Source organism: Azonexus sp. (genome assembly GCF_047638095.1).
GTDB lineage: Bacteria > Pseudomonadota > Gammaproteobacteria > Burkholderiales > Rhodocyclaceae > Azonexus.
Map to the genome: position 1 here is coordinate 1 of NZ_JBLJBW010000006.1, position 57,334 is coordinate 57,334.

At 60.9% G+C, this 57,334-nt stretch carries 50 protein-coding genes, 1 tRNA gene and 1 pseudogene (1 of these 52 cut by a window edge); 31 read left to right on the plus strand and 21 right to left on the minus strand.

What is annotated here, in order from left to right:
* Positions 1–147 precede the first annotated feature (147 nt).
* Both ACM62Q_RS02460 and ACM62Q_RS02465 read right to left on the minus strand, forming a co-directional pair.
* Positions 148–1,368 carry an aspartate kinase gene (locus ACM62Q_RS02460; RefSeq protein ID WP_415033393.1) on the minus strand — a complete coding sequence of 407 codons (1,221 nt, stop codon included), beginning with the start codon at positions 1,366–1,368 and terminating at the stop codon, positions 148–150.
* 91 nt (positions 1,369–1,459) lie between these two features.
* Positions 1,460–2,386 carry a histone deacetylase family protein gene (locus ACM62Q_RS02465; RefSeq protein ID WP_415033394.1) on the minus strand — a complete coding sequence of 309 codons (927 nt, stop codon included), beginning with the start codon at positions 2,384–2,386 and terminating at the stop codon, positions 1,460–1,462.
* Between the two features lie 148 nt (positions 2,387–2,534).
* Between ACM62Q_RS02465 and ACM62Q_RS02470 the strand changes: the two genes are divergently transcribed.
* The 4 genes from ACM62Q_RS02470 (at position 2,535) to mltB (ending at position 7,658) form a co-directional block, all read left to right on the plus strand.
* Positions 2,535–3,491, plus strand: a complete 957-nt coding sequence (locus ACM62Q_RS02470; RefSeq protein ID WP_415033395.1) for an AAA family ATPase — start codon at positions 2,535–2,537, stop codon at positions 3,489–3,491.
* A 129-nt stretch (positions 3,492–3,620) separates the two neighbouring features.
* Positions 3,621–4,544, plus strand: coding sequence for a DUF58 domain-containing protein (locus ACM62Q_RS02475; protein ID WP_415033396.1), 924 nt, complete (start codon positions 3,621–3,623; stop codon positions 4,542–4,544).
* A 139-nt stretch (positions 4,545–4,683) separates the two neighbouring features.
* Positions 4,684–6,654 (plus strand): transglutaminaseTgpA domain-containing protein, encoded by a 1,971-nt coding sequence (locus tag ACM62Q_RS02480; protein WP_415033397.1) that lies wholly within the window; start codon positions 4,684–4,686, stop codon positions 6,652–6,654.
* On the plus strand, positions 6,651–7,658 hold the full coding sequence (mltB, locus tag ACM62Q_RS02485) for a lytic murein transglycosylase B (RefSeq protein ID WP_415033398.1): 1,008 nt from the start codon (positions 6,651–6,653) through the stop codon (positions 7,656–7,658). The genes ACM62Q_RS02480 and mltB overlap by 4 nt, the downstream gene beginning before the upstream one ends.
* 66 nt (positions 7,659–7,724) lie before the next feature.
* Here mltB and rpoS read toward each other — a convergent pair whose 3' ends face one another.
* The 6 genes from rpoS to ACM62Q_RS02515 all read right to left on the minus strand — a co-directional run bounded on the left by rpoS (position 7,725) and on the right by ACM62Q_RS02515 (position 12,481).
* The gene (rpoS, locus tag ACM62Q_RS02490; RefSeq protein ID WP_415033399.1) at positions 7,725–8,651 is read right to left on the minus strand and encodes an RNA polymerase sigma factor RpoS; all 927 of its coding nucleotides are present in this window, start codon (positions 8,649–8,651) and stop codon (positions 7,725–7,727) included.
* Between the two features lie 2 nt (positions 8,652–8,653).
* A complete protein-coding gene (locus ACM62Q_RS02495) occupies positions 8,654–9,577 on the minus strand; it encodes a peptidoglycan DD-metalloendopeptidase family protein (protein ID WP_415033400.1) in 924 nt (307 codons plus the stop codon).
* Positions 9,574–10,260 (minus strand): protein-L-isoaspartate(D-aspartate) O-methyltransferase, encoded by a 687-nt coding sequence (locus ACM62Q_RS02500; RefSeq protein ID WP_415033401.1) that lies wholly within the window; start codon positions 10,258–10,260, stop codon positions 9,574–9,576. The genes ACM62Q_RS02495 and ACM62Q_RS02500 overlap by 4 nt, the downstream gene beginning before the upstream one ends.
* Entirely contained in the window at positions 10,257–10,997 is a 741-nt protein-coding gene (surE, locus tag ACM62Q_RS02505; protein WP_415033402.1) for a 5'/3'-nucleotidase SurE, read from the minus strand. The genes ACM62Q_RS02500 and surE overlap by 4 nt, the downstream gene beginning before the upstream one ends.
* Positions 10,998–11,102: 105 nt before the next feature.
* Positions 11,103–11,423, minus strand: a complete 321-nt coding sequence (locus tag ACM62Q_RS02510) for an H-NS family nucleoid-associated regulatory protein (RefSeq protein ID WP_415033403.1) — start codon at positions 11,421–11,423, stop codon at positions 11,103–11,105.
* Positions 11,424–11,512: 89 nt separating this feature from the next.
* A complete protein-coding gene (locus tag ACM62Q_RS02515; protein WP_415033404.1) occupies positions 11,513–12,481 on the minus strand; it encodes an arsenic resistance protein in 969 nt (322 codons plus the stop codon).
* Positions 12,482–12,679: 198 nt separating this feature from the next.
* On the opposite strand from ACM62Q_RS02515, the gene fabI reads away from it, so the two are divergent.
* Positions 12,680–13,477, plus strand: coding sequence for an enoyl-ACP reductase FabI (gene fabI, locus ACM62Q_RS02520; RefSeq protein WP_415033405.1), 798 nt, complete (start codon positions 12,680–12,682; stop codon positions 13,475–13,477).
* Positions 13,478–13,553: 76 nt separating this feature from the next.
* Positions 13,554–15,254, plus strand: coding sequence for a SulP family inorganic anion transporter (locus ACM62Q_RS02525; protein ID WP_415033406.1), 1,701 nt, complete (start codon positions 13,554–13,556; stop codon positions 15,252–15,254).
* An 87-nt stretch (positions 15,255–15,341) separates the two neighbouring features.
* Here ACM62Q_RS02525 and ACM62Q_RS02530 read toward each other — a convergent pair whose 3' ends face one another.
* The 4 genes from ACM62Q_RS02530 to ACM62Q_RS02545 form a co-directional block, all read right to left on the minus strand.
* Entirely contained in the window at positions 15,342–17,222 is a 1,881-nt protein-coding gene (locus ACM62Q_RS02530; RefSeq protein WP_415033407.1) for a SurA N-terminal domain-containing protein, read from the minus strand.
* A 223-nt stretch (positions 17,223–17,445) separates the two neighbouring features.
* The gene (locus ACM62Q_RS02535; RefSeq protein ID WP_415033408.1) at positions 17,446–18,783 is read right to left on the minus strand and encodes a type II toxin-antitoxin system HipA family toxin; all 1,338 of its coding nucleotides are present in this window, start codon (positions 18,781–18,783) and stop codon (positions 17,446–17,448) included.
* The gene (locus ACM62Q_RS02540; RefSeq protein WP_415033409.1) at positions 18,783–19,112 is read right to left on the minus strand and encodes a helix-turn-helix domain-containing protein; all 330 of its coding nucleotides are present in this window, start codon (positions 19,110–19,112) and stop codon (positions 18,783–18,785) included. Before ACM62Q_RS02540 ends, ACM62Q_RS02535 begins: the two co-directional genes overlap by 1 nt.
* A gap of 192 nt (positions 19,113–19,304) precedes the next feature.
* Positions 19,305–21,914 (minus strand): bifunctional aconitate hydratase 2/2-methylisocitrate dehydratase, encoded by a 2,610-nt coding sequence (locus tag ACM62Q_RS02545; RefSeq protein ID WP_415033410.1) that lies wholly within the window; start codon positions 21,912–21,914, stop codon positions 19,305–19,307.
* 315 nt (positions 21,915–22,229) lie between these two features.
* Between ACM62Q_RS02545 and ACM62Q_RS02550 the strand changes: the two genes are divergently transcribed.
* From ACM62Q_RS02550 to tal, 3 genes are all read left to right on the plus strand, one after another.
* Positions 22,230–23,291, plus strand: a complete 1,062-nt coding sequence (locus ACM62Q_RS02550) for a sugar ABC transporter substrate-binding protein (protein WP_415033411.1) — start codon at positions 22,230–22,232, stop codon at positions 23,289–23,291.
* Positions 23,288–25,975 carry an EAL domain-containing protein gene (locus ACM62Q_RS02555; RefSeq protein ID WP_415033412.1) on the plus strand — a complete coding sequence of 896 codons (2,688 nt, stop codon included), beginning with the start codon at positions 23,288–23,290 and terminating at the stop codon, positions 25,973–25,975. The genes ACM62Q_RS02550 and ACM62Q_RS02555 overlap by 4 nt, the downstream gene beginning before the upstream one ends.
* Before the next feature lie 109 nt (positions 25,976–26,084).
* On the plus strand, positions 26,085–27,122 hold the full coding sequence (gene tal / locus ACM62Q_RS02560; RefSeq protein WP_415033413.1) for a transaldolase: 1,038 nt from the start codon (positions 26,085–26,087) through the stop codon (positions 27,120–27,122).
* An 11-nt stretch (positions 27,123–27,133) separates the two neighbouring features.
* Here tal and ACM62Q_RS02565 read toward each other — a convergent pair whose 3' ends face one another.
* The 4 genes from ACM62Q_RS02565 to ACM62Q_RS02580 all read right to left on the minus strand — a co-directional run bounded on the left by ACM62Q_RS02565 (position 27,134) and on the right by ACM62Q_RS02580 (position 30,098).
* Complete coding sequence (locus tag ACM62Q_RS02565; protein ID WP_415033414.1) at positions 27,134–27,979, minus strand: HDOD domain-containing protein; 846 nt, start codon at positions 27,977–27,979, stop codon at positions 27,134–27,136.
* A gap of 92 nt (positions 27,980–28,071) precedes the next feature.
* A complete protein-coding gene (locus ACM62Q_RS02570; RefSeq protein ID WP_415033415.1) occupies positions 28,072–28,389 on the minus strand; it encodes a YkgJ family cysteine cluster protein in 318 nt (105 codons plus the stop codon).
* Positions 28,382–29,092 carry a tRNA (guanine(46)-N(7))-methyltransferase TrmB gene (gene trmB / locus ACM62Q_RS02575; RefSeq protein ID WP_415033416.1) on the minus strand — a complete coding sequence of 237 codons (711 nt, stop codon included), beginning with the start codon at positions 29,090–29,092 and terminating at the stop codon, positions 28,382–28,384. The genes ACM62Q_RS02570 and trmB overlap by 8 nt, the downstream gene beginning before the upstream one ends.
* A complete protein-coding gene (locus tag ACM62Q_RS02580; RefSeq protein WP_415033417.1) occupies positions 29,082–30,098 on the minus strand; it encodes a tRNA dihydrouridine synthase in 1,017 nt (338 codons plus the stop codon). The genes trmB and ACM62Q_RS02580 overlap by 11 nt, the downstream gene beginning before the upstream one ends.
* Positions 30,099–30,146: 48 nt before the next feature.
* Here ACM62Q_RS02580 and ACM62Q_RS02585 point away from each other — a divergent pair, with 48 nt between their 5' ends.
* The 9 genes from ACM62Q_RS02585 to ACM62Q_RS02625 all read left to right on the plus strand — a co-directional run bounded on the left by ACM62Q_RS02585 (position 30,147) and on the right by ACM62Q_RS02625 (position 38,728).
* Positions 30,147–30,662: a putative toxin-antitoxin system toxin component, PIN family gene (locus ACM62Q_RS02585; RefSeq protein WP_415033418.1), complete on the plus strand. Its 516-nt coding sequence runs from the start codon at positions 30,147–30,149 to the stop codon at positions 30,660–30,662.
* Positions 30,663–30,720: 58 nt separating this feature from the next.
* Complete coding sequence (locus ACM62Q_RS02590) at positions 30,721–31,215, plus strand: Dps family protein (protein ID WP_415033419.1); 495 nt, start codon at positions 30,721–30,723, stop codon at positions 31,213–31,215.
* Positions 31,216–31,400: 185 nt separating this feature from the next.
* Positions 31,401–32,753 carry a sigma-54-dependent transcriptional regulator gene (locus tag ACM62Q_RS02595; protein ID WP_415033420.1) on the plus strand — a complete coding sequence of 451 codons (1,353 nt, stop codon included), beginning with the start codon at positions 31,401–31,403 and terminating at the stop codon, positions 32,751–32,753.
* A 32-nt stretch (positions 32,754–32,785) separates the two neighbouring features.
* Positions 32,786–33,334 carry a 1,6-anhydro-N-acetylmuramyl-L-alanine amidase AmpD gene (gene ampD / locus ACM62Q_RS02600; protein WP_415033421.1) on the plus strand — a complete coding sequence of 183 codons (549 nt, stop codon included), beginning with the start codon at positions 32,786–32,788 and terminating at the stop codon, positions 33,332–33,334.
* Between the two features lie 7 nt (positions 33,335–33,341).
* On the plus strand, positions 33,342–34,016 hold the full coding sequence (locus tag ACM62Q_RS02605) for a response regulator transcription factor (protein ID WP_415033422.1): 675 nt from the start codon (positions 33,342–33,344) through the stop codon (positions 34,014–34,016).
* Complete coding sequence (locus ACM62Q_RS02610; RefSeq protein ID WP_415033423.1) at positions 34,006–35,271, plus strand: sensor histidine kinase; 1,266 nt, start codon at positions 34,006–34,008, stop codon at positions 35,269–35,271. The genes ACM62Q_RS02605 and ACM62Q_RS02610 overlap by 11 nt, the downstream gene beginning before the upstream one ends.
* 86 nt (positions 35,272–35,357) lie before the next feature.
* Positions 35,358–36,068 (plus strand): class I SAM-dependent methyltransferase, encoded by a 711-nt coding sequence (locus ACM62Q_RS02615; RefSeq protein ID WP_415033424.1) that lies wholly within the window; start codon positions 35,358–35,360, stop codon positions 36,066–36,068.
* Between the two features lie 18 nt (positions 36,069–36,086).
* On the plus strand, positions 36,087–37,961 hold the full coding sequence (locus ACM62Q_RS02620) for a sulfatase-like hydrolase/transferase (protein WP_415033425.1): 1,875 nt from the start codon (positions 36,087–36,089) through the stop codon (positions 37,959–37,961).
* Positions 37,962–37,972: 11 nt separating this feature from the next.
* Positions 37,973–38,728 (plus strand): phosphatase PAP2 family protein, encoded by a 756-nt coding sequence (locus tag ACM62Q_RS02625; protein WP_415033426.1) that lies wholly within the window; start codon positions 37,973–37,975, stop codon positions 38,726–38,728.
* Positions 38,729–38,791: 63 nt separating this feature from the next.
* On the opposite strand, the gene ACM62Q_RS02630 is transcribed toward ACM62Q_RS02625, so the two are convergent.
* The 3 genes from ACM62Q_RS02630 to ACM62Q_RS02640 form a co-directional block, all read right to left on the minus strand.
* Positions 38,792–40,798, minus strand: a complete 2,007-nt coding sequence (locus tag ACM62Q_RS02630) for an LTA synthase family protein (RefSeq protein ID WP_415033427.1) — start codon at positions 40,796–40,798, stop codon at positions 38,792–38,794.
* Between the two features lie 420 nt (positions 40,799–41,218).
* Positions 41,219–41,641, minus strand: coding sequence for a type II toxin-antitoxin system VapC family toxin (locus ACM62Q_RS02635; protein WP_415033428.1), 423 nt, complete (start codon positions 41,639–41,641; stop codon positions 41,219–41,221).
* Positions 41,638–41,883 carry a type II toxin-antitoxin system Phd/YefM family antitoxin gene (locus tag ACM62Q_RS02640; protein WP_415033429.1) on the minus strand — a complete coding sequence of 82 codons (246 nt, stop codon included), beginning with the start codon at positions 41,881–41,883 and terminating at the stop codon, positions 41,638–41,640. The genes ACM62Q_RS02635 and ACM62Q_RS02640 overlap by 4 nt, the downstream gene beginning before the upstream one ends.
* A gap of 470 nt (positions 41,884–42,353) precedes the next feature.
* Here ACM62Q_RS02640 and ACM62Q_RS02645 point away from each other — a divergent pair.
* A pseudogene (locus ACM62Q_RS02645) lies at positions 42,354–42,611 on the plus strand (DNA polymerase V subunit UmuC); the annotation flags it as partial.
* Between the two features lie 242 nt (positions 42,612–42,853).
* Here the strand turns inward: ACM62Q_RS02645 and ACM62Q_RS02650 are convergent.
* A tRNA-Thr gene (locus tag ACM62Q_RS02650) sits at positions 42,854–42,929 on the minus strand.
* A gap of 118 nt (positions 42,930–43,047) precedes the next feature.
* Here ACM62Q_RS02650 and murJ point away from each other — a divergent pair.
* The 8 genes from murJ (at position 43,048) to holA (ending at position 53,683) form a co-directional block, all read left to right on the plus strand.
* On the plus strand, positions 43,048–44,598 hold the full coding sequence (murJ, locus tag ACM62Q_RS02655) for a murein biosynthesis integral membrane protein MurJ (RefSeq protein WP_415033430.1): 1,551 nt from the start codon (positions 43,048–43,050) through the stop codon (positions 44,596–44,598).
* Between the two features lie 31 nt (positions 44,599–44,629).
* Positions 44,630–45,271: a YbhB/YbcL family Raf kinase inhibitor-like protein gene (locus tag ACM62Q_RS02660; RefSeq protein ID WP_415033431.1), complete on the plus strand. Its 642-nt coding sequence runs from the start codon at positions 44,630–44,632 to the stop codon at positions 45,269–45,271.
* Positions 45,272–45,282: 11 nt separating this feature from the next.
* Positions 45,283–45,939, plus strand: coding sequence for a transglutaminase-like cysteine peptidase (locus tag ACM62Q_RS02665; protein WP_415033432.1), 657 nt, complete (start codon positions 45,283–45,285; stop codon positions 45,937–45,939).
* 10 nt (positions 45,940–45,949) lie between these two features.
* Complete coding sequence (locus ACM62Q_RS02670; protein ID WP_415033433.1) at positions 45,950–47,863, plus strand: EAL domain-containing protein; 1,914 nt, start codon at positions 45,950–45,952, stop codon at positions 47,861–47,863.
* Positions 47,864–47,878: 15 nt separating this feature from the next.
* Positions 47,879–49,354, plus strand: coding sequence for a CHAD domain-containing protein (locus tag ACM62Q_RS02675; protein ID WP_415033434.1), 1,476 nt, complete (start codon positions 47,879–47,881; stop codon positions 49,352–49,354).
* A gap of 177 nt (positions 49,355–49,531) precedes the next feature.
* Positions 49,532–52,141, plus strand: a complete 2,610-nt coding sequence (gene leuS / locus ACM62Q_RS02680) for a leucine--tRNA ligase (protein WP_415033459.1) — start codon at positions 49,532–49,534, stop codon at positions 52,139–52,141.
* Positions 52,142–52,151: 10 nt separating this feature from the next.
* Positions 52,152–52,664 carry an LPS assembly lipoprotein LptE gene (gene lptE, locus ACM62Q_RS02685; protein WP_415033435.1) on the plus strand — a complete coding sequence of 171 codons (513 nt, stop codon included), beginning with the start codon at positions 52,152–52,154 and terminating at the stop codon, positions 52,662–52,664.
* A complete protein-coding gene (gene holA / locus ACM62Q_RS02690) occupies positions 52,664–53,683 on the plus strand; it encodes a DNA polymerase III subunit delta (protein ID WP_415033436.1) in 1,020 nt (339 codons plus the stop codon). Before lptE ends, holA begins: the two co-directional genes overlap by 1 nt.
* A 26-nt stretch (positions 53,684–53,709) precedes the next feature.
* On the opposite strand, the gene ACM62Q_RS02695 is transcribed toward holA, so the two are convergent.
* Positions 53,710–53,958 (minus strand): hypothetical protein, encoded by a 249-nt coding sequence (locus ACM62Q_RS02695; protein ID WP_415033437.1) that lies wholly within the window; start codon positions 53,956–53,958, stop codon positions 53,710–53,712.
* Positions 53,959–54,069: 111 nt separating this feature from the next.
* On the opposite strand from ACM62Q_RS02695, the gene ACM62Q_RS02700 reads away from it, so the two are divergent.
* The 4 genes in view from ACM62Q_RS02700 to ACM62Q_RS02715 are tightly spaced (at most 43 nt apart) and all read left to right on the plus strand, a layout consistent with a single transcriptional unit that may run on beyond the window.
* On the plus strand, positions 54,070–55,326 hold the full coding sequence (locus ACM62Q_RS02700) for a glutamate-5-semialdehyde dehydrogenase (protein WP_415033438.1): 1,257 nt from the start codon (positions 54,070–54,072) through the stop codon (positions 55,324–55,326).
* A gap of 20 nt (positions 55,327–55,346) precedes the next feature.
* Complete coding sequence (locus ACM62Q_RS02705) at positions 55,347–55,808, plus strand: bacteriohemerythrin (RefSeq protein ID WP_415033439.1); 462 nt, start codon at positions 55,347–55,349, stop codon at positions 55,806–55,808.
* 43 nt (positions 55,809–55,851) lie between these two features.
* On the plus strand, positions 55,852–57,018 hold the full coding sequence (locus ACM62Q_RS02710; RefSeq protein ID WP_415033440.1) for an acyl-CoA dehydrogenase: 1,167 nt from the start codon (positions 55,852–55,854) through the stop codon (positions 57,016–57,018).
* A gap of 10 nt (positions 57,019–57,028) precedes the next feature.
* On the plus strand, positions 57,029–57,334 hold the 5' portion of the coding sequence (locus ACM62Q_RS02715; protein WP_415033441.1) for a methylated-DNA--[protein]-cysteine S-methyltransferase. 174 nt of this gene lie beyond the right edge of the window; 306 of the gene's 480 nt are visible here — the first part of the coding sequence; it begins with the start codon at positions 57,029–57,031; its stop codon lies off the right edge, out of view.

Consider the following 57,334-nt stretch of genomic DNA (forward strand, 5'->3'; position numbering starts at 1 on the left):
ATTCGAACCCTCGATGCAGGTTTTGCCCGCATGCTCCCTTAGCAGGGGAGTGCCTTCGACCTCTCGGCCACGTCTCCAAACCATCCGTTACATGTGCTGTAGCGGAAAGGCGCGGATGATAAAGCTTTCGCGCCTTAGGGTCAAATTTTACTGATCCAGGCCAAAAACGCGGTGCAGGACGCGCACGGCGAGTTCGAGGTATTTTTCGTCGATGACGACAGAAATCTTGATTTCCGAGGTCGAGATCATCTTGATGTTGATACCTTCATCGGCCAGTGCCTTGAACATCTTGGACGCAACGCCGGGGTGCGAGCGCATGCCGACGCCGACGGCGGAGACCTTGCAGATCTTGTCATCACCGGTGACTTCGCGCGCACCGAGGCGCTGGCGCACGCTCTCCAGGATGCCCTGGGCGCGGGCGAAATCGCCACGGCTGACGGTAAAGGAGAAATCCGCACCGCCGTCGTGGGCGACGTTCTGGATGATCATGTCGACGTCGATGTTGGCGGCGGCAATTTCACCGAGAATCTGATAAGCGATGCCCGGGGTGTCAGGCACGCCGAGGATGGTCAGCTTGGCTTCATCACGGTTGAAGGCGATGCCGGAGATGATGGGTTGTTCCATGGTTTTATCTTCCTCAACGGTAATCAACGTGCCTTCACCTTCGTCCTGGAAGCTGGAGAGCACGCGCAGTTTCACTTTGTATTTGCCGGCGAATTCAACCGAGCGGATTTGCAGCACCTTGGAGCCGAGGCTGGCCATTTCCAGCATTTCTTCAAAGGTGACGCTATCGAGTTTTTTTGCTTCCGGCACGATGCGCGGGTCGGTGGTATAGACGCCGTCCACATCGGTGTAAATCTGGCATTCATCGGCTTTTAACGCCGCAGCAAGGGCCACCGCCGAGGTGTCGGAGCCGCCACGGCCCAAGGTGGTGATGTTTCCGGCCGCATCAACCCCCTGAAAGCCGGCCACGATAACGATTTTTCCGGCATCCAGATCGGCGCGGATGTTGGCATCGTCGATCGACAAAATGCGTGCTTTGGTGAAGGTATCGTCGGTGAGCACCTTGACCTGGCCGCCGGTATAGCTTTTGGCATCGACACCGATGGCTTTCAGGCCCATGGCCAGAAGGCCGATGGTGACCTGCTCGCCGGTGCTGACTACGGCATCGAGCTCGCGCGGGTCGGGATTAGGCTGCATTTCCTTGGCCAGCGCAATCAGTTTGTTGGTTTCACCGCTCATCGCCGAGAGAACGACAATGACCTGGTGGCCCTGCGCCTTGAAGCGGGCGATGCGGCGAGCGACATTCTTGATGCGCTCGGGATTGGCGACCGAGGTGCCGCCGTATTTCTGAACAATCAACGCCATGGGTTTATCCGTTCATACGTTGTAAACAATAAAAAAGCGGGCTGGATTCTAACCCAGCCCGGCGTTTTTCCCCCAAAAAAACATACGTCGCTCAAAGATCGGCCAGAACGCGCAAATGCGCCCCGACGCTGCGCGCGAGCGAACTCATGACATAACCGCCTTCGAGCATGGAAACGATGCGTTTTTCACACATTTCGGCGGCCAGTTTTTTCAAATGCTCGGTACACCAGGCGAAGTCTTTTTCAAACAAGCGCAAGCCGCCCATGTCGTCTTCGTAGTGGCCGTCGAAACCGGCAGAAATCAGGATCATCTGCGGCTTGAATTCCTGAAGGCGCGGCGTCCACACTTGCAACACCGCATCGCGGAATTCCTCACCGCCGCAACCAGCGGCCAGCGGCACGTTGCACATGTTGGCGGCAGGGTTGTCGGCACCGGAATAGGGGTAGAACGGGTGCTGGAAGATGCTGCACATCAGCACCTGTTCGTTGCCGGCGAAGCAGTCTTCGGTACCGTTGCCGTGGTGCACGTCGAAATCGATGATGGCAACGCGCTCCAGCCCGTGCGCCTTGATGGCGTGCATGGCGGCGACACCGATGTTGTTGAAGAAGCAAAAGCCCATCGGCGTGGCTTTTTCGCAGTGGTGGCCGGGCGGGCGCACGGCACAGAAGGCGTTTTCGGTTTCTTTTTCCATCACCAGATCGACCGCCATGCAGCCCGCACCGGCAGCGCGCAGCGCGGCCGTCCAGGTGTGCGGATTCATCGCGGTGTCGGGATCGAGATTGACGATGCCCATCTCCGGCGAGGCGCGCTTGATGCGCTCCAGGTGCGACGCCGGATGCACGCGCATGAGTTGCTCAAAGGTCGCGAGCGGCGCTTCGTAATTGACGAAATAAGCATCGATCCCCTGGGCAATCAGGTGATCGTTGATGGCGGTCAGGCGCTGCGGGCATTCTGGGTGATGCGCGCCCATGTCGTGCAACATGCAGTCGCGATGGGTAATGAAGGCGGTCGTCGTCACTTATCGTTCTCTCTTTATCGTGAAACAAAACTGCGACGCATGATAATGCCGCCGGCAGTACCTCGAACGCTGCATTATCAACCGATACCGCAAGCCGCTTCAAGCAATTACATTGCCACATTGTGTATTTCATCGCACTATCCGGCCCATGCTGAGCTCGAATACATCCCCAAAGACTTCCGCCCTGCCCTTTGCCCCCACTCTTGCCGCCGCCAGCCGCGTCATTTTGGGCAAGGAAAACGAATTGCGCCTTGCTGCGGCCTGTCTGCTTGCCGGCGGGCATTTACTGATCGAAGACCTGCCCGGACTGGGCAAAACCACCCTGGCGCAGACTTTGGCCCGCTTGCTCGGCCTGCAGTTCGCGCGCGTGCAATTCACGGCGGATTTGCTGCCCGCCGACATTACCGGCATCAGCATTTTCGAGCGCCAGGGCGCGCCTGGGGAAAGCAGCTTCCGCTTCCTGCCCGGCCCGATTTTCACGCAAGTGCTGCTGGCCGATGAAATCAACCGCGCCACGCCGAAAACCCAGAGCGCGCTCCTGGAAGCGATGGCCGAAGGCCAGGTCAGCGTCGATGGCGAAAGCCGCCCGCTACCCCAGCCGTTTTTCGTCATCGCCACGCAAAACCCGACCAGCCAGATCGGCACCTTTGCCCTGCCGGAATCCCAGCTCGACCGTTTTCTCATGCGCCTGACCCTGGGGTATCCCAATCGCCAGGCCGAGCGCGCCTTGCTGGCGGGTGATGGTGGCCACCTGCAGAGCGCAGCGCTGGCCGCGCTCATCGAACCGGCGCAACTGCTGGCCTGGCAGGCCGAGGTGCGCAGCGTACATGCGTCGGGGCCGCTGATCGATTACCTGCAAGCCCTGCTCGCGGCGAGCCGGGAAAACCCGGCCTGGCGGCATGGCCTGTCGCCGCGCGCCGGGCTGGCGCTCCTCTCGGCTGCCCGCGCCTGGGCCTGGCTGGCCGGACGCAACATGGTCCTGCCCGACGACGTGCAGGCCGTCTTCCTTTCCGTTGCCCAACACCGCCTGCTGTCGGCCAACAACGGCAGCCCAGCCAGCGGCAGCGAAATTTCCCGCCTGCTCGCCAGCGTCGCCATTCCCTGAATGTACCCACAGCAGGTGATCGGGATGGAAGCGCAGCCTCATGCCGAAAAAAACACGCCCGCGCACGCGCCGGCCGCCACCGGCCAAATACCTTTCTGGCGGCGCTTTTTTGTACGCGTGTTTGCGTGCTTGTTCCCTACCCCCCGCCCGCAGAGCGCGCCGTGTACGCTGACCCGGCGCAACATCTACCTCCTGCCCAACCGCAGCGGCCTATTGTTTGCGCTCGTACTGCTCACCCTGCTCCTCGGGGCCATCAATTACAACCTGGCGCTGGGGCACGGGCTGGTGTTTCTGCTCGCCGCACTGGGCCTGGTGAGCCTGGTGCATGCCTTTCGCAACCTGCACGGTTTGTCGCTCACCGCCCGGCGCGCCTCACCCGTATTTGCCGGAGACGTAGCCCAATTCGAGCTCGCCCTCGACAACCCCACACCCCGCCCGCGTTACGCTTTGCGCTTATCGGCCAAGGCAGAACTGCCGCTTGATTTTTCTATCGCCGCGAACCGCCAGGAGTGCGTGCTGGTCGCCTTGCCGAGCCAGCAACGCGGCTGGCTGGAATTGCCGCGTCTGCGCCTGGAAAGCCGCTATCCGCTGGGCTTGTTCACCGCCTGGAGCCTGCCCTGGCCGGCGCTGCGCGTGCTGGTTTATCCGCAGCCCAGCGCCCGCCCCTTGCCGCAAACCAGTGCCGCCAGCAGCGCCGCCGGTACGCACGCCTCCGCGGGCGGCGAGGATTTTTCTGGCCTGCGCGAGCGCCAGCCGGGTGATCCTTTGCGCCACGTCGCCTGGAAGGCCGAGGCGCGCAGCGACGGACGAGGGCCGCTGCTGATCAAGGAATTTTCCGGCACCAGCAGCAGTGAATTGTTACTGGACTGGGCTGAGCTCGAGCCGCGGCTTTCGGTGGAAGAACGCCTGTCCATCCTCTGCGCCTGGGTGTTGCGCGCCAGCCAGGAACAGCGCCGTTTTGCGCTCAGGCTGCCGGGCATCGTGCTCGCCTCGGACAGCGGCGAAGCGCACCGCCTGCGCTGCCTGGAGGCCCTGGCGCTCTATCCGGGGTGAGCGGAATGAAGCCGAAAACCGCATTTCAAACACGGATGACGCGGATGAACGCTGATTTTTCAGTGCGTTTTTGCTCATTTTGCACCTGGGGCATACACCTGCTGGATGCGCGCCCGGACCCCCCAATGATTCTTTCAGCATGAAACGCTGGTTCAAACGCACCGCCCCACCCCCGCCGACACTGGCGCGCAGCGAGCCGCCCTGGCTGTTTGCGGTGGCGCTCGCCACCACGCTGCCGCACGTCTTGACCCAGCCGTTCTGGCTGAGCGCCTGGGCGGCGCTGTGCTGGGCGTGGGCGGTCTTGCTCTGGCGCGGCGACCGCCGTCTGCCGGTGCGCTGGCTGTTGCTGCCTCTGGCGCTCGCCGGGGCGCTGGCGGTGCGGCTCGAATTCGGCAGTTTTTTCGGACGCGAGCCGGGGGTTGCCGTTCTGGTGCTGTTCATGGCCCTGAAACTGCTCGAAATGCGCCAGCGCCGCGATGCGGTGGTGGTCATCATGCTCGGTTATTTCCTGCTGCTGACGCATTATTTTGCAGCGCAAGACATCCCCACGGCGCTCTGGATGCTGTTTACCCTGTGGTTGATCACGGCGGCACTGCTACGCCTGCACGCCGGCGTACTCGCCGTGCGCCCGCTGCTGGCGCAATCGGCGCGCCTGCTGGCGCAGGCCATGCCGTTGATGCTGATTTTCTACCTCTTTTTTCCGCGCATCCCCGGCCCGCTGTGGGGCATGCCGCAAGACGCCTTCAGCGCCAGAACCGGCCTCAGCGAGAGCATGGCACCCGGCAGCATCGGGCAACTGGTACAGAACGGCGCGATTGCCTTTCGCGCGCGCTTTGCCACTGCGCCGCCGGCACAAAACCGCCTGTACTGGCGCGGCCCGGTGCTGGAAATTTTCGACGGCCGGCGCTGGCAAAGCGCCCCGCCTGCGCCAGCCCAGGCTGAGAGCGAAACCACAATCGAAGCCCTGAGCGCGCCAGTGCACTACGAACTGACGCTGGAAGCGCACGGCCAGCGCTGGCTACTGGCGCTGGATGCGCCGCAGCGTCTGCCTGCGGACGCTCGCACCGACACCCGGCTCACCACCCTGTTGCCACGCGCGCTGGAAAGCCGCCACCGCTTTCGCCTGAGCGCCGCCCTCGATTACCGTTTCAACCGCGAGGAAACGCAGGCGGTGCGTGCGGCCAATCTCGCCCTGCCCGCCGGCTTCAACCCGCGCACCCTGGCGCTGGCCGCCGAGTGGCGCGCGCGCAACAGCCCGGAGGAGATCATCGCCACGGCGCTGGCGCATTTTCGCAACGAAGCGTTTTACTACACACTGCAACCGCCGCAGCTCGGGCACCACAGCGTCGATGATTTTCTGTTCTCTACCCGGCGCGGCTTTTGCGAGCACTATGCCGCGGCCTTCGTGGTGCTGATGCGCGCCGCCGGCATTCCGGCGCGGGTGGTGACGGGGTATCAGGGCGGCGAGATCAATCCGCACGACGGTTTTCTCGTAGTGCGCCAGTCAGACGCCCATGCCTGGGCCGAAGTGTGGCTGGCGGAACACGGCTGGGTGCGCATCGACCCGACCGCAGCGGTTGCGCCGCAGCGCATCGAACAGGGGTTGGCCAACGCGCTTTCCGCAGGCGAGCCCCTGCCCTTCTTCATGCGCGCCGGAAACGACTGGCTGCGCCCTTTGCTGCGCCGCTGGGAAGCGCTCAATAACGCCTGGCAACAGGAAGTGCTGGGCTACGACTCGTTGCGTCAGCGCGATCTACTGGAAAAACTGGGGCTGCCCGGCGGCTGGCAGACGCTGGCCTGGCTGCTGGGCAGTCTGAGCCTCCTGAGCCTGGGGCTGCTGACCCTGCTTCTGCTACATCAACGCCACAAACTCCCGCCCGAAATACGCATCTGGCAAGACGCCCTGCGTCGAACCGGGGTACACTGCGCGCCGTCCGAAAGCCCGCTGGCGCTGGCCGAGCGCCTGCAAAAAGAACACCCCGAACTGGCCCGCCAACTGCACCCCGTGATTAGCGCCTTCCTTCACGTTCGTTACGCCCCTGACGGCAGCGAACATCTTGCCGCCTTGCGCGCCGCCGCAGCGGCCCTGCCCCGCCGGAGTTTCCTGTGAATCGTGTACGTCATTTCCTGGCCGCCTGCTGCCTTGCCCTCGCCAGCACGGCAGGCGCGCAAACCATCGCCGAATTACCGCAAGCCCTTGCCTTTGCCGAGGATCTGGCGCAACGCCAAGGTTTTTCGGCGGCAGAGTTGATCGCGCAGATGACGCAGTTGCGCACCAACCCGCGCGTCATTCAGCTGATGGAGCCGCCGAGTTCGCCCGGCCAGCGTTCGTGGACGCGTTATCGCGCCCGTTTCATCGAACCCAAGCGCATTCAAGGCGGCCTGCGCTTCTGGCAAGAAAACGCCGCCACCCTGGCGCGCGCCCGCGCGCTGTATGGTGTGCCGGAAGAAATCATCGTCGCCATCATCGGTGTCGAAACCTTTTACGGGCGTATCACCGGCAACTTCGGCGTCTATGAAGCCTTGGCCACCCTGGCTTTCGACTACCCCCGGCGAGCGGAATTTTTCCGCACTGAACTGGAACAATTCCTGCTCATGAGCCGCGAAAACGCAGTTGATCCACTGACCATCAAAGGCTCTTTTGCCGGCGCACTGGGCATTCCGCAATTCATGCCAGGCAGCTTGCGCCGCTACGCCGTCGATTTCGACAACGACCAACGCATCGATCTCGCCAACAGCGTGCCAGATGCGATTGGCAGCGTGGCACGCTTTCTCGAACAACACGGCTGGCAAAAAGATGCCGCCATTGCTGTACCGGCCCGCCTGCAGGAGAGCGCCCCCGCCGAGCGCTGGCTGGAAGCCGGCATCCGCCCGACGCTACGCGCCGGCAATCTCCTTGCCGAGGGCCTGCACGCCGACATCGCCGCGGATGCCCAGGTCTGCCTGATCGACCTCGTCAGCCCGGCGCAAAGTACGGAATACTGGCTGGGTCTGGAGAATTTTTACGTCATCACCCGCTACAACCGCTCAAGCTTTTACGCCATGTCGGTGTTTCAACTCGCGGAAGCGATGCGCCTGGCAAAAATTGCAGCAAACGCATTGGCGCAACAATAAACTGCGCCGTGTTGCATGGCATCGGCCCGGCCGTGCTCAGCTTTCCTGAACACAGCCTAGCGTCACTCACAGCAAAGCCTCGCCCCCCATGCGCTGGCGGCGCAGATGTTCGTGCAGACGCCGCAAGGCTTCCTGCTGAATCTGGCGCACTCGCTCGCGGGTCAGGCCGAGCGCCTCGGCGAGGGCTTCCAGGGTTTCCGTATCGCAGCCATTCAGGCCGTAACGGCGCTCAATGATGTAACGCTGACGTTCCGTCAGCTCATGCAAGCTGGCAGCAACCAAGGTTTCGATTTGCTGGCGCTCCAGACTGCTTTCTGGATCGCTGCCTGGCGCATCGTCGACGATGAATTCGACCATGCTGTGATTGGCATCGATGTCGAGCGGCGCATCGAGTGATGCGATGTGCTCATTCAGCGCCAGAATGCGCTGCACATCCGCCAGCGGACGATCGAGCAGACGCGCTACTTTTTCCGGACTGGCCTCGTGCGGATCGTCGAGCGCCAAATGGCGTAACGCGCGCAGCACCAGGTTGATTTCCTTCACCACATGCACCGGCAGACGAATGGTGCGCGCCTGATTCATCAGACTGCGCTCGATGTGCTGGCGTATCCACCAGGTGGCGTAGGTGGAAAAACGAAAACCGCGCTCCGGATCGAATTTCTCCAGCGCGTGCATGAGGCCGAGATTGCCCTCTTCGATCAAATCGAGCAGCGCCATGCCCCGGTTTTGGTAGCGGCGCGCCAGATACACCACGAGGCGCAGATTGCGCTCGATCATCGTTTGCCGCGCGCGCATATCGCCTGCCTGCGCCCGGCGCGCCGTGGCGAGCTCTTCTTCGGCACTGAGCAAGGGGTGCTCGCCGATTTCGTTCAAATAGGTTTGGGTGATGTCGCCCAGCAAGCTGCCGGCATCGGCAGAGGCCTCATGCAGCGCGGCGTTCCAAGCCGCATCCGGCGACGGCAGATCCTCGTCCTGGTCGTCGCCGCGGCCCATCGTCAGCGCTTGGGCAAGAAAGGCAGGGGATCGACCGGCATACCTTGACGCCGAATTTCAAAATGCAGCTTGACGCGATCGGTGCCGCTATTGCCCATTTCAGCGATTTTCTGGCCTTGGGTCACGCTCTGCCCCTCTTTCACCAGCAATTTGCTGTTGTGCGCATAGACCGAGAGCAGATCGGTACTGTGTTTCACAATAACGAGCTTGCCGTAACCCGGCGGGCCATTGCCAGCAAAAAGCACCTTGCCTTCGCCGGCGGCCTGCACGGCATCGCCTTGTTTGCCTGCAAAGTCGATGCCTTTATTGCTGCTGCCGTTGTAAGGGGCGGAAATTTTCGCTTCGCTCGGCCAGATCAAACCGGCTCCGGCGGCTTGCGCCGCCCCCGCTGGCACGGTCGTGGCGGTGGGGGCTTCCGTAACGGCGGGCGGCGAGGTGTTTGCCGGTGCCGGCGCAGCGGCAGGCGTTCCATTCAAGCGGGCCTGCGCCTCTTCCGAATACGGCACTTTGCCGCCGCGCGGTTCCTGCAGCACACCACCGGCCGGCTTGGTAACTGCCGATGCACCGCCCTCCAGGGCGCGCGTCTCAACCCCTCCGGCACTGCCGATGGGTGTCGCTTTCACTTCTGCCGCACCGCCCCCCCCCGCGTTCGCCGCAGCAGCTTGGCGCAAACGCAGAATCTGCCCAACCGGCAACAGGGCGGGATTGTCGATGCCGTTGAGCTCGGCCAACTCGGCCGGCGTCATCCCGTGTTCGCGGGCGATGCGGTACAAGGTGTCCCCCGCCTTGACCTGGTATTCCCCCGGGCCAGCCTGACGCGCTGCCGCCGTCGGGGCGCTGGGTTCGCGCGTCACAGCGGGGGCCGGAGCCTGCGAGCAGGCCGTCGCGGTCAAGATAAAAAACAGGGGAAAATAAAGTTTGCTCATTGTATTCCTGGCAAGAGCGGGACGAAGCGAACCGGGTCCAAACGCGTCTCGACAAAGCCTTCCGAGGTGTATTCAAGCATGCAAAGATACTGTGATTCGCCCCCAACCGGCAAGACCAGACGCCCGCCGGGTGCCAGCTGACGCAACAAATCTGCCGGAATCGCAGCACCGGCTGCCGCCACGATGATGCTGTCAAAAGGGGCGGCTTCCGGCAAACCAAAATGGCCATCGGCAAGTTTCAAGCGCACGTTGAACTGCTGCAACACGCGCATATGCGTCTTGGCTTTGTCGAGCAAAGCGGCCAGCCGCTCGACGCTATAGACCTCGGGGCTCAACTGCGCCAGCACCGCCGCCTGATAACCGCAACCGGTCCCCACTTCCAGGGTTTTACCCAACCCCGGACGGTTGTTGAGCAGTAATTCGATCATCCGCGCCACGATGTACGGCTGAGAAATCGTCTGCCCCAACCCCAAAGGCAGGGCAGTGTCTTCGTAAGCCCGGGAAGCGAGCGCTTCTTCAACAAAAATATGGCGCGGCACGGCGCTCATCGCCTGTAACACCCGCTCATTGGCAATGCCTTTTTGCCGCAGCCGCTCGATCATGCGCGCGCGCGTGCGCTGCGAGGTCATGCCTATGCCTTGCACACCGTGACGCGCGGCCGGCGAAGAAGAAGCGGAATTCATGCCACCCACTGCCGAATGCGGCTGAGTTGATCCGCGTGCGTCAAATCGATTTGCAAAGGCGTGACCGACACCCACCCTTGCGCCACGGCATGAAAATCCGTACCCGGCCCGGCGTCTGCCGCCGCACCGGCGGCACCGATCCAATACACGGTTTCCTTACGCGGCGACACACTGCGCACCACGGGTTCCGCTTTATGTCGGCGGCCCAGGCGGGTGACTTCCAAACCCTGGATTTCAGAAAAAGGAATATCCGGAATATTGACGTTCAATAAAACCGGCTCATTGACCGGCTGCTGAATATGGCGCTCGACCAGTTGATGCGCAATGCGCCCGGCGGTGGCGAAATGGCGGCAATCAAAGGTCGTCATCGACAAGGCAATCGACGGAATACCCAACAAATAACCTTCGGTGGCCGCTGCCACCGTGCCGGAATAAATCGTATCGTCGCCCATATTGGCCCCGGCATTGATGCCGGAAACCACCAGATCCGGCATGGCATCGAGCATGCCACTGACCGCCAGATGCACGCAATCAGTCGGCGTGCCGTTGACATAGTAAAACCCGTTGGCGGCCTGTTTGACGATCAACGGCCGATCCAAGGTCAAAGAATGGCTTGCGCCACTGCGATTTTGCTCCGGGGCGACCACCACGACCTCGCCAAAATCCGACAAAGCCTCGGCCAATGCCGCCAGCCCCGGCGCAAAATAACCGTCATCATTGCTTAAAAGAATACGCATGTTTGATCCACGCCCGCACGCGGGCGACACGGCCTGGGAGCGACAACCCCCAGGCACGGCAAACCCCTGCACAGGGGCGCTCCAACAAAAGTTCGTTATTCTAAATCAAGCAACCAACAAAGCTTCCATACTGCCTTGCTCGGCCAACCAGGTTTCCACCCATTTCGGCTTGCGCCCGCGCCCGCTCCAACTCAGGCCGGCGTCGAGCGGATGGCGGTATTTCACGCTCACCTTGCGCCCCGGAGCGCCTTTTTGCTTGATCTTGTCAGAAAACAGCTCATCGACACTAAAGCCGCGCGATTGCGCCAAGTGCACCAGCTCGTTACGCAGCGCTTCACGCTCTTGCACTGCGCGCAACTTCAATTCTGCGGTAACGGCTTCTTGCAGGCTGCGCAATTCAGAAAAATTCAAAGCAGACAGATTCATCGCAAACTCCTGTTAAATAAAACGCCTGGCAATTTAATCGAATTACACAGCTTTTTCAATCCAATGCCCATATAAATTTAAATTTGGTTTTAAGCAGGCTTTGCACCGAATAATCTATCGGTTAATTTCACATACCATGCTGCCGATTGCACCTGAATGATGTAAGCCAAGGTGATCAATAAAGCCGCATCAGAGCCTGCCGCACCAAAAGCATTCATCGCCAAAGCCAGGGCAATCGATAAATTACGCATTACTGTGCCATAAACCAGGGCAATGGCCTCGCCGCGTGGCAACAAGCTGCGCGCCACCAAGGTGCTCAGTGCGTAATTGATGCCATAGAGCGCCAATAGCGGCATAAATAATTGCAATAACTCTGCCGGCTGCGCCAATAATTGCTGCGCTTTCAAGGCCATGGCAACAAACACGATACCCAGCACACCGAGTGTGGAGAAGGGCGGAAAACGCGGCCCCCATTCGCTTTGGAATATTTTTTGCCCGTATTTTTTGAGCAGAAAACGCTGCGTCAACTGCCCCGCCAGCATGGGCAAAAAAACGATGAACAAAATCTGCCAGAACACCGCCAGCAAATCGACCGACACCGCCGCCCCCATCAACCACTGCAAATAAAATGGCGTTACCAACGAACCCAGGATCAACCCGAGTACCGTCATTTTAATCGCCACGACGAGATTGCCACCGGCAAAACCCGTCCAGGAAATGGTCATCCCCGAAGTTGGCAGCAAAGCGGCCAGCAACAAACCGATTGCATAAAAAGGCTGCTCAGGAAAGAACAGGCGGCCCAAAGCATAAGCGACAAAAGGGATGATGGCGAAATTGATGAGTTGCGCCAAAACTTGCGCCTTGCCGCCGCCCCCTTCGCGCAAGGTGGCAACTTTCAAAGTCACCATCATCGGATACACCATGAGAAAGGTCAGCGGCACGACGAGGTGGCGCATGCCCTGCGTCGGCATTAGCACGCCATAAAGAAAACCGAGCAGCATGGTGAGCGGAATGGCGAGCGTCAGGTGTTTGGTCAGGCGGGCGAGAAGGCCGATCATGGCATCTCCTTCAGTTGGAAAATAAGCATTGGATTATATTCCCAAGGCAGAAGCTTGCGTCTATTTTCTGCCGCAGTCGACGCCTTCTTCCCTGACACAACGCCTCTTCAAGAAGGCACATAGGGCTGCGAATGGCTGCGAATGGCGCACATTCTCGGTTTATAATTCCGCGGCTAAACCCCTAGGGAGAAAAATTTCATGGGCTTTCTTGCTGACAAAAAAATTCTGCTCACCGGACTCTTGTCCAAGCATTCCATCGCCTATGGCATCGCCAAAGCCTGCCACCGCGAAGGTGCGCAGCTCGCCTTTACCTACCAGAGCGAGCGCTTTGAAGAACGCATCAAGAAATTTGCTGCCGAATTCGGCAGCGACGTGGTGATTCCGCTCGATGTCGCCAGCGACGAACAAATCGACAACGCCTTCGCCGCGCTGCGCCAGCACTGGGACGGCCTCGACGGCCTGGTGCATTCCATTGCCTATGCCCCGACCGAAGCCATCGAGGGCGATTTTCTCAACGGCATCTCGCGCGAAGCCTTTCGCATCGCCCACGAAATTTCGTCTTACAGCTACCCGGCACTCGTCAAGGCGGCCCGCCCGATGATGCAGGGGCGCAAAGCGTCTGCCCTGGCCCTGACTTACCTCGGTGCAGAAAAAACCATGCCCAATTACAACACCATGGGCCTGGCCAAAGCCAGCCTGGAGGCGGCCACCCGTTATCTGGCTTTCTGCCTCGGCCCGGAAGGTATCCGCGCCAACGCCATTTCCGCCGGCCCGATCAAAACCCTGGCGGCTTCCGGCATCGGCAATTTCGGCAAACTGCTCTCGTACAACTCGCACCATGCACCACTGCGCCGCAATGTGACCATCGACGAAGTCGGCAACGCCGCCGCCTTCATGCTCTCTGACTTGGCCAGCGGCATCACCGGCGAAATCATGTATGTCGATGGCGGCATGAACACCACCGCACTGGGCAACGCCGAGCCGCTGCCCGCTTAAGGCGTGTCTGCCTTGCCTCGCAACGCCGGCCCGGTTTCTCCCGGCCGGCGTTTTGTTTTCATGCAACGGCCCGAACATGCGCTGGCGGCCTGACTGGGCCGCGCCCTATCCGCGCGAACATCTGGGCAGCGACGTCGTAGCCGGCCTCGTCACCGCCCTACTGGTCATTCCACAAAGCCTCGCCTACGCGCTGCTCGCCGGCTTGCCGCCGCAGGCCGGTCTGTACGCTTCCATCCTGCCGGCCATTGCCTACGCCTGGCTGGGCAGCAGCCGGGTGCAGGCGGTAGGGCCGGTGGCGATCACTTCGCTCATGACCTACGCCGTGCTCTCGCCGCTGGCGACACCGGGCTCGCCCCTCTATCTCAGCCTCGCCGCCACGCTCGCCCTCGGCTGCGGCCTCTTGCTCATCGCCGCCGCCTGGCTGCGCCTGGGTTTTCTCGCCCAACTTTTGAGCCGCCCGGTCATTAACGGTTTCATCAGCGGCTCGGCGATTTTGATCATCCTCAGTCAGCTCAAATATTTTTTCACCTTGCCCAGCGCAGCGCCCGATGTCGGCGCGGCCATTGCGGCCCTCGGCCAAGGCGAATTCTGGGACATCAACAGCAGCATCGGCCTGGGGAGCTTACTCATCCTCGCCCTGACGCGCCGCTGCGCCACCCACTACCGCTCGATGCAGACGCCCGGCGCTCGAGGCGTGCTGTTTCTGCTACGCCTTTTGCCCTTGCTGCTCATTTTTGCCGCCACCGCACTCGTGGCAAATTTTGCTCTCACCACCCACTACCCGCTGCGCGTCGTCGGTAGTTTTTCGACGGCGACACCGCTTCAGCTGCCCGTTTTACCCAGCCTGACGCACGTCAGCAACCTACTGTTGCCCATGGCCTTGCTCGCCCTGGTCGGCATGGTGCAAAACATCTCCATGGCGCAAACCCTGGCCAGTAAACGGCGCGAGCGCATCGATAGCAATGCCGAATTGCACGGCCTGGGTTGGGCCAATCTACTTGCCGCCGGCTGTGGCGGCATGCCCGTTGGCGGCGGACTGTCGCGCACTGCGATCAATGTTGCGGCCGGCGCACAAACACCGCTGGCAAGCATCGTTGCCGGCGTCGTCATGCTCGTCGTCGCGCTTGGCGCAGCGCCACTTTTTGCGCAGGTGCCGCTCGCCATGCTTGCCGCCAGCATCATCGTCGCCGCCTGGGGCATGCTCGACCTGCACGCGCTGCGCCGCGCCTGGCAATACGACCGGGCCGATGGCATCGCCGCCCTGGGAACCGCCTTGGGCGTAGGTTTTCTCGGCCTGGAAAGCGGCATCGCCCTAGGCGTTCTATTTTCTCTTGCCACCCACCTCTACCGCGCCAGTACGCCGCACATCGCCATTGTCGGCCGCCTGCCCAACAGCACGCATTTTCGCAATATCGAGCGTCACAAGGTCGACACCCTGGCCCATGTGCTGTTTTTACGCATCGATGAAAGCCTGTTTTTTGGCAACCTGGCCGCCGTCGAAAGCCGCCTACGCGATGCCTTGGCACAACAGAACGCGTTACGCGACGTCGTTTTCATCATGAGCGCCGTAAATTGGATCGATGCCACCGCCGCCGAAGCACTCGCCGATTGGGCAGAAGAACTGGCCTTACGCGGCATCCGCCTGCATCTAGCGGAGATCAAAGGCCCCGTGCAGGATCGCCTGGCGCACGCGCCCTGGTGGCAAACGCCAGAGCAGAAGCTGCACGGCAAGATTTTTCTCTCCGCGCACGATGCTTACGAAGCGCTGAAATCTTGATTCGCCTGCAGCAAAACAGCGACAAAAAAGGCGGTTACCAACCGCCTTTTTTGTCGCTTGATGCAAAATTTGTGCAAACAGACGCGGTCAGCGTTCGCTCGCCCCCGCCAGGGCCTTGGCATTGACATCCACCTTGTAGCGCGCGCGCAGAGCGCTCAGATACATCGCCACTTCTTGTTGCGCGGCGAAGCTGCGTAGCTGCCCTTGCAGGCTTTGCCGGCGTGCTGCATCCATTTCGGTGCCCGCCGCCACCTTGCTCAATCGATACAAGGCATACCCCTTGCCGGGCAGATCAACGCCGACGTAGGCCGGCAGCTTGGCGGCATCCATCTTGAACACCAGGGGGGCGGCTTGCGGCGGCAGCAAACGGGCATCCATACGCGACACCAGTTTGTCGGCACCCCAGGCGAGCTGATCTGTGCCGCCTTGCAAGGCACTCAAGCGCGCCTCGCCATCGGCGCGCGCCAATTTTTGCGCTTCCTGACCCAGGAGCAATTTTTCGATGGTCGCCTGCAAACCTTCGAAAGGCTGCACCGAAGCCGCTTTGTATTCAGCAATTCGCGCCGCAACCAAGGTGTTTTGACCGACATCGACGGCTTCCGTATTGCGCTTGTTTTTGACTGCTTCATCGCCAAATACGGCGGCCAAGAGCTTGGCATTTCCGAGAACGCCATTGGCCGGATTGGCTTCGCGCCCGATCCAGTCACTTTTCTGAATTTTCAGTTTGAACTGATCGGCCACCGGCTGCAGGCTATCCGACTGCTCATAGACCATATTGCTGAAACTCTCTGCTGCTTCGGCAAATTTACGCGCGGCGGCGGCAGTTTTCAGCTCATTTTCAATTTCAGAACGCACCTCGGCGAGCGGTTTTTCACGCGCCGCGTGGCTCCCCGTCAGCTTGATGATGTGAAAACCAAAATCCGATTCGACCAAGCCCGAGATAGCCCCCTCCTGCAAGGAGAAGGTGGCATCCTCGAAGGGTTTCACCATCATGCCGCGCGCAAAAAAGCCCAGATCGCCCCCCTGCGCCGCCGAACCCGGATCGTCGGAGTGCTTCTTGGCCAACTCGGCAAAAGCCCCCGGCTTGGCATTGACTTCCTGCAACACCTCTTCGGCCTTCGCTCGCGCCTTGTCTTTACCAAGCTTTTCCAGGCCAATCAAAATATGGCTGGCGCGGCGCTCTTCCGGCTGCTGGTAACGCTCTTTATGCCCCTCGTACCACGCCTTGATTTCCTCGTCGCTGACGCTGGCAGCAACACTTTGCGCATCGAGCACGAGATATTCGACCTTGGCTTGGTCGGGCGTGCGGAACTGTTCATTGTTTTCGTCATAAAACTTTTTCGCCGCGCCTTCCTCAAGCTTGACTTTGGCAGCATAGTTTTCAACCGGCAAAACGAATTCCTGGACGTGGCGGATCTCGCTTTGCAAGGCCAGCACCTTGTCCGTGATGCGCTGCGAAACGATGCCCGAGCGCCCAATGGTGCCCGCCAGCTGCTGCAAGGCCAAATCCTGACGCACCTGCGCTTCAAACCCTGTCGGCGACATGCCTTGCGCATTCAGCAGCGCTTCATAACGTTTTTGTGAAAACTGCCCGCTTTCATCGTGAAATGCCGCAATCGCCGCAATCGCCTGGCGCACAGCATCATCGCTGGCGAACAAATGGCGTTTGCGCGCTTCCTGAAAGAGCACGCGCTGATCGATCAAATCATCGAGAATGGCTTGGCGAAATTCCGGGTTATCCAGGATTTTTGGATCCACTTCACCCATTTGCGCCCGCAATCTTTCTTGCTGTTCGCGCACCGCCTGCTGGAATTCCTGCTGTGAAATCTTGACTTCCCCGACCTTGGCCACATCGGCCCCGGCCCCGCTGTCACGGAAGGAATCGACACCAAAAAAGGCAAAGGGCAGCGCAATCAAAACCAGGAAAACCTGCACAATTTTCTTGTTGTTACGAACAGCATCAAACATACACACAAAATCCTTGGTTGGCGTTTCGACGAACCCCGGCCGCTACTCAACAGGCGGCCGCCGCAAAGTGCGCAATGATACCGCACTTGCCTGCAGCGCACCGCGCCCCATCGATGCAAAAAGCCAGCGCGCAAACATTGGACGGAAAAACAAAACTCCCGCACGCGGGCGGGAGTTTTCGGGCGTCAAACGCGATTTACGTCGTCCGACTTACACCGCGGGACTAAACACCTAGCGCAAGGCTCTTACCAAGCCGATCCGACGACCACTGAAGCCCCTTGGTGATCGCCTCAAACACATCCATTGGATACCCATCGGGCAGCAATGCCGCCGTCTTATCAATCACGCTCGGCGTCATCGCGATCAGCTCTTCGATAAGCCGTATCGCAGAATCATGCGGAATACGGCACTGCTCTGCCAAGCGCACGAAATGCCGGGCCTGTACCTTTTCCAACTGGTAGTGTGCATTTGTGCTGCGGAGCGCCATTGCCAGCTTGAGCTCTTTGTAGTTAAGCAAATTGTCCCCCTGCCCGGTCACTGGCCAGGCAGAAAGCACGTCGTACATCGGCGTCATTTCGTACGCCGACCCCGGTAGCAGTCGGATCGAGAAATTTTTGGCGTGGCCATCTGTTGCCGCCAACATCCAAAACAGGACCTGCGTACGGAAAAATGTCTCCAGGTCTTGGCCATTGCGTGAATACACCAGTTTTTCGACGATTTCCGCGTGCCCAGGCCCACCATCGCTTTCGTACTTCAGCGCACTCTGACAGCCGAGTGCCTGGCAAAAATCCTCTTGTGGCAATCGCAGCCAGTATCCCTCCGCCATCCGCTGGCGGTCGAAGCGGGTCACCAGTAGCGCCTTTTGATCTTCGAACGTCGCCATCGCAGTCTCGGCAACCGGAATGCCGAACAAATCCAGCAACTGAGCGCACAACCACTCGTTTTCCACTGACGTGCGCATATCTGCTTTGCGTGCACCGACCAGGCCCAAAGGCAGTTTGAAGATGTGCGTCGTCGGCGTGGCCCCGTGCGGCAAGCACCACTGGCCTTCAATCAAGGTAAGCGCAGTTTTTTCCTGCGCCCCCGCAATCGAGATACGAAAATCCGCGTGCTCCTCCCGGTGGATTCCGCCGCTGGGCAGGATCGTGTCGCGTAGGGCCTGCGCCACCTTGGCCTCGGTCAGGAGCGTCGCTTCCGTTTTGCGGTAATCGGTCGGCTCGCTGCCCAGGGGCATCAGTTGGGCCGCGCCCACGCAGTCCTGGCCGATCGCTTCCAGCAAATCGAAAGCGCCTCGCGTTGCGGTCCCGAAGCGTGCCTGCAAGCGCTTGCGGATCGGGTCGCTGTCCGGCAGCAGGTTGTCAAAGTAGGCCCCTACTGCCGCAGTCCGGATAACACCGGTTTGCAGCGGCAGCGACAACGACAGCGGTCGCCGGCGCTCGGACTGCAGCCAGTCCTCGTCGTAGCGCAATTGATCGTAGCCATTTGGCGATATCGTCCAGTACGCTACTCGAGTGCCATTCATCCAAAGCGCCAAGACCCGCTGATGTGACTTGCGCCCCATCACCAGTCCTCGCGTGGTGTACTGCCGGGGCTCGCCTCCTGCGCGCGGAGCATCACTTCCAGCCCCAGCGTTTTTGCGAGCACCAGCAGTCGAGCCAGATTAAGCTCCGCTGGGTTCTGCTCCAACTCAGAGAACCAGCTCTGGCTGATGTTAAGGCGCGTCGCAACTTGACTCTGCGACATCTTCCTTGCGCGGCGCTGGTCCCGCAAGATGGCACCCAACTGCTCCGGTGTGTGAATAGTAGTTAACGAGGTTAGTAAAGGCATATGCGCCTCGGATATCGGTAATGGCAATATATTCACTTTACCGCCAATGGCAATAAAACGCAAATATCGCCCTCAGCGATAAGCCATAAATATCGCTGAGAGTGATAAACTAAACCCGATAGCGCTCTATCGGCGATTTTGGTAACAGTGCGGGCTTCCATCGTCGCTTTTATGCAATTTCCCTGTCTAAAAACAAAACCCCCGCCAGTAACGGCGGGGGTTTTCAGGCATTGAACTAAGCGCGATTCTTAGACGTTACATCTCCACCGTTGCCGCCACTTCAACGAAATCAGCGATCTGGTCGAAGTTCATGTAACGGTAGATATCCGCTGCCTTGGCATTGACTACCTGGATTTGTTCCATGTATTCCGCCACCGTCGGGATTTTGCCCATCAGGGCGCACATGGCGGCGAGTTCGGCGGAGCCGAGGTAGACGCGGGTGTCGATGCCCAGACGGTTGGGGAAGTTGCGCGTCGAGGTGGACATGGCGGTGGAGCCCTTGCGGATCTGCGCCTGGTTACCCATGCACAAGGAGCAGCCGGGCATTTCCATACGCGCGCCGGCCTTGCCGAGCACGCTGTAATAGCCTTCCTCGTTCAACACCATGGCGTCCATCTTGGTCGGCGGCGCGATCCACAGACGGGTCGGGATGTCGGATTTACCGTCCAGCACCTTGCCGGCAGCGCGGAAGTGGCCGATGTTGGTCATGCAAGAGCCGATGAACACTTCCTCGATCTTGTCGCCGGCGACTTCGGAGAGCACTTTCACGTCGTCCGGATCGTTCGGGCAGGCCACAATCGGCTCTTTCACGTCGGCCAGATCGATTTCGATCACGGCGGCGTACTGCGCATCTGCGTCAGCCTGGATCAGCGTGCCATGGGCAATCCACTCTTCCATGGCGGCGATGCGGCGCTTCAGGGTGCGGGCGTCCTGGTAGCCTTCGGCGATCATCCACTTCATCAGCGTGATGTTGGAGCGCATGTATTCGACGATCGGTGCCTTGTTGAGCGCCACGGAACAGGCGGCAGCGGAACGCTCGGCGGCGGCATCGGACAATTCGAAAGCCTGTTCGACCTTCAGATCCGGCAGACCTTCGATTTCCAGAATGCGGCCGGAGAAGACGTTCTTCTTGCCCTTCTTCTCGACGGTCAAGAGGCCGGCCTTGATGGCATAGAGCGGAATGGCGTTGACCAGATCACGCAGGGTGATGCCAGGCTGCATCTTGCCCTTGAAGCGCACCAGCACCGATTCCGGCATGTCGAGCGGCATGACGCCGGTGGCGGCAGCAAAGGCGACCAGGCCAGAACCGGCCGGGAAGGAGATACCAATCGGGAAGCGGGTGTGCGAGTCGCCGCCGGTGCCGACGGTATCCGGCAACAACAGGCGGTTCAGCCAGGAGTGGATGACGCCGTCGCCCGGACGCAGGGAAACCCCGCCGCGCGTCGAGATGAAGGACGGCAGTTCGCGGTGCATCTTGACGTCGACCAGCTTCGGATAAGCGGCGGTGTGGCAGAAGGATTGCATCACCAGATCGGCGGAGAAGCCGAGGCAGGCCAGGTCTTTCAGCTCGTCGCGGGTCATCGGGCCGGTGGTGTCTTGCGAGCCGACGGTGGTCATCTTCGGTTCGCAGTAGGTGCCGGGCAGGATGCCCCGCTGTTGCCCATTTTCTTCCGGCAGACCGCAGGCGCGGCCGACCATTTTTTGCGCTTGCGAGTAGCCCTTGCCGCTATCGACCGGGTTTTGCGGCAGACGGAACAGGGTGGACACCGGCAGACCGAGCGCCTCGCGCGCCTTGGTGGTCAGGCCGCGGCCGATGATCAGCGGAATACGCCCGCCAGCGCGCACTTCGTCGAGGATGACCAGGGTCTTCAGTTGCGATTCGGCGATCACCGCGCCGTTCTTGGTGGCCGTGACCTTGCCGGTGGCACCGTCAACCTTAAGTTCGATTTCGTCGCCCATGTCCATCTGGCCGGCGTCGATTTCGATCGGCAGCGCGCCGGCGTCTTCCATGGTGTTGAAGAAAATCGGAGCAATTTTGGAGCCCAGGCAGACGCCGCCGAAACGCTTGTTCGGCACGAAGGGAATATCTTCACCCGTGAACCACAGCACCGAGTTGGTGGCGGATTTGCGCGAAGAACCGGTGCCGACCACGTCGCCAACATAGGCGATCAGATTGCCCTTGGCGGCGAGCTTTTCCAGTTGCTTGATCGGGCCACGGATACCCGCCTCGTCGGCTTCGATACCCGGGCGCGGGTTCTTCAGCATGGCCAGCGCGTGCAGCGGAATATCCGGGCGCGACCAGGCATCCGGCGCGGGAGACAGGTCGTCGGTATTGGTTTCGCCAGTGACCTTGAACACGGTCAGCTTCTGCGAAGCCGGCACTTCCGGGCGCGAGGTGAACCACTCGGCGTCGGCCCAGGATTGCATCACCGCTTTGGCGTTGGCATTGCCTTTTTTGGCGAGCTCGGCGACATCGTGGAAGTAATCGAACACCAGCAGGGTCTTCTTCAGGCCCTCGGCAGCAACCGCGCCACAGGAGGCGCAGCCGAGCAGGTCGATCAGCGGTTTGACGTTGTAACCGCCGAGCATGGTGCCGAGCAGTTCGGTGGCCTTTTCCTTGGCGATCAGCGGGCAGTTTTCCTCAGCCTTGGCGACCTTGGCGAGAAACTCGGCCTTGACTTTGGCCGCGTCATCCACGCCGGCCGGCACGCGGTAGGTAATCAACTCGACCAGCGCGGCTTCTTCGCCTTGGGGTGGGTTTTTCAGCAAGGCGACCAATTCGGTGGTCTGCTGTTTGGACAGGGGCAGCGGCGGGATGCCGAGGGCGGCACGCTCGGCAACATGGGCACGGTAGGCTTCAAGCACGGCGACTTCCTTTCGTAAAGGGTGGGCACAGGAAAATTGGACGGTAGATTTTACGACCTTCGCAGCACCAAGGTAACCGGTTTTCGGCAGAGCAAAATCCTTTGGCGCGCAAGTCTTATATATTTTATATGTTAGATCACCCAAGTGCCACACCCCGATGTTGACTCAGGCACAGTTTTCTTATCGCCCATGAGCAGGCTTTCACCCGCCGCTTTTTTGTCGCCCCTTCGCAAAAGAGGCGCAAAACAAGCCGAAGTGCGCCGCCCAGCGAAGGTTTTCGTTTATATAATGCGACCGTCTTGGGGGAAGGCTGTCATGAAAATTTATCGTGCGCTGCTGTCTGTCGTCGGTCTTTTGTTCTGCTTTGCCAGCTTGGCCACCGAAAATTTGCGCATTGACGTACTGCGCATCGGTGTACTGTACTGGTCGATGGATATTCCCGGGCAGGTCGCCATGCGCGAGGGCCTGGAAGCAGAAGCTGCACGCCTCAACGACGAAGCGAAACATAATGGCCAGCCGGCCCTGGAACTCATTCCCCGAGTTGCCGGCAACGGCCCGGCCGGGATCGAGCGCCAAATCGCCCAAATGCATGAGCTCATCGCCTTGCGCCCCAAGGTAATCCTCGTACAACCCACCGATAACGCCGCGCTGGCGCAACCCTTGCGCGCCGCCAATGCCGCAGGCATTCCTGTCGTGGCGTACGATCAATACATCAGCGGCGGCAAGCTTGCCGCCTATGTCACCTCCGACAACCGCCAGGCGGGTTATCTCGGCGGGGAATATCTCGCCGCCCAATTTCCTCCCGGAAAAACTTTGCGCCTCATTTTGGTGGACTATCCCAGCGTTTCCTCCACCGTCGAGCGCCTCGACGGTTTTCTCGATGCACTACGCGAACGGCAGCGGCCTTACCAGATTCTGCGCCGTTACCAGGCCGTCGAACCGGTGGCGGGTCGCGCCGCGGCAGCCAGCATCTTGCGCGAATTTCCCCAGCCCGGCAGCGTCGATGCGATTTTCACCGTCAACGACGGTGGCGGACTGGCAATCGTCGATGCGCTGGCCCGCGCCGGACGAGAAGAAATCCTGGTGGCCAGTGTCGATGGTGATCCGCGCTCTGTTGAAAACATTCGCTCTGCCCGCCTGACCGCGATCGATGCCGCACAATTTTGCGGCCCGCTCGGCGCACAAGCCATGCGCCACGCCGCCACGCTCGCACGCGGCGGCAAAGTGGCGCAACAGACCTTGCTACCCGTGTTTCCCGTCACCCGCGAAACCTTGAGCGCCTACCCCGGCTGGCAAGGGCCGATTCCGCCCAGCTTCCGCAAGAGCTGGCCGGCGGCCCAACCGGTGTGGAACAACCAGCCCCGGCACACCCCATGAACGCCCCGCAAAAAACCCCATCGCTGGGCGCGCAGCAGTTTCGCGACTTCAACCGCCGCCTGGCCTTTGCTTTCGGCGCGCTGATTCTTTTGCTCATGGCCGTGGTGCTGCTCGCCGGCAACGTCTTATTGCAGCGTCTCGTCAATCAGGAAGAAGAAAGGCTCTCTACCCTCCTCACCGGCGTGCTCGCCGAATCGATCAACCACATCGGTTTTTCCAGCAAATACCAAGCGCGCCTCTTGCTTGAAGAAATCCAAAAACAACACCCGGAAATCCGCTATCTGCTGATTGCCGACGCAGACGGAAAAATTCTCGCACACAGCGATCCCACCCAAAATGACGCCCATCTGCCGGCGGAGATTCAAGCCAATAACCAAAGGGTGATCGACACCCTCACCCCCTTCACGCGCAGCATTTCCTACCGTGGCGAGCCCTTGCATGAAGTCACCCTGCCTTATCGCACAGGCTTCGAACGCACGGTACAAGGCAGCATCCAGATCGGCTTGTCGGAAGCCTCACGCGCCGCTGCCGTGCGCCAGGGGGCGATCCTCATCACCGCCCTGGTGCTCGTCCTGATGGTGATCGGCATCCTCGTGGTGCGCATCTTGAGCCGGCGTTTCGGACGGCCTTTACGCCTGCTGACCAACGATTTGCAGGCAACCTTGCAGGCGATTCCCGACATCTTGTTCGAATTCGACCGCAGCGGGCGTTACCTCAACATCACGACCGAAAACGAAAGTCTCCTCGCGCGCGACAAAAACACCCTGCTCGGGCGGCAGGTGCACGACGTTTTATCCCGCACGGCAGCCGATACCGTACTCGCCGCCATCGACGAAGCGGACCGCACGGGCAGCTCGCACGGGCGGCAGGTGATGCTGGATTTACCCGGGGGCAAGCGCTGGTTTGAATTGTCCGTCGCCCGCAAACGTCCGTTAAGCGGCCAAGAAGGTTCTTTCGTCATACTTTCGCGCGACATCAGCGAGCGCCATGCCGCCTACCTGCAAGGCTTGCTGGCCAATAACGTTTTTGAAAGCAGCCGCGAAGGCATTCTGGTCACCGACCCGCAGCAACGCATCGTCCGCGTCAACTCCGCCCTATGCCGCCTGAGCGGTTACAGCAAGGACGAATTGCGCGGCCAGACACCGGCGCTGCTGCGCTCGATCACCCGCCAGCCAGAAGCCCACGCGCTGATTCAAGAAACCTTGCTCCACCACGACTACTGGCAGGGCGAAATCTGGAACCGCCACAAGGATGGCAGCGAATACCCTTTGCTGCTGTCGGTCAATGTCATTCGCGATGGCGCGGGCAACCTCTTGCATTACGTCTCTTTTCACGCCGACATTTCCGGCCTGAAAGCCTCGGAAGCCAAACTTGAACACATGGCCCACCACGATGCGCTGACCGGCCTGGGCAACCGCCTGCTGCTACACATCCGCCTCGAACACGCCCTCTCACGGGCGCAGCGCGAAGGCAAGGGGCTGGCGCTGCTGATGCTTGACCTAGACCACTTCAAAGACATCAACGACAGCTTTGGCCACGCCATGGGTGACGCCCTGCTCCAGCAGATCGCCGCCCGTCTCAGCCAGCGGGTGCGCGGCACCGACACCGTCTGCCGTCTGGGCGGCGATGAATTCACCGTGCTCGTGGAAAATCTGGAACACCCGGATGACGCCGCCAAACTGGCAGAAGATATCGCGCAACTCATCGAACAAAATGTCACCCTGCCCAATGGCAGCGAAGTGGCCGTCGGCTGCAGCATCGGCATCGCACTCTATCCAGAGCACGGCGACAACATGGAAGAACTACTGCAACAGGCCGATGCCGCACTCTACCGCGCCAAAGCGGAAGGACGCGGGCATTACCAGTTCTACACCGAACGCCTGACGCAGGAAGCCCGCCAGCGCATCGCCCTGGAAACCCGCTTGCGCCGCGCCATCAGCAATCAAGAATTGCTTTTGCACTTCCAGCCGCAGATCGATACGCACAGCGGCAAGATCTTTGGTGCCGAAGCCTTGGTGCGCTGGCTCGATCCGGAACATGGCTTGATGCCGCCGGGCGATTTCATCCCGCTCGCCGAACAAAGCAACCTCATCGTCCCGCTCGGCGACTGGGTGTTGCAAGAAACCTGCCGCCAAGGGCGGGCCTGGATCGACGCCGGATTAGCGCCGCTGACGCTGGCAGTCAACGTGTCTTCGCGCCAGTTCCACTACGGCAATCTGGTCGACAAAATCAGCGCCGCGCTGGCCGCAAGCGGCTTTCCCGCGGAATACCTCGAACTGGAGCTGACCGAAGGCGTACTCATGCAGCACCGGCAAGAAGTCAGCGCCACGCTGAACAAGATCCGCGCCCTGGGCGTACGCATCGCCATCGATGATTTTGGCACGGGCTATTCCTCGCTGTCGTATCTGAAAGCCTTTCCGCTCGATGTGCTGAAAATCGACCGCAGCTTTGTGCGCGACATCCCGAACAATGCCGACGACATGGAAATTGCCGCCACCATCATCGCCATGGCGCACACACTGCGCCTGAAGGTTCTTGCCGAAGGCGTCGAAACGCCGGAGCAATTAGCTTTCCTGCGCGCCCACGCTTGCGATTACTATCAGGGCTTTCTCACCAGCCGGCCGCTTTCAGCACAAGCGTTTGCCAACTTCATTCATCAACACGCGGCTGATTCAAGCAGATAAAACTTGAAATTGCGTTTCCGACAAATCTGTCAAAACTCTTTGATACGCTCACAACGAGCGATTTTCACAGCCGCCTACCCCATCGATCCTTCATTTTCTCAACGCACCTATGTCACGCATCGCCGCCGTTTCCGCCCTGGGCCAGCAAATTTGGCTGGATAATCTTTCCCGCGAACTGATCGCCTCTGGCGAGCTCGAGCGCTGGATCAAAGAAGATGCCGTCGCTGGCGTCACCTCCAATCCGGCCATTTTTTATAACGCCATCCGTAACGATCCCCACTACCAAACCGCCATTGCCACCTTGAAAGGCAGCGTGGGCGATGCTGAAAGACGTTTCGAAAATCTCGTTCTGCCCGACGTGCGCCGCGCCTGCGATCTTTTTTTGCCGACCTACCAAAGCGCTCACGGACACGCCGGCCTGGTCAGCTTCGAAGTTTCCCCCGCCCTGGCGTTTGACGCTGCCGCCACCGTACAAGCCGCACAGCGCCTGTGGAACGACATCGCCCGCCCCAATGCCATGATCAAAATTCCGGCCACCACCGCCGGTATCAGCGCCCTGCAGACCTGTGTCGCGGCCGGCATCAATGTCAACGTCACTCTGATTTTTTCTCCCGCCCAACTCAGCGCCGTGCAAGCCGCTTACCGCGCCGGGATCGAAGCCCGTTGGCAAGCCGGCCACAGCGTCGAGCGCATCGCTTCGGTCGCCAGCGTTTTCATCAGCCGTCTGGACAGCCTGCTCGACCCGGAATTACCGAGCGCGCTGCAAGGTAAAACCGCCATCGCCATGGCCCGGCGCGCCTACGCCGACTGGCTGCAGCAGCCCGCATTACCCGGCGGGGCGCAAGCACAAAAACTGCTCTGGGCCTCCACCTCCACCAAAAATCCGGCGTATCGCGACGTACGCTATGTCGAAGAGCTGATCGGTCAAAACACGATCAATACCGTGCCGGACGCCACCCTTGTCGCCTTCCGCGAACACGGAGAAGCTGCGGCCAGGCTCCTCGCCGACCCGACGGATACAGAACACCAACTGGCCGCCATTGCCGCCCTGGGTATCGATCTCGATACCGTCGGCGAGGTCTTGCAACGCACGGGGTTGCAGCAGTTTTCCGAAGCCTTTGCCAAACTACTCGATTTGGTGCGCTAAAACCTGCTGTTTCAGTGGATGTAGTCGCGTAAATCTTCGATCAAATCATCGACGCCGCCCAGAGATAGCCCAAGAAAGGCGCACACCGCCGCTGCCGCCTTGGGCCACTCATTTTCGCTCTCGCCTTGCGTGTGCAGGCGAATGGCGTGTTCGGCCAACACGCTGACAGCAATCTGCGCCCGCATGGTGTGAGAAAACTCGCTCGCACGCAGCAAAACGCTGTAATCGTGGTGATGCAAAATGGCCTGCGCCACATCCGCCGGCAAGCGCCAGCGGCGCGCCAGAAAATAGCCGACCACGGCGTGATTGGTGCCCAGCAAGCGGTCTTCGATCTGGGTGAATGTGCCATCTTCGGCCGCATTGGCCTGCATCAGCACCGATTTGGTCTGGGGAAAACGGCGCATCAACAAAGGAATGCCGCAATCGTGAAAAAGGCCGAAGGTATAGGCGATATCCGCCGGCAAACAGCGCAGGCGCTCGGCAATTTCAACGCACAAATTGGCGGTTAAGGTCGAGCTTTCCCAGAAACGCTCGAGACGCCCTTCCAGCTTGCTTTCCAAGGCCACCTGCAACAGCCGGCTGACGACGATGGAAAAAATCGACCGCGTACCCAGAAACTGCACCGCCTGGGTAATCGAAGACAGCGGCGCGGCACCGGCAAACGCAGGGGAGTTCGCCACCTGCATGAGATGCCCGGAAAGCGCCACGTCACTGGAAATTAAGCGTACCAGTTCCGCCGTGCTGGGATTTTCTTTGCCCAACTCCTTGTCGAGCTCAAGCAGAATCGTCGGGCGCGGCGGAATATCCACCCCCTTGAGCAAAGAAGAAATTTGTTGTTCGTCTACAACTGCGTCCATTTTCAATGAATTTGCCTGATTTCAAGAACTTCGGTGAGCTTACCCGTTAAACCACGCGCATTGAATACGACTTTGGTCATACGCCAATAGAATTACAGCAAACCAAAATACCGCCGCGCCCGGTCGCAGGCCTCATGTTCCGTATCAAATTCCCGGCAAGGCGAAGGCCGTTCAGGGTAAATCGTGCAGCGCACCGACTGCCCCACCTCGCCCGCCAAGGCCACGCAACGCGGCGCTTGCGCGTCCGTACCGGCCAGGCGCACCAGATTCGGCGTCAGGCGCACCGTCATTTCCAGCGGCACGCCCGCCCCCCAGGCAAAGGCACCGCCTGCCAGCTCGGCCGGATGAAAATCCACCCGAAAACGCGCGCAGCAGGCACCGCATGTCTGGCAGTTTTTTTCCTCAGCCAAAGTCCACCTCGCAGCGCCACAAGGCATGACCGGAAGTACGATATTTCTGCTCAAACGGCGTCATGTCCTTTTCCGGCACATAGCGCTTCGCCACCACCGGTTTTTCCGCCAACCAGGTCAAGGCCTGCGCCATTTCCTCGATATAAATGCGCCAGTTGCTGCGGCATTCGACCACCCCGCCCAGCGCGCGCCACACCGGAAATACCGCATGCCCATGCCAGCGCCGCGACAAATGGCCGATTTTTGGCCAAGGATTGGGATACAAATTGTAATGGCGCGCCAAACGCAGCCCGTTTTGCGCCAGCAAGCGCCAGAAATCGACCAGATCGGCGCGCACCAGCACCGCATTTTCAGGCAGCGCCTGCGGTTTGCCGCGCAGCAAGCGCGCGGCCGATTGATCGACGCCGATAACGAAATGCTCAGGAAAAGTCTGCGCCAAATGCAAAGTACTCCAACCCACGCCGCAACCGGCATCGAGAATGAGCGGTGCGGCCGCATTCCAGACCACATGCGCCGCTCGGGCTTGCGCGTAGGCCTCTTCATTGTACGAAGCAAAGGGTTTGCGCCAGGGCTGCGCAAGGTGGCGGTGAAATTGCCGTTCCAGATCGGCATGAATACCGGTTTGCGCACTGAACACCGGGCGCGACTTACCCTGGCCGACGTTCTCGCTTTCGTTATTTTTGTTCTGCGACTCAGTTTGCATAGGGGAAAGAGGGGGACTCCAGAGAAAAATGCGCTGCAAAATCGGCCGGCAAAATACCCTGGGCGATCAACTGCGCATCGATTGCCTCGGCCGTTTTCAGCGGGCGCAGCTGGGCATACAAATTTTCCGCCGCCAGCATCTGCCGGCGCAACAGCATCAACCATTGCTTCAGGCGTCCGCCGGCGTGCTCTGGCAATACCCGTTGGCGCACGCCTTGCCAATAGCGCGCCAAAAAAGGCTGTAGCGCACGCCAAACGGCGGGAGCATCATGCGCTTCGCCGGCCCTGATCTGGCGCGCCAAAAATGGATTGGCCAGTGCGCCACGCCCCAGCATCACTGCCGCACAAGCGCTTTCCTGGCGAATCTGCCGCCAATCTTCGAGGCACCACACTTCACCGTTGGCGATCACCGGAATTTTCAGCGCCGCCGCCACCTTACCAATCTCAGCCCAGCGTGCCGGCGGCCTGTAGCCGTCCTCCTTGGTGCGCCCATGCACGATCAAGGCATCGATCCCCGCCGCCGCCAGAGCCTGGGCGCAATCTATGGCCTTGTGCGTATCGCGGATGCCCAGCCGCATTTTTGCCGTAAACGGCACACCCGCCGGGATTTCTGCGCGCACGGCCGAGGCGATGGCGTGCAAAAGCTGCGGCTCGTCGAGCAGCGCCGAGCCACCACGATGACGAAACACCGTCGGTGCCGGGCAGCCGAAATTCAGATCGATGCCTGCCGGCTGCAACGCCACCAAACGCCGCGCATTGGCCGCCATGAACTGCGGATCGGAACCCAAAAGCTGCACGCGCATCGGCGTGCCTGCCAAGGTACGACTGCCCTGCGACAGCTCCGGACAGGTACGCAAAAATGTGCGCCGTGGCAAAACACTTTGCGTCACCCGCACAAACTCGCAAATTCCCCAGTCATAGCCGCCAATCGACGTCAGCACCTCGCGCATCAGCGGATCGGCCAGCCCCTCCATGGGAGCCAGGAGAATTTCAGAATCAAACGACATAAAATCAAGGGCAAACACGCAGCGCGGGGGCGCATTATAATCCGCCCCATGCTGCGCTTCGTCCTCGACACCAATGTCGTTCTCGATTTGTTCCACTGGGCCAATACCGACGCCCTGAGTTTGCTGCACGCTCTGGAAACCGGGCGCATCACCTGTTTTGCCGATGCCCGCACGCTCGATGAATTGCAGCGCGTACTCAACTATCCGCAACTCAAACTGACCCCGGCAATGCAGGCTGAACGCTGGGCGCGCTATAGCAAACTCATTACCCGGCAAGCCGAAGCCGAAGCGCCGCCGCTGCCGCGCTGCCGCGACCGTGACGACCAGAAATTCCTCGAACTGGCCGCCCGCATTCCGGCCGATTGCTTGGTCAGCAAGGACAAAGCCTTGCTCAAGCTGCGCGGGCGCACCCGGCTGCCTTTTCGCATCCTGACCCCCGCCGCCGCCAGCCGCTTCCTGGAGCAGATGAGCGCCGAGATCGGGGCCAATACCGCAGCCGATATCTACACACAATCGCCCCCATACACATCGCACATTGGCGAGGCCCGGCAATTTTGCTTATAGTGTCTCCACGCCTGCGCACCGCGCGAGGCACGCCCCCCACCCACACCAGGAGAGCACCATGAGCGCCAAAAAGGTCAAAACCCCGAATATCGACATCGGCATTTCCGAAGCCGACCGCGCAAAAATCGTCAAAGGCCTCTCCGGCCTCTTGGCCGACAGCTACACCTTGTATCTGATGACGCACAATTTCCACTGGAACGTTACCGGCCCGCAATTCAACAGCCTGCATGTCATGTTCATGGGGCAATACACCGAACAATGGAACGCCCTCGACCAGATCGCCGAGCGTATCCGCGCCCTGGGTTTCCCCGCCCCGGGTACTTACAAAGAATTTGTCAAACTCGCCTCAATCAAGGAAGTCGAAGGTGTCCCCAAGGCCAACGACATGGTGCGCCACCTGGTCGCCGCCCAGGAAGCCACCGCCCGCACGGCCCGCAAACTGCTGCCCTTGGTGGGTGAAGTCGACGACCAACCCACCGCCGACCTCCTCACACAGCGCCTGGACGTGCACGAAAAAACCGCCTGGATGCTGCGCAGCCTGCTGGAAGACTAAACAGCAAAACCCCTCAGATACATCCGGCAAAAAAAGGCCAAAACCCTTGTTTTTACTCGGTTTTTGGCCTTTTCAAATTGTCATGAACGGTTTTATGGTGCTCTGGGCGAGATGCTGAGGCGGCCCCCGCTTGCCCCCGGCATGGCGCAAGGCGCACAATTCGTCCTTTCCGGGAGATGAGATACGTGTCTGTAAGCCGTAATGAGCGCCGCCCGCGCACTGAATTAAAGCGCGTGCTGGTGGTGGATGACGAAGCCGATATCCGCGAGCTGATCGATCTCACCCTGCTGCGTATGGGGCTGACGGCGGTGTGCGCCGCGAGCGTGGCCGAGGCCAGGGCAGCGCTGGAGGCCAACGATTTCCAGCTGTGTTTGACCGACATGCGCCTGCCGGACGGCGACGGGTTGGAGATCGTACGCCACATCGGCGAGCAGCATGCGCGTCTGCCGGTGGCGGTGATTACGGCCTACGGCAGCGCCGAAAATGCCGTCGCTGCGCTGAAAGCGGGCGCTTTCGATTATCTGGCCAAGCCCATCGGCCTGGAGCAGTTGCGCAACCTCGTGCAGGCAGCGCTGCGTTTGCCCGGTGCCGAAACCGAATCACCCTCCGCCGCGCCGGGCGAGCCGGAATTGCTGGGCGATTCCCCGGCCATGCAACAGGTACGGACGATGATCGACAAGCTGGCGCGCAGCCAGGCACCGGTATATATCTCGGGCGCATCCGGTTCCGGCAAGGAAGTCGCCGCCCGCCTCATCCACGCGCACAGCGCCCGCAGCGGCGGCCCCTTCGTGCCGGTCAACTGCGGCGCGATTCCGGAAAACCTGATGGAGAGCGAATTCTTCGGTTACCGCAAGGGCGCTTTCACCGGCGCGGACAGCGACCGCGACGGCTTCTTCCAGGCAGCGCACGGCGGCACCTTGTTTCTCGACGAAGTGGCCGATCTGCCGCTGGCCATGCAGGTCAAGCTGCTGCGCGCCATCCAGGAGAAGAAGGTGCGCAAGGTGGGGCAGGTCAGCGAGGAGTCGGTCGACCTGCGCATTCTCTGCGCCACCCACCACAATCTGCGCGAGTGCGTGGAAAGCGGCAAATTCCGCCAGGACCTGTACTACCGCCTCAACGTCATCGAACTGCGCATGCCGCCCCTGCGTGAGCGCAGCGAGGACATCGTGCCGCTGGCCCAGCACATTTTGCTGCGCCTCTCCGGCCCCGAACATCCCGTACTGTCGCCGGAAGCGCAGGCCGCACTGGCCGCCTACACCTTTCCGGGTAACGTGCGCGAATTGGAAAACATTCTCGAACGGGCCACCGCCCTGTGCGCCGATGCGCGCATCACGGCGCAGGATCTGCAGCTGGAAGCGCCCGTCGACATGGGCCACGCCTCAGCAGCCAGCCCGTCCCTGAGCGAGCGCTTACACGCAGTGGAAAGCGCCTTCTTGCAGAAAACCCTGGCCGATACCGGCGACGATCTGAACCAAGCGGCGAATCTGCTGCAGATCAGCACCCAATCCCTGAGTGCCCGCCTGGCCCGGGAGGATTGACGGTGTCTTCCGCTGCGCTCGGGGAGAATGGCATGGGGCTGAAACACGGCTGGCTGGACAATGCCGTCCGCTGCCCCTCGCCCAATTTCGGCGAACGTCCGGCAGGCGCTGTGGTGTCCTTGATCGTGCTGCACAACATCAGCCTGCCGCCCGGTGAGTTCGCGACGCAGGCGGTGACGGATTTCTTCCTCAACCGGCTCGATGCGGCGGCGCATCCCTATTTCGCGGAAATCTGCGATTTGCAGGTTTCCGCCCATTTCTATATCGCCCGCGACGGCGCGCTGACGCAGTTCGTGAACACCGACCAGCGCGCCTGGCACGCCGGGCAGTCCTGCTGGCAGGGGCGGGAAAACTGCAATGATTTTTCCATCGGCATCGAACTCGCCGGCAGCGACGACACGCCCTTCGCCGCCGCGCAATACGCCACGCTCTGGCCCTTGATCGAGGCGCTGCGCCAGCGTTACCCGATCACCGCCATCGCCGGCCACAGCGACGTCGCCCCCGGCCGCAAGACCGATCCCGGCCCCTGTTTCGACTGGCCGGCAGTGGCGGTGCGCCATCCCGACCTGTGTTTGCCCTGAGCTTGCCATGCGCCTACTCATCATCGAAGACAACGCCGACATTCTCGCCAACATCGCCGACTACCTGGAAGCCGCCGGTCATGTGGTGGATTGTGCGCACAACGGCCCCGGCGGCCTGCATCTGGCACTCACCGGCAGCTACGACCTGATCGTGCTCGACATCATGCTGCCGGGGATGGACGGCTACCAGGTCTGCCGCAGCCTGCGCGACAGCGGCAAGCATACGCCGATCATCATGCTCACCGCCCGCGACACCCTCGACGACCGCCTGCATGGCCTGCGCGAAGGGGCCGACGATTACCTCGTCAAACCCTTCGCCCTGGCCGAACTGGCGGCGCGCATCGACGCCGTGCTGCGGCGCAGCCAAGGCTTTCTACCGCGCTTACAGGTAGCCGACCTGCAACTCGATCTCGACACCTGGCAGGTCAGCCGCGCCGGGCAGCCGCTCAAACTCAACCCGGCCTGCCTCAAGCTACTGGAAATTCTGATGCGCAAAAGCCCGGCGGTGGTGCGCCGGGAAGACCTCGAACACGCCCTCTGGGGCGACCAGCCGCCGCCCAGCGACAGCCTGCGCAGCCACCTGCACCTCTTGCGTCAGGCGCTGGATCGCCCCTTCGCGCACCACCTGCTGCACACCGTGCATGGCATCGGCTACCGGCTGGCGCCCGAGCATGCGGCCTAAACGAGCGCCGCAGCCGCTGGCGCGGCGCATCCTGCTCTCCTTCATCCTGCTCACAGCGCTGGTCGCAGGTATTAACGCCTGGGCCATCATCGTTCTCATCGAAGTCGTCGAAGAAGATCTGGTGGGCGAGGAACTGCGTCAGGAAATGGCGGCGGTGGAAACGGTGTTTCTCACCGAAGGGCGGATTCCCGACCTGACCGGCGGCAGCGCGCTTTACGCGCCAACCCTGCGGCCGCAAAAACCCTTGCCGCGCGAGCTTGAAACACCACACCCGGGATACCAGGAAGTGGTCACGGAGCGTGTCGCCTGGCATGTGCTGGAAGAAGAAATCGATGGCCACCGTTTCATTCTGGTCCGCAATCAGGATGCCTTCGAGGCACGTGAAAAGCTGTTTCACAAGTTGGTTGCGGGCGGCGTCTTGCTGGCCATCGCACTGGCCTACCTGATCGGACGCCTGACTGTACACCGGGTCATCGATCCGGTCATTCGTCTCGCTGCTGCCGTCCGCTCACATGCGCCTGCACAACCACTGGCTACAGCCTATGGCAATGACGAACTGGGGCAACTGGCGCAGACCTTCGACCAGGCATTCAATGCGCTACAGGCAGCGCTCGAGCGTGAGCGGCTGTTTACCAGCGATGTCAGCCATGAATTGCGCACCCCCTTGATGATCGTGTCGACGTCCTGCGAATTGCTGGCGCGGGGGGCGCTACCGGACAACAGCCGACGGCAGATCGCGCGGATCGCCAAGGCCGGGGCCGAGATGCAGGCGCTGGTGGAAACCTTCCTCGAACTGGCCCGGGTGCAGACCACCCGACTGGCAGAGGGCGACGGCATCAGCCTCGAGCAGATTGCCGCAGAACAGGTCGCCGTCTGGCAGCCGCTGATCGCAGCGCGTGGCCTGTCCTTCGTCTACCGCCAGGAAGCCGAAACGCCCGGCGTTTGGCACCCGACCCTGCTGCGCGTGGTGTTGAGCAACCTGCTGCGCAACGCCCTGCATTACACCGAACAAGGCGAGATCCGTTTATCTCTGGAGGCCGCCGGTTTCCGTGTCGAGGATACCGGCCCTGGCATCGCGCCGGAAGAACTGGGCCGCATCTTCGAACCCTTTCAGCGCGGCCGGCATGCGCGCGGCGAAGGGCTTGGCCTCGGCCTGTCCCTGGTGCGCCGGGTGTGCACCCAGGCGGGCTGGAGTGTGACCGCCGAAGCACTGGCGGCGGGCGGCAGCTGTTTCCGGGTGCGTCTGCTGCCCTGATTTCACAAAAATTTCACATTTTTTTGACGCGGCTTTGATCGCCGCATGTTTATCGTCATGACACACACTTACTGAGCTGGCTGACCGTGACTACTACCCCTCCCCCTCAACACCCTCCTAAGCACACTCCGATCGAACTCGAGTTTTCCAAGAAATACGACGACGAACATTCACTAGAGTATTTTCGCAAGCACAAGGATGGATTTGCGCGCCGTTTATCCGACTGGCGTGATCAGCAACTGGCACGCCAGGCTCTGAAGATTGCCGGCAACCCCCAGCAAGTGCTCGATCTGCCCTGTGGCGCCGGGCGCTTCTGGTCCTTGCTGGCAGAACAGCCGGAACGTGTCATCCTGGCCGCCGACAATTCGCCGCACATGCTTGATGTGGCGCGGCGTTGCCAGCCCGCAGAACTGGTCCGCCGGATCAAGACCTTTCAGACCTCGGCCTTCGCCATTGATCTGGAGGATGGCGCGGTCGATTGCGTTTTCAGCATGCGCCTCCTGCACCATATTGCCGAACCTGAGCACCGTCTGGCCATGCTGCGCGAATTCCACCGGGTAACGCGCGATACCTTGATCGTATCCCTGTGGGTGGATGGCAACTACAAAGCCTGGAAACGCCGCCGCCTGGAAGCGCGGCGCGCCCTGCGCGGACCGGGCGAAAACCAGAACCGCTTCATGGTTTCGGCTGCCGTCGTTGAAGCGGAATTCGCCGCTGCCGGCTTCAAGGTGCTGGCGAGCCAGGATTTCCTGCCGCGCTACGCCATGTGGCGTGTTTATACCCTGCGCAAAGTCTGATTTTTACAGAAATAATCAATGTCGTTCGCCATTGATCCCCCCGCGCCCGCAGCGGTGAGCCCGCTGCGCCGTTATTTTGCCCTGCTCTATGTGGCGCTGTGCCTCATGATCGGCCTGTTCTGGCCGCAGGTCGACATCGAAGGAGTGCAGGCCTGGGGCTATGTTCTGCTCAGCACCCTGGCGTATGCCGGTGCCTATCTGCTGCTGGCAGCCCTGCCGCTGGGGCTGCTGGCCCTGTTGCCACGCCGTCTGCCTGGACGTGATCTGTGGCTGGCCGGAGCGGCAGGCCTGGGCGGGAGCCTGGTGTTGTTGGCGGTGTATGCCGATTACCGGCTGTTTTCGCTCTACCAGTACCACTTCAACGGTTTTGTCTGGAACCTGCTGACGACCCCGGGCGGGATTGCGGCACTCGGTGCGACCGAATCGACGGAACGTACGATCGCCATGCAGGTGGCCGGCATCGTTCTGGTCAATATGCTTGTGCTGTGGTTGCTGCACCGCTATCGCGAGCGCGGCTGGCAATTACCCCGGCAGACCTGGCGGCGGACGGCGGCCGCTTTGTTCTGCCTGCTGGGCGTGCTCGAACTGGGTTTTGCCTACAGCGTGCATACCGGTCAGGAAAACATTCTGGCGGCGGCGGATGCGATTCCCTTTCACCTCAAGAGCGGTGCCAGCAAATTATTCAAACGCCTGGGCGTCGAGCCACGCGGCAAGGAAAACATGCGCCTGGCCGGCGGCGAAGTGGTCTATCCGGCGCAGCCGGTGGAGAGCAGCGGCTTACGCCCGGAGAATGTGATCATCCTGGTCGCCGAATCCTTTCGCTGGGATCTGCTCGACCCGGAAATCACGCCGAATTTATGGCGTTTTTCCCAGCGCGCCACGCGTTACGAGCGCCATTACAGCGGCGGCAACCGTACCCGCATGGGCATGTTCTCGCTTTTTTACGGCATTTACGCGCCCTACTGGTACAGCTTTGAAAAACAGCGGGTGCCGCCGGTGCTGATGCAGGTGCTGCGCCAACAAGGGTATCAAATGGCCTTGCACACCAGCCAGAGCTTCACCTATCCCGAATTGCACCACACCCTGTTTGTTGATGTGCCACCGGAGAATATGCACGCCATTCAGCAGGGCGATGCCTGGCAGCGCGATATCCAGAACATCGACGATCTCAGCCGACATATCGATCAGCGCGATCCCAAGCGTCCCTTCTTCGGCTTCATGTTCTTCGAGTCGACGCATGCGCCCTACAGTTTCCCGGAAGACCGCGCGCTGCGCCCGGACTACCTGCGTGACATGAACTACATCGATCTCGATCTGCGCAACAATATCGACGGTATCCACAACCGCTACGTCAATGCGGCGCATCACATCGATGCCCAGGTCGGGCGTCTGCTCGAGCATCTGGAGCGCACCGGCATGCTCGACAAGACGACGCTGCTCTTTACCGGCGACCACGGCGAAGAATTCATGGAAAAAGGACGCTGGGGCCACGGCCACGGCAGCACCTTCCCAGAAGAACAGATCCGCGTGCCGCTCGTACTCTGGCGTCCGGGTGTCGAACCCGCCGTAGTCAGCCACCGCACCTCACATCTGCAAGTGGCTTCCACCCTGCTCAAACACCTAAACATCACGCAAGACCCCAAAAGCTACAGCTCAGCGCGCCCGCTGGAGGAAGAAATGCCTTACTTCGTCTTTGGTGAATACGACCACATGGGCGTCGATGACGGCGAACACAAAATCGTTTTCCCCTATACCGGGCGCGACCATTTCCGTTACAGCGTCTATGACGAAAACGATCACCCCGTCACCCGCACGCAACGCGACGAAGTAATTTCCACGGCGCAGCCGCTGCTGACGGAAGTCGGCCAGGAAAGCCGGCGTTTCGTGCGCTGAGGCAGGCGGGCATGGCGCAAACGCCTGTGCCACAAGCGCGACATGCCGCAGAACCGACCGCCGGAACACCATCCGCCAGCCGCCCCTTCGCCTGGCGTCGCTGGCTCCTGCTGCCGCTGCTGGCGATGGCTCTACTGCTCATCTTGCCGCCAGAACCCCTGGATTTTGCCGTGAGTCGCTTGTTCTGGCAGGCGAGCGAGAACTTTCCCCTGCGTCGGGATTTCTGGCTACAGAATGTGTTGCACGATGGCGTGCGCTTCGTGGCTGTTGGTTTTGCCGTCCTTTTCTTGTCGCTGCTGATCGGCGGCGTGTTGCATCCACGCCTGCGCCCGCGCCTGAAGCCGTGGCGGCGGCACTTGGCCTATCTGGTCATTGCCATTGCTGCGGCGAGCGCCCTGATGCCGCCCCTCAAGGCCGCTACCCGGATGCACTGCCCCAGGGAATTGACGGAATTCGGTGGCCGCGAAACCTATGTGCCGCTCACCGCGCCCGCCGTGGCGCACCACAAAGACGGCCGCTGCTGGCCGGGCGGCCACGCCGCCACCGCCTTCTCGCTACTGGCTCTGTTCTTCGCTCTGCGCGACAAGCGTCCGCGCCTGGCCCGCCGCATCCTCTACGCAGTCCTCACCGCCGGCACCGTCTTGAGCGCCGCCCAGATCATGCGCGGCGAACACTTCCTTTCGCACAATGTGTGGACGCTCCTGATCGACTGGACGATCTGCCTGCTGCTCTACCGCGTGTTGCTCTATCGGCCGGTGCGGGCGTGACGAGGGGTTGCTTGCTCGAGCGTCCATGATGACCACAATGCACACCATGCCCTACCAAGGACATCAAAACAAACCTGAACAACGATTTCCTACAAACGAACACTCACGCCAGGAAATCAATCCCATACGAAACGCATAACTCGCCCCCTGATAGTACGCAATAGCGCGGGCGATCAACGGGTCGGACAAAGTTGTCGTTTGTTCCTCGCTGGCCCTCAAAGCGTCGCGGCGCAGACGCAGGTTACTGCGGGGGCTGAGAATGGCGAGATCGTGGCCGTCGAACAGGCCGAGGTGCTGATAATTGCCGATCACGGCGCGGCCGGGCTGAGCGTTGTCAAGCAGCAGGTTGCGGCCGAAAAAAGTGGATTCGTAGCTAATGCCGAGCAAGCCCAGCAGGGTCGGGGCGAGGTCGATCTGGCTGGTCAGCGTATCAACTTCCCGCGCCGCAATGAAACCGGGGGCGTAGATGAACAGCGGAATGTGGTAATTGGTGACCGGCAAATCCTCCAGCCCGGCGCTGCCGGCGGTATGGTCGGCGAGGAAGACAAAAACGGTGTTGGCGAACCACGGTTTTTCACGCGCCTGAGCGAGAAACTCGCCTATGGCGTAGTCGGTGTATTTCACCGCACCGGCGCGCCCCTGGCCGGAAGGAATGTTAATGCGCCCGTCCGGGTAGGTGAAGGGGCGGTGATTGGAGGTGGTCATCAGGTGGAAGAAAAAAGGGCGCTTGCTGGCGGCATCGGCGTCGGCCTGCTTCAGCGCCTGCCGGTAGAGGTCTTCGTCGGCCATGCCCCAGGCGTTGGTGAAGTGCATTTCGGCGTCCGGTACGCTGCTCTGGTCGACGATGCGATAGCCGTTGCCGCTGAAAAAAGCGTTCATGTTGTCGAAATAGCCGCGCCCGCCGTAGATGAAAGCGCTGTCGTAGCCGCGCGCTGCGAGTTGTTGGCCGAGGCTGGCGTAGCCGCTTTCACGGCCGATGCGTTTGACGATGGAGCGCCCCGGCGTCGGCGGAATGGAGAGGGTGACGGCTTCCAATCCGCGATCTGTGCGCGTGCCGGTGGCGTAAAAATTATTGAAGAACAAGCTTTCCTGGCGCAGTTGATCGAGCTTGGGCGTCAGTTCGCGCGTGTCGCCGAAGCTGCCGAGATAACGGGCGCTCAGGCTTTCTACGGTAACCAAAATGACGTTGCGCCGCTGTTCCGGGCCGGGGTTGTCGATCCGGCGGCGGATGTCGAAGGGCGCATCGCTCAAAAAACGCGCGTTCGGCTCGGCGACCTCGGCGCGCAGCAGGGCGGATGCCTGTTGATCCGGCAAGGTGGCGTAAAACTGCGCGTAGTCGAGTTCGTTGTTGCGAAAGGCAGCAAAGAACTGGAAGGGGCCGTTGCTCGCCAGTTCGCGTTGATAGACGTTGCCACCGGCGCTGAGGGGAAAATCCTGGCCGATCAGCAGCGCGTTTATGACGGCCAGAGCACACAGACCGAACAGGGTTTTCAGGGCGGCGCGGCGCGGCAAATTTTCCGGCCCGGGCGGGGCAGCGAAGCTCGCCGCCAACACCGGGCGCAGGGCCAGGGTGATGGCGACTGCCAGGATCGCCAGCACGGCCAGCAGGCGATAAAGCGGGTAGGACTCGACGATGTTGTCCACCACCTCCTTGGAATAAACGAGGTAATCCACCGCGATGAAATTGAAGCGCACGCCGAATTCGTCCCAGAACAGCCATTCGGCGGTGGCGACGAACAGCATCAGAAAGACCAGCAGGGCGAACAGCGCGGTCAGGATGCGCCGATGCCAGCGCGCCTGCCACCAATCCCGTGGGCAGAGCAGCAGGTAGAGGGCGAGCGGCAGGGCGGCATAGACAAGAAAGGCGAGGTCGTATAGCGCGCCAAACAGAAACAGCCGCGCCACCGCCAGCGCCCCGACCTGGGCTTCGTCCAGATGCGTCAGCCAAAGCAGGCCGCGGGTAAACAGAAAGACGCTCAGCCAAACGGCGAGAAACAGCGCGAGGTAACGGGTGGGGGCGTAGCGCGGCAGCAGGCGCGGCGCGCAACAAGCGATTTTTTGACGCAGCATGGCGAAAATGGCAGACGGGCGGATGAAAACGCGCACAGTGTCGGCCGAGGAGCGTCAAGAAGACGTCAAGAAAAGGTGAAAAAAACATCAAAACCAGGTGCCACGGGAGCGCCTCTGGAAGCTCAGCACCCTGGCAACTCGAATTCGCAGACGGCTTCGGCGCTCATGCCGGCCGCCACCCGTACCAAGACGGAGTCGGCGCGCGGAAAGCCTAAAAACAAAAAGGGCAGCCGCCGGGCTGCCATTTTTCACATCTTTTCAGGTCAAGTGGCGCCGGAGATAGGAGTCGAACTTTGCCTATTTACAATAACTGATCAAGATGGGCTTTGGTTAGCCTGCCTTCATCAGCTGCATATTCGGGTCGGTCCTTGCATGTCAGATGATGCATCTGCATCTCCACAGTACTTTTGCTCAACGGGATCACTGGTCTTGCCAAGGGTTAAGTACATCGATATCAGCATGCGCGAAATCGCGAACATTGCGAGTCACCAGTTTGCAGTCGCACGCACGTGCCGTGGCCGCGATGATCGAATCGAAGGCGGCCAGTGATTTGCCTTGTTCCTCGGCCTGCACGGTCATTTGTGCCCAGACTTCCGACGCCTTTTGATCAAACGCCAAGATTCGGTCTTCGAAACCTGCTTCCAACTGCTCCAGCCAAAGGGTTAATTCCGACCGGCGCTTGGATTTGGGCAGTCTGGCAACACCCCGTTGCAATTCACCCCAGGTCATTGCGCTGATACACAGTTCATGAGGTTTACGCGCCTCGAACCACTGGATTACGTTGGCGTCTGGCGTGCTTTTGATCATCTCCGAAAGCACGCAGGTATCCAGCAAATACCTCATAGAACGAGATTCCGAATGGACTCTCTGGAACGCTCAAGTACCAGCGGTTCGCCGCGCGGCGCATTGAGCAGGGAATCCATCAAGTTCGCGGTTTGGCCGCTCAAACGACGGTAATCGTTGGCCGCCAAGATGACCACAGCCTCTTCACCCCGTCGGGTGACGAGTTGTGGCCCTTCCTTCAGCGTGAGGTCCACGACCTCGCTGAACCGGCTCTTCGCTTCTTGTAGTTGCCATGTATGCATGATTGCCTCCGTATCTAGTCAGACTAGTCAGTAGTATCCGGCGTCTGAATTGAATTGTCAATGGGCGGGGTATCCACCTCATGGGGCAACAGATGCGTCACCGCATCAAGCAATGGACGGGCTTGCCTGTGTGCGTTGGTGTCGGGCCGACCAAGACGCTGGCGAAGTTCGCCAACCACCTGGCCAAGAAGAACGATGTTTTCAACGGCGTGTGCGACCTCCATGCGATGACGCGGCCGGAACGTCTGGAGTGGATGTGGGGTGTCGAGGTTGGCGAGGTATGGGGCGCTGGGTCCCGTATCAGAAAACGCCTGGCTGACATGGGCATCGATACCGTGCTTGACTTGCGCAATGCCTCGCCCAAGCGAATGCGTGCTCAGTTCGGGGTGGTCATGGAGCGCACCTGCAACGAACTGCGCGGGATTTCCTGCCTGGAGTTGGAGGATGTCATGCCACCCAAGCAGCAGATCATGTCGTCGCGCAGCTTTGGGACGACTGTCGAAACCTTCGAAGAGTTGCGCGAGTCGGTGGCCAGTTACCTGGCCAGTGCCGCAGAAAAATTGCAGCGACAGAACTCCGTGGCGGGTGCCGTCTATGTCTTCGTACTGACCAACCGATTCAAAGAGGACGAGCCGCAGTACAACGCCGGGATCACGGTGCCAATGGGCGATGCTACGGACGACACACTGGCGCTGACCTCTGCCGCATTGAGGGGGTTGGCGGCGATTTTCAGACCAGGGTTTCGCTACAAGAAGGCCGGGGTGATGCTGGCCCTGCTTTCCGATCCCCCTTGGCAGACCAAATTTCGGGGGAAGCTCAAAATCGAAGCCATGCGTAATCCCGTGTGTAAAACGTGGGAAGAGCATGCTACACAATTTTGCTTTTTGGGAGAAATTCCAGAAAGCAGTTACAGGCAAGTACGTTGTTTTTACAGAATTTTTCCGCTCAGGGAAAAATCACAAAAAAATCGTGGTGCCGGAGATAGGAGTCGAACCTACGACCTTCGCATTACGAATGCGCTGCTCTACCAACTGAGCTACACCGGCACTTTGCAAAACCCATGCTCGGCGACTGTGGTCTGGCCGGGCAAGAAGCGTAGAATTATAGACTTTGTGTCTGGCTTGAGGCAAGTGGCCTTGAAATTTTAGGCCTATAAAAATCCCCATGAATCTATTACGTGTGCTGGCGACGGTCAGTGGCATGACTTTGCTTTCCCGCATTCTTGGCTTCGTTCGCGATTTTGTCATTGCGCGTGCCTTTGGTGCAGGTTTGGCGACGGATGCTTTTTTCGTCGCTTTCAAATTACCCAACCTCCTGCGCCGAATGTTTGCCGAAGGGGCGTTTTCGCAGGCTTTCGTGCCTATTTTGGGGGAATACAAAAATCAGCGCAGCGCCGAAGAGACGCGCACTTTAATCGACCATGTCAGCGGCCTTCTGGCGCTGGTGTTGTTTGTCATCACGGCGATTGGCGTGCTTGGCGCGCCTTTTTTGGTGTGGGTTTCCGCGCCGGGCTTTGAGGCCGATGCGAGCAAATTCGAACTCACCGTTCGCCTCACCCGCATCACTTTTCCCTATATTTTCTTCATGTCGCTGGTGGCCATGGCCGGCGGCGTGCTCAATACCTGGAGCCGTTTCGCGCTTCCCGCATTTACGCCGGTTTTGCTCAATCTTTCCTTTATCGGCATGGCCTTGTTTGCTGCGCCGTATTTTGATCCGCCGGTGCTGGCGCTGGCTTGGGCGGTGTTCATCGGCGGCGTGCTGCAACTCTTGATTCAGTTGCCGGCGCTGCGCAAACTCAAATTACTGCCTCGACCTAGCTTGAACTGGCGGGTCGCCTGGGCGAATCCCGGCGTGCGCCGCATTGCCACCTTGATGCTGCCGGCGCTCTTAGGGGTTTCGGTGTCGCAAATCAGCCTGCTGATCAACACAGTTTTTGCCTCATTTTTGCAAAGCGGCAGCGTCTCCTGGCTGTATTACGCGGATCGCCTGATGGAATTTCCCTCCGGTCTTTTGGGCGCGGCGCTGGGGACGATTTTGCTGCCGTCTTTATCGCGCGCCTTCGCCCGGGAAGATTTGCACGAATATTCCCGCCTGCTCGACTGGGGGCTACGCCTGACTTTTTTGCTCGCCGCACCGGCCGCGCTGGCGCTGGCGCTGCTCGCCGTACCCTTGATTGCCACCTTGTTTTTTCATGGCGCGTTCAGCGCCGAAGACGTGGAACAAACCCGCCTGGCGCTCATGGCCTACGCCGTCGGCCTGACCGGATTAATTTTGGTGAAAGTTCTGGCACCGGGTTTTTACGCACGGCAAAACATCAAAACGCCGGTAAAAATCGCCCTGGTTTCGCTCTGTGCCACGCAGTTGATGAACCTCGCCTTCATCGGCTGGATCGCCCACGCCGGGCTCGCACTATCGATCGGCCTGGCCGCTTGCCTGAACGCCGCCCTGCTCTATCGCGGCTTGCGCCGCAGCGGGATTTATCAGCCGCAAGCGGGCTGGCTGAAGTTTTATCTGCGCCTGATTCTCGCGCTCGCGCTCATGGGCGGCGCACTGTGGTGGGGCAGCGCTTCGACGGCACATTGGTTGAACGCCAGCCTGAATATGCGCATCCTGCATTTAAGCGCTCTGGTGGGCCTTGGCGGCGCGGTGTATTTCGCTACACTATGGCTTTGCGGCTTCCGCCTGCGCGATTTCCGCCGGCAAGCCGGCACCTGAGCAGCACACCATCCACAAGGAGACAATAACAATGCAATTAAGCAGCCCCCGCCTGACTGACGGCCAGACGATTGCCGCCGATTTTGCCTTTTGCCTGCCCGATCCAGTGCACCATGTCTGCCTGGGGCGCAACCGCAACCCCGCGCTGAGCTGGCAGGACATTCCCGCCGGCACCCGTTCGTTTGCCCTCATCTGCCATGATCCGGACGTACCCAGCGTCGGCGACGATGTCAATCAAGCCGGGCGCGTTGTCTCGGCAAACCTGCCGCGCGTGGACTTTTTCCACTGGGTGTTGATCGATCTGCCAGCCAGCCTGAACGCTATCGCAGAAGGCGAGTTCAGCAGCGAAGTCACCCCGCGCGGCAAAAACGGCCCGCAAGCGCCGCACGGCGCTCGCCAGGGTATCAACAACTACACCGACTGGTTTGCCGGCGACCACGACATGAAGGGCGATTACTACGGCTACGACGGCCCTTGCCCGCCGTGGAACGATGAGATCGTGCATCGCTACGTCTTCACCCTGTACGCGCTCGATGTCGAACGCCTGCCGCTGGAAGGGCGTTTTGGCGGAGCCGAGGTGCTTGCTGCACTCAAGGGGCACACTCTGGGGCAAGCCAGTTTGACCGGTGTCTATACACTCAACCCCGCCCTCAACCCCGCCTTGACCGGGTAAATCGCCTCGCCATGCTGCTCCGGCGGGTTCTTGCCATTTGCGTGCTGAGCGTCTGGCTGGGGCAGCATTTCGCGCTGGGGCTAGATTTTCAGCGCCTGCAAGCGCAATTACAAAGCCGCTTCAACGGTGCCGGCCAGGCGGTCTTTACAGATTGGCAGCAACTTTTAGGCAATGCCCGTGGTACGTCAGAAAATGAACGGCTGCGCCGGATCAATGATTTTTTCAATCAGCGCTTAGCCTTTGACGATGATTTTTCGGTTTGGGGGCAAAGCGATTACTGGGCGACACCGCTCGAAAGCATGGCGCAGACGCGCGGCGATTGCGAAGACTTCACCATCGCCAAATATTTTTCCCTGCTCGCCCTGGATGTGCCGGTCAGCAAGCTGCGCCTCGTCTATGTGCGCGCCAATCTGCGCGGCACCGATGGCATTCCGATCCAGCAGGCGCACATGGTGCTGGCCTACTACCCCAGCCCCAATGCCGACCCGCTCGTTCTCGACAATCTGAACAAACAGATTCTGCCCGCCTCGCAGCGCAGCGATCTTTCCCCCGTTTTCAGTTTCAACAGCGCCGGGATCTGGCGTGGCACCGGCAACCAAAGCAGCCAGAGCAACCTATCCCGTTGGCAAGATTTACTCAGCCGTGCGCGCAGCGAAGGTTTCCAGTGAGGTAATGCCCATGTCTTTATTTCGCCAACTCTGGCTGGCCATCATTGCCAGCACCTTGATCGCCTTTGTCGGCAGTTTCGTCGTCAGCATGGTCACCGCCCGACATTACCTGGAAGAACAGCTGGCGATCAAAAATAACGACAACGCCGCCTCGCTCGCGCTCTCCATGTCGCAAATGGAAAAAGATCCGGTGACGATCGAACTGCAAATCGCCGCCCTCTTTGATAGCGGCCAGTACGCGCAGATCAAGCTGAGCGACCCGGAGGGCAAAACCCTGGTCGAAAAAACCTCTCCACCGGCGCAAGCCGAGGTGCCCGGCTGGTTCGTCAGCCTTTTCCCGATCGACTCCCAAGCCGGCCAGGCGCAGGTTTCCACCGGCTGGACCCAGTTTGGCACCGTCGAACTCGTCAGCCACAGCCGTTTTGCCTACCGCGAATTGTGGCGCGGCGCCTGGCGTTTGCTCCTGTGGTTCAGCTTGGGCGGTGCACTCGCCGGTTTTCTCGGCATGCAGACTCTGCGCCGCATCAAGCGCCCGCTCGATGCCGTGGTCGGCCAAGCCCAGGCCATTAGCGAGCGGCGCTTCATTCGCATCAAAGAGCCGCCGACACCGGAGCTGAAAAGCCTGGCGCGCGCCATGAACGCCATGGTGACGCGCGTCAAGGCGATGTTCGAAGAAGAAGCCGGACGCCTGGAACAGGTGCGCCGCGAAGCCACGCTCGATCCGCTCACCGGCCTGGCCAACCGCGCCTATTTCATGAATCGCCTGGCGGTCGCCATCAATGACGAGGATGCCCCCGCCAGCGGCAGTTTGATCATGTTGCGCCTGGCCGATCTGGCCGGCATCAACCGCCGCGCCGGCCGGGAAACCGCCGACGAGGTGCTGCGCCGGGTCGGGGCCGCCCTGCGCGAAATCGTCGATAACACCCCTGGTGCTGAAGCCGCACGCTTGAACGGTGCCGATTTCAGCCTGCTCCTGCCCGGCCAGAACGATCCGCAGCCCAGTTGCCAGCAGCTCATCACGGCGCTGCACCATCTGGTCGCCGCCAATCTGCTCCCGCAAGACGCCGTCGGCCACCTGGGCAGCAGCCGCTATCGTCACAACGAACCGGTGCCGCAGCTTCTGGCGCGGGTCGATGCCGCGCTGGCCGCCGCCGAACTGCAAGGCCCGCTCGCCGCGCATCACCTGGCCGAGCAAAGCGTATGCAACGCCAACACCCAGGCGGATTGGCGCAGCATTTTGCAAAATGCGCTCAAAAACCAACGCTTGCGCCTGATCGAATTCCCGGTCACCGATCGTCACGGCCTTTTGCTCCACATCGAATGCCCCTTGCGCCTGCAGGCCGAGGAAAGCGGCGACTGGATCAACGCCGGCAGCTTCATGCCCGTCGCCTCGCGATTGGCGATGACCAGCGAACTCGATCTGGCGGCGGTCAAGCTGGCGCTGGCGCGTCTGGCGGGCGGCTTGCCGGCAGTCGCCGTGAATCTTTCCGGCGAATCCTTGATCGTTGCCGATTTCACACCGCGCCTGCTAAAAATGCTGCACGCGCAGCGCGAACTGGCCGCCAAGCTCTGGCTGGAGGTTGCCGAAAACGGCGTTTTCCAGCATTTCGACGCCTTCCTCGCCTTCTCCCAAGCACTGCGCCCGCTCAACTGTCGTCTTGGCATCGAGCATTTCGGGCGGCAATTCAGCCAAATCGGTCATTTGCACGACATTGGCCTGGATTACCTCAAGGTCGACGGCAGTTTCATCCGCAACATCGACCGCGACGCCGGCAATCAGGCCTTCCTCAAAGGACTGTGCGCCATTGCCCACAACATCGGCCTCGCCGTCATTGCCGAAGGAGTGAGCACGGCGGAAGAACTCGCCGCCTTGCCGGCACTGGGTTTCGATGGCGCAACCGGCCCGGCCGTACCGCGCCACTAAGCGATCGAGCAAACCATGGCCCAGGAAATCGAACTCAAACTGCGCTTTGCGCGCCGCGATCTACCACGCCTGCTGGCACACCCGCTGCTGAAGCGCGAAACGGCACGGATGCAGACGCTGCGCAACACCTACTACGACAGCGCCGAGCTGGCCCTGCACCAGCAACGCATCGCGGTGCGTCTGCGCGAAAAAAACGGCAGCCTCCTACTCACCGTCAAGTCGTCAGCTCCGGCCAGCGGCGGCCTCTCCGTGCGCCAGGAATGGGAAGACGCGGCGACGCCCGGCATCTTCGATTTCTCCCTGGTCGGCGACCCGGCCCTACGCCAGTTTCTCGAGCAACAGCGCGCCGCGCTGCGCCCCGTATTCAGCACCGATTTCCAGCGCCAGGTCTGGGTGCTGGCGCAAGGCGAGGCGCGCATCGAAGTGGCCATCGATCTGGGCTGGATCAGTGCCGGCAAACATGAAGGAAAAACGCGCAAAGAACGCATCTGCGAACTCGAACTCGAACTACTCAGCGGCGGCACGGAACAGCTATTTACCCTCTGCCACGCCCTGCAACGCCGGGTAACGCTGATTCCGGCGCTGCCGAGCAAGGCCGAGCGCGGCTATCGCCTCTTTCTCGGCACCCGCGCCGCGCCCGTCTGCGCCCCCGCGCCGACGCTGGCGGCGGCAGAAATGCCACTGGCCGCCGTGCGCCGCATCCTGCTCGCCGATCTTGAACATTTGCAGCACAACGAAGCCGGCCTGCTGGGCCGCAAAAACCCGGAATACGTCCACCAGGCCCGTCTGGCGCTGCGCCGCCTGCGCAGTTCACTGGCCTTTTTTGCGCCCCTGCTGCCCGCGGATTACACCGCCCACTTTGCACCTCGTTGGCAGCAACTGGCCCGCCAGCTGGGCGTGACACGCGACTGGGATGTCCTCCTGCACGACACCCTCGCCCCCATCCAGCACGCTTTTCCAGATGATCCGCATGTGCGCTCGCTGTGCAAACAGGCGCGCCTGCGGGCGGCAGACAGCCGCAAAACCGTCACCCGTCACGGCAACAGCAACGACTATGGCCGCCTGCTGATCGAATTCACCGCCGCCACCTACGCCCTCGCCCTACCCGATGACACCGAGCTGCACGCTTTCAGCCAGCAACGCTGGCAGGCATGGCATGCCGACACGCAAACCCTGGCCCGACATACCGCCCCCGGCAAAGCGCGGCAACTGCACCGCCTGCGCCGACGGCTAAAAGCCTTACACGGCACCGCCGAACTGCTACACGAACTCGCCCCCAAGCTGCTCACGCCGGAACGCAAACAGCTTCTGAAAACCCTGCTCAAAGTGCTGGGCGTGCACAATGATCTGGTCGTCGCCCGGCAACTGTTGCGCGAACTGAACGACGCCTCCGACGAACCTGGTCTCGCACAGGCCTGGATCGCCGGACAAAAGACACAGCTGCAACAGCAGATTCCGGCCCTGCTCGCCGACTGGCCGGAAAACGCATAGGCCCTATCCTCACCCTATCCTCAACCTATCCTCAACCTGCCGCCGCCCCTCGCAGAAGAAGAAAAACGGCGCGGCAGCGCTGCGCTTGACCTTGAAGCCGTCACCAGACGCCGCCTCACTGGCGGGCAACCGCTATAATCCGTGGTTTCTTTGACGCAGCTTTCAGCCCTCTCCATCATGCAGGAAAAATACACCCCGGCCGACATCGAGTGCGCCGCCCAAAAGCATTGGGAACAAACCGGCGCGGCCCGCGCCAGCGAAGACAGCGGCAAGCCGAAATACTATTGCCTGTCGATGTTCCCCTACCCCTCCGGCAAGCTGCACATGGGCCACGTGCGCAACTACACCATCGGCGACGTGCTATCGCGTTTTCACAAGATGCAGGGCTACAACGTCTTGCAGCCGATGGGCTGGGACGCTTTCGGCATGCCGGCGGAAAATGCCGCGCTAGCCAACAACGTGCCACCGGCGGGGTGGACCTATTCCAACATCGACTACATGAAAACCCAGCTGAAATCCCTGGGTTTTGCCATCGACTGGCAGCGCGAACTTGCCACCTGCACGCCAGAGTATTACCGCTGGGAGCAGTGGCTATTCACCCGCCTCTACGAAAAGGGGCTGATCTACAAGAAACTCGGCACGGTGAACTGGGACCCGATCGACCACACCGTGCTCGCCAACGAGCAGGTGATCGACGGGCGCGGCTGGCGCTCCGGCGCACTGATCGAAAAGCGCGAAATCCCCATGTATTACATGAAGATCACCGCCTACGCCGAAGAACTGCTGACCGAACTCGACAACCTCCCCGGCTGGCCGGAACAGGTGCGTCTGATGCAGAAAAACTGGATCGGCAAGAGCACCGGCGTGCGCTTCGCCTTTCCTCTCGTCGGTAATCCTGAAGAGAAGCTGTGGGTATTCACCACCCGCGCCGACACCCTCATGGGCGTTACCTTCGTCGCGGTGGCCGCCGAACACCCGCTCGCCGCCCGCGCCGCCGCCAGCAACCCGGCGCTCGCCGCCTTCATCGAAGAATGCAAGCAGGGCGGCGTCGCCGAGGCCGATCTGGCGACGATGGAAAAGAAAGGCATGCCGACCGGCATCTACGTCAGCCATCCGCTTTCCGGCGAGCAGGTCGAAGTCTGGGTCGGCAATTACGTGCTGATGAGCTACGGCGACGGTGCCGTCATGGCCGTACCGGCGCACGATGAGCGCGATTTTGCCTTTGCCAAGAAATACGCGCTGCCGATCAAACAAGTCATCGCCGCCGCAAGCGAAAACTTCAGCCTCGATGGCTGGCAAGAATGGTACGGCGATAAAACCAAGGGCGTTTGCATCAACTCCGGCAAATACGACGGCCTGGGCTACGAAGCCGCCGTCGAGGCGATTGCCGCCGATCTCGCCGCCAAAAACCTCGGCGAGAAGAAAACCCAGTTCCGCCTGCGCGACTGGGGCATCAGCCGCCAGCGTTACTGGGGTTGCCCGATTCCCATCATCCACTGCCCGAGCTGCGGCGATGTGCCGGTGCCGGACGAGCAACTGCCGGTGGTGCTGCCAGAGAACGTCGAAATCACCGGTGCCGGCTCGCCCTTGGCGAAAATGCCGGAATTCTACGCATGCACCTGCCCGCAATGCGGCGGCGCGGCGAAGCGTGAAACCGACACGATGGACACCTTCGTCGAATCGTCCTGGTATTTCCTGCGCTACTGCTGCCCGGACAACGTCACGGCTATGGTGGACGAGCGCGCCGCCTACTGGTGCCAGGGCGGTATCGACCAGTACATCGGCGGCATCGAGCACGCCATTTTGCATCTGCTCTATTCGCGCTTCTTCACCAAACTGATGCGCGACGTGGGCCTGATCGGCGACCTGAGCGAACCCTTCGCCAACCTGCTCACGCAGGGCATGGTCGTCGCGCCCACCTTCTACCGCGAGGAAGCCAGCGGCAAGAAGCAATGGATCAACCCGGCCGATGTCGATGTCGTGACCGACGACAAGGGCCGCCCGACGGGGGCGAGCCTGAAAGCCGACGGTCAGCCGGTGGTCATCGGCGGCATCGAAAAAATGTCGAAGTCGAAGAACAACGGCGTCGATCCGCAGTCCCTGATCGACCAGTACGGGGCCGACACGGCGCGCCTCTTCATCATGTTCGCCTCACCACCGGATCAATCGCTGGAATGGTCGGACGCCGGTGTCGAAGGTGCCTTCCGCTTCCTGCGCCGCCTGTGGAAACTGGTGCACGAGCACGTGCAGAGCGGCGTAGTCCGCGCCGCCCGCAACGGCGACGGTCTGAGCGCCAACCAGCTCGACCTGCGCCGCAAGCTGCATCAGACGCTGGGCAAGGTGGCCGACGATTACGGCCGGCGCAAGCAGTTCAACACCGCCATCGCCGCCGTCATGGAGCTCTTGAACGCCTACGACAAATGCGATTTGGCCGATGCTGCAGGCCGCGCGCTCGCCCAGGAAGTGCTGGAAAGCGCCGTGCTGGCGCTCTTTCCCATCGTGCCGCACATCGGGCAAGCGCTCTACGGCGCGCTCAAACCGGGCGCGGACGCAGTACAGGCGGCCTTCCCCAAGGCCGACCCGGCGGCGCTCAAGCAGGACGAAATCGAGCTGATGGTGCAGGTCAACGGCAAGCTGCGCGGCAGCATCCGCGTTGCCGCCCAGGCCGACAAGGCGAGCATCGAGGCGCTGGCCCTGCACAGCGAGGCGGCCAGCAAGTTCATGGAAGGCCAACCGGCGAAGAAGGTAATCGTGGTGCCGGGGCGTCTGGTCAACATCGTCGTCTGAGGAAACCGCCATGTCGCGCGCCCTGCTCGCCCTGTTTCTCGTTGCCGCGCTGAACGCCTGCGGTTTCCACCTGCGCGGCTCAGCGAGCAGCGATCTGCCCTATGCCTCGATGTACGTCGCCCTGCCGGAAACCGCCGAGGTGCGCGTCTGGCTGGAGCGTTACCTGAAGGGCAGCACCAACACTGCCGTCGCCACAGACGCCAAAAGCGCCAGCGTCACCTTCCAGCAACTGTCCGATGCGCGCGACAAGAGCATCCTCAGCATCGACGCCCAGGGCCGGGTCCGCGAATACCGCCTGCAAATGCGTTACCGCTTTCGCCTGGTCGATGCCCAGGGACGCGAAATCGTCGCGCCGCAAGAAGTTGCCATCAACCGCGACATGACGTACGACGACTCGCAAGTGCTGGCAAAAAACCTGGAAGAGAACCTCTTGTGGCGCGACATGACCAATGACATGGCCAACCAAATCATGCGCCGCCTGAACCGCATCAAGCCCAAAGACCCCGAAAACGAAGACGACTGATGCTGCTCAAAGGCGAACAGCTCGCAGCGCACCTGGAGCGCAGCCTGGCCCCGCTCTATCTGCTGTACGGCGATGAGCCGTTACTCGTGCTGGAGGCGGCGGATGCCATTCGCCAGAAGGCGCGCAGCGCCGGGTACAGCGAACGCGAAGTGCTCACCGTACTGCCGCATTTCGATTGGGGGCAGCTCCTTGCCGCCGCCGGCAATCTCTCCTTGTTTGGCGACAAAAAACTGATCGATCTGCGCATTCCCAGCGGCAAACCCGGCAAGGAAGGCAGCGCCGCCTTGCAGGAATGGTGCAAGCGCATGTCGCCCGACACTCTTTTGCTCATCAGCTTGCCGGAGCTGGATTGGCGCGAAGAAAAAGCCGTTTGGTTCACTGCCCTGCAAAGCGCCGGCGTCGCCTGCAAACTCAATGCGCCGCCCCTGGCTGAATTACCCAACTGGATCGCCGCGCGGCTACGCCGGCAACAACACAGCGCCGACCCCGAAGGCTTGAAATTCATCGCCGAGCGCGTCGAAGGCAACCTGCTCGCCGCACATCAGGAAATCCAGAAACTTGCTCTGCTTTATCCGGCGGGCAAACTTAGTCTCGCGCAGATCCGCGATGCCGTGCTCAACGTCGCCCGCTACGACGTCGACAGCCTGCGCGAAGCGCTTCTCGCCGGCGATGTCGGACGCCTCAGCCGCACCATCGAAGGCCTGCGCCAAGAGGGCGAAGCGCCGCCTCTCGTGCTCTGGGCGATGTGCGAAGAAATCCGCAGCCTGCTCACCCTGCGCCTGGGGCTGGATGCCGGACGCGCACTCGATGCGGTGTTAAAAGAAGCCAATCTCTGGGGTGCCCGCCAACTGGGCGCAAAACGTGCCGTACAGCGTCTCTCCCGGACCGATTTGGAAAGCGCTCTGCGCCAGGCGGGCGAAATCGACCGCATGATCAAGGGGCTGGTGCGCGGCGACCTCTGGGACGCCTTTCAGCGCCTTGGCTTCAGCCTCTGCTCCGTACGCCGCAATAAAACCTGAAAACAGCCGTCACCCCGGCCCGTCACTCAGGCATCCGGATCGAGTTTCTCCCACAGGCATTCGCCGGCCTGTTGCGCCGGCCGCAGCCCGGCACGCGCGGTTTCCTGCACCAGACACTCGCCTTCGCACTGGCAATCGACCACCACCAGCTGCATTTCTTCATCCACCTGACGCTCGCCGTCCCAGTAACTGCAGGTGGCGCACACTTTGACTTCCGTAGGCAGAATCAACTTATCCGCCGCCTCAGCCATTGTTTTTTCTGTTTTATTGCTCATGTCATCCTCGACAAAAACCCTTGTCCGCATGGGGGCTAAGAACCTGGTTTTTTCACGAAGTTCCCTACCAATGTCTGGCTATAATGCCCTTTTGCAAAATTGATGTGCATCATGAACATTCAGAATTACATGCGCGCCCTGGGACAACAGGCCCGCCACGCCTCCCGCCGGCTCGCCGCGGCCAGTACAGCAGAAAAAAATGCTGCCTTGCAACATCTGGCGGACGCCATTCGCCGCCAACGCGCCGCCCTCTTGGCCGCCAATGCCGAAGACTTGGCGGCGGCCCGCGCCAGCGGCCTGGAGCCCGCCCTGCTCGATCGCCTGGCGCTGACGGAAAAAGGGGTGGAGCAAATGGCGGAAGGTGTCGAACAGGTGGCTCGCCTGGCCGACCCCATCGGCGAAATCAGCGAGCTGAAATTCCGCCCTTCCGGCATTCAGGTCGGCAAAATGCGCGTGCCGCTCGGTGTCATCGGCATCATTTATGAAGCCCGCCCGAATGTAACGGCGGACGCCGCGGCGCTCTGCCTGAAATCCGGCAACGCGGCCATCCTGCGCGGCGGCTCGGAAGCCATCCACTGCAACCGCGCCATTGCCCGCCTGGTGCAGGAGGCGCTGGCCGCTGCCGGTCTGCCGGCGGAAGCGGTGCAAGTGGTGGATACCACAGATCGCGCTGCCGTCGGCGAGCTGATCACCATGCGCGAGTTCGTCGACGTCATCGTGCCGCGCGGCGGCAAGGGACTGATCGCCCGCCTGCTGGCCGAGGCGCGCGTGCCGATGATTCAGCATCTGGATGGCAACTGCCATGTTTATATCGACAGCGCTGCCGACCCGGCCAAGGCGCTGAAAATCTTGGAAAACGCCAAAACCCAGCGCTACGGCACCTGCAACACCGCCGAATCGCTACTCGTCGCCCGCTCGGCTGCTGCCGCGCAACTGCCGGCCCTGGCCGCCATGCTGACGGCCAAGGGTGTGGAAATTCGCGGCTGCACCGAGAGCTGCGCCCTGCTGGCAAACGCCATTCCGGCCACGGAAGAAGATTTCTTCACCGAATACCTGGCCCCCGTCATTTCCGTAAAAATCGTCACCGGACTGGACGAAGCCATCGCCCACATCAACCATTATTCCTCGCATCATTCAGAGACCATCGTCACCGAACACCACCCGAGCGCCATGCGTTTTCTGCGCGAAGTGGACTCCTCTTCGGTGATGATCAACGCCTCCACCCGTTTTGCCGACGGTTTCGAATACGGCCTGGGTGCTGAAATCGGCATTTCCACCGACAAAATCCACGCCCGTGGCCCGGTCGGTCTGGAGGGGCTGACCAGTCAAAAATGGATCGTCCTCGGTGACGGTCACGTCCGTAGCTGAACCAAACAAAGGAAAACAGCATGCCGATCACCTGGAGCGCCGACCTCGACACCGGGATTCCCATCATCGACCAGCAGCATCGCCGCATCGTCGATTTCATCAACAACCTGGAAGTCGCCAAAAACGCGAACGACAAGGATGGCGTCAAACAAATCGTCTACGACTGCGTCGACTACACCTTGTCACATTTTGCTTTTGAAGAAAGCCTGCAAGAAGAAGCCGGCTACGCCTACTGCAAACCGCACAAAAAAGTACATGAGCTTTTCGCGCGCAAGGTTTCGGAATATCAAGAACGCATGGATTTAGGCGACGACGTTGCCGAAGAACTGCACGCAACCCTCGCCCGCTGGTTGGTCAACCATATCAAACGCGACGATGCCGATTATGTGCAAACCGTGCGCGCCAGCATGATGCCCGCCACCCACACGCCACCGCCAGAAAAACAGAAAACCAGCTGGTTCCGCCGCCTTTTCGGCAGTTGATGCCAGCCGCCAGGCTAGATACCGAAAACGATGAGGAGACAGCATGAGCCACTTTGACTGGGCCGACCCCTTTCAGATCGAACGCCAACTGAGCGCCGAAGAACGCCAGGTGCGCAACGCCGCGCGCGACTTCGCGCAAAAGGAACTCGCCCCGCGCACCCGCGACGCCTTCCGCCAGGAAACGACCGATCCGGCAATTTATCGCGCCATGGGTGAAATGGGACTGCTCGGCGCCACCTTGCCGCCGCAATACGGCGGCGCGGGCTTGAATTATGTGTCGTACGGACTCATCGCACGCGAAGTCGAATACGTCGATTCCGCCTGGCGCACCCTGCTTTCCGTGCAATCTTCACTGACCATGGTGCCGATTTTCAGCTTTGGCACCGAGGCGCAAAAAGAAAAATATCTGAAAAAACTCGGCAAAGGCGAGTGGATCGGCTGTTTTGGGCTGACCGAACCGGATTCCGGCTCCGACCCCGGCAGCGCCAGCAGCCGGGCGCGTTCTGTGGCGGGCGGCTGGAAGCTCTCCGGCGTCAAACGCTGGATCAGCAACGCACCGATTGCCGACGTCTTCATCGTCTGGGCCAAAGACGATGAAAACATTTTGCGCGGTTTCATTCTCGACAAAGGCATGCCCGGTTTATCCACTCCCCGCATCGACGGCAAGGTGGGCCTGCGCGCCTCCATCAGCGGCGACATCGTCATGGAAGAGGTGTTCGTACCCACGGAAAACCACCTCGAAGTCGCCGGTCTGAAAGGCCCCTTCACCTGCCTCAACTCCGCCCGCTACGGCATCGCCTGGGGTGCCACCGGCGCAGCGGAGGCCTGCTGGCACACCGCCCGCCAATACACCCTGGAACGTCAACAGTTCGACCGCCCGCTGGCGGCCAATCAGTTGATCCAGAAAAAACTTGCCGACATGCAAACCGAAATTGCCCTCAATCTGCAAGGCGCACTGCGTCTGGGGCGCATGTTCGATGACGGCAGCGCCAGCCCCGAACTGATTTCGCTGATGAAGCGCAATGCCTGCGGCAAAGCGCTCGACATCGCCCGCACGGCGCGCGACATGCTCGGCGGCAACGGCATCTGCGACGATTACGGCGTCATTCGCCACCTCGTCAACCTGGAAGTCGTCAACACTTATGAAGGCACGCACGACGTGCACGCACTCATCCTCGGGCGCGCGCAAACCGGCCTCTCGGCCTTCTAACCCGGCTCTCATGCATAAAATTTACGATGCCATCGTCGCTGCCCCCGGTTTTTGCCTGGGCGTGCAGGTGGGCGAAATAGAGGTCACGGGCATCGATTTCATCGAACCCTGCCCGCCGCAAGCGCCGGCCAATCCGGTCGCCGCCGAAGTCGTGCGCCAATTAACGGCCTACCTGAACGATCCGCAGCAGGTTTTCACCCTGCCATTGCAAACCGCCGGCACGCCGTTTCAACGCCGCGTCTGGGCGCAAATCTCAGCCATTCCCTGTGGTCGCCTGGAAACCTACGGACAGCTCGCCAAAAATCTGCACAACGCC

Excerpts from the sequence above, each read along its gene's own strand:
- ACM62Q_RS02460 (WP_415033393.1), bottom strand. The coding sequence starts at position 1,368 with ATGGCGTTGATTGTTCAGAAATACGGCGGCACCTCGGTCGCCAATCCC.
- ACM62Q_RS02470 (WP_415033395.1), top strand. The coding sequence starts at position 2,535 with ATGCTGAGCTCGAATACATCCCCAAAGACTTCCGCCCTGCCCTTTGCC.
- ACM62Q_RS02480 (WP_415033397.1), top strand. The coding sequence starts at position 4,684 with ATGAAACGCTGGTTCAAACGCACCGCCCCACCCCCGCCGACACTGGCG.
- rpoS (WP_415033399.1), bottom strand. The coding sequence starts at position 8,651 with ATGGGCCGCGGCGACGACCAGGACGAGGATCTGCCGTCGCCGGATGCG.
- ACM62Q_RS02495 (WP_415033400.1), bottom strand. The coding sequence starts at position 9,577 with ATGAGCAAACTTTATTTTCCCCTGTTTTTTATCTTGACCGCGACGGCC.
- ACM62Q_RS02500 (WP_415033401.1), bottom strand. The coding sequence starts at position 10,260 with ATGAATTCCGCTTCTTCTTCGCCGGCCGCGCGTCACGGTGTGCAAGGC.
- surE (WP_415033402.1), bottom strand. The coding sequence starts at position 10,997 with ATGCGTATTCTTTTAAGCAATGATGACGGTTATTTTGCGCCGGGGCTG.
- ACM62Q_RS02510 (WP_415033403.1), bottom strand. The coding sequence starts at position 11,423 with ATGAATCTGTCTGCTTTGAATTTTTCTGAATTGCGCAGCCTGCAAGAA.
- ACM62Q_RS02515 (WP_415033404.1), bottom strand. The coding sequence starts at position 12,481 with ATGATCGGCCTTCTCGCCCGCCTGACCAAACACCTGACGCTCGCCATT.
- fabI (WP_415033405.1), top strand. The coding sequence starts at position 12,680 with ATGGGCTTTCTTGCTGACAAAAAAATTCTGCTCACCGGACTCTTGTCC.
- ACM62Q_RS02525 (WP_415033406.1), top strand. The coding sequence starts at position 13,554 with ATGCGCTGGCGGCCTGACTGGGCCGCGCCCTATCCGCGCGAACATCTG.
- ACM62Q_RS02530 (WP_415033407.1), bottom strand. The coding sequence starts at position 17,222 with ATGTTTGATGCTGTTCGTAACAACAAGAAAATTGTGCAGGTTTTCCTG.
- ACM62Q_RS02535 (WP_415033408.1), bottom strand. The coding sequence starts at position 18,783 with ATGGGGCGCAAGTCACATCAGCGGGTCTTGGCGCTTTGGATGAATGGC.
- ACM62Q_RS02550 (WP_415033411.1), top strand. The coding sequence starts at position 22,230 with ATGAAAATTTATCGTGCGCTGCTGTCTGTCGTCGGTCTTTTGTTCTGC.
- ACM62Q_RS02555 (WP_415033412.1), top strand. The coding sequence starts at position 23,288 with ATGAACGCCCCGCAAAAAACCCCATCGCTGGGCGCGCAGCAGTTTCGC.
- tal (WP_415033413.1), top strand. The coding sequence starts at position 26,085 with ATGTCACGCATCGCCGCCGTTTCCGCCCTGGGCCAGCAAATTTGGCTG.
- ACM62Q_RS02565 (WP_415033414.1), bottom strand. The coding sequence starts at position 27,979 with ATGGACGCAGTTGTAGACGAACAACAAATTTCTTCTTTGCTCAAGGGG.
- trmB (WP_415033416.1), bottom strand. The coding sequence starts at position 29,092 with ATGCAAACTGAGTCGCAGAACAAAAATAACGAAAGCGAGAACGTCGGC.
- ACM62Q_RS02580 (WP_415033417.1), bottom strand. The coding sequence starts at position 30,098 with ATGTCGTTTGATTCTGAAATTCTCCTGGCTCCCATGGAGGGGCTGGCC.
- ACM62Q_RS02585 (WP_415033418.1), top strand. The coding sequence starts at position 30,147 with ATGCTGCGCTTCGTCCTCGACACCAATGTCGTTCTCGATTTGTTCCAC.
- ACM62Q_RS02590 (WP_415033419.1), top strand. The coding sequence starts at position 30,721 with ATGAGCGCCAAAAAGGTCAAAACCCCGAATATCGACATCGGCATTTCC.
- ampD (WP_415033421.1), top strand. The coding sequence starts at position 32,786 with ATGGGGCTGAAACACGGCTGGCTGGACAATGCCGTCCGCTGCCCCTCG.
- ACM62Q_RS02605 (WP_415033422.1), top strand. The coding sequence starts at position 33,342 with ATGCGCCTACTCATCATCGAAGACAACGCCGACATTCTCGCCAACATC.
- ACM62Q_RS02610 (WP_415033423.1), top strand. The coding sequence starts at position 34,006 with ATGCGGCCTAAACGAGCGCCGCAGCCGCTGGCGCGGCGCATCCTGCTC.
- ACM62Q_RS02620 (WP_415033425.1), top strand. The coding sequence starts at position 36,087 with ATGTCGTTCGCCATTGATCCCCCCGCGCCCGCAGCGGTGAGCCCGCTG.
- ACM62Q_RS02625 (WP_415033426.1), top strand. The coding sequence starts at position 37,973 with ATGGCGCAAACGCCTGTGCCACAAGCGCGACATGCCGCAGAACCGACC.
- ACM62Q_RS02630 (WP_415033427.1), bottom strand. The coding sequence starts at position 40,798 with ATGCTGCGTCAAAAAATCGCTTGTTGCGCGCCGCGCCTGCTGCCGCGC.
- ACM62Q_RS02635 (WP_415033428.1), bottom strand. The coding sequence starts at position 41,641 with ATGAGGTATTTGCTGGATACCTGCGTGCTTTCGGAGATGATCAAAAGC.
- ACM62Q_RS02640 (WP_415033429.1), bottom strand. The coding sequence starts at position 41,883 with ATGCATACATGGCAACTACAAGAAGCGAAGAGCCGGTTCAGCGAGGTC.
- murJ (WP_415033430.1), top strand. The coding sequence starts at position 43,048 with ATGAATCTATTACGTGTGCTGGCGACGGTCAGTGGCATGACTTTGCTT.
- ACM62Q_RS02660 (WP_415033431.1), top strand. The coding sequence starts at position 44,630 with ATGCAATTAAGCAGCCCCCGCCTGACTGACGGCCAGACGATTGCCGCC.
- ACM62Q_RS02665 (WP_415033432.1), top strand. The coding sequence starts at position 45,283 with ATGCTGCTCCGGCGGGTTCTTGCCATTTGCGTGCTGAGCGTCTGGCTG.
- ACM62Q_RS02670 (WP_415033433.1), top strand. The coding sequence starts at position 45,950 with ATGTCTTTATTTCGCCAACTCTGGCTGGCCATCATTGCCAGCACCTTG.
- ACM62Q_RS02675 (WP_415033434.1), top strand. The coding sequence starts at position 47,879 with ATGGCCCAGGAAATCGAACTCAAACTGCGCTTTGCGCGCCGCGATCTA.
- leuS (WP_415033459.1), top strand. The coding sequence starts at position 49,532 with ATGCAGGAAAAATACACCCCGGCCGACATCGAGTGCGCCGCCCAAAAG.
- lptE (WP_415033435.1), top strand. The coding sequence starts at position 52,152 with ATGTCGCGCGCCCTGCTCGCCCTGTTTCTCGTTGCCGCGCTGAACGCC.
- holA (WP_415033436.1), top strand. The coding sequence starts at position 52,664 with ATGCTGCTCAAAGGCGAACAGCTCGCAGCGCACCTGGAGCGCAGCCTG.
- ACM62Q_RS02695 (WP_415033437.1), bottom strand. The coding sequence starts at position 53,958 with ATGAGCAATAAAACAGAAAAAACAATGGCTGAGGCGGCGGATAAGTTG.
- ACM62Q_RS02700 (WP_415033438.1), top strand. The coding sequence starts at position 54,070 with ATGAACATTCAGAATTACATGCGCGCCCTGGGACAACAGGCCCGCCAC.
- ACM62Q_RS02705 (WP_415033439.1), top strand. The coding sequence starts at position 55,347 with ATGCCGATCACCTGGAGCGCCGACCTCGACACCGGGATTCCCATCATC.
- ACM62Q_RS02710 (WP_415033440.1), top strand. The coding sequence starts at position 55,852 with ATGAGCCACTTTGACTGGGCCGACCCCTTTCAGATCGAACGCCAACTG.